The following is a 56,095-nucleotide window of genomic DNA, read 5'->3' on the forward strand; positions in this document are numbered from 1 at the left end:
AGACGCTGGCCGCATCGGACCACTCCGCGGTTTCCTTCCTCGAGGTTTATTCAACGCCTGCCCACACGCGCCGTCGTCACCCACGAGCTCGCGGTCGAGGGCAGGCGTCGAACAAACCTAAGCGAACTCCGCCATACATACCCGATTGACTAAAAGACCGCTCCCCCGACCCCCCCCATCAAAAAATCGACATCCCGGTCAGCGTCGTCAACATTTCCAGCGACTTCGCGCCGGCAAGCGAATTGCCATTCGCGTCGAGGCCAGGCGACCACACGCAAACCGCCATTTCCCTCGGCAACACCGCGACAATCCCACCGCCGACGCCGCTCTTGGCCGGCAATCCCACCCGATAAACAAAATCCCCCGCGGCATCATAAGTGCCGCAGGTCAGCATCAGCGCTGACAAGCGCTTGGTCGAACTGCTATCGAGAATCCGCTCGCCGGTCGATGGCACGACGCCGCCATTACTCAGGAATAGCGCGGCCTTGGCCAGTTCGACGCAACTCATCGAAATCGCGCATTGCCGGCAATAGGCGTCGACCACGGCATGGACCGGCATTTCCATATTGCCGAAGCTGGCCATGAAATGAGCCATCGCCTGGTTGCGGTCCGCGTTCTGCAACTCGGACTGCGCGACGCGCGAGTCGTAATCGATCGTGACCTCGCTGGTCAGCCGCCGCATGAATTCCACCAGCGCCGTCTCGGCCCGCACGAAACGGCGGCACAGCACATCCGTGACGACCAGCGCCCCGGCATTGATGAACGGATTGCGCGGCTTGCCGCGTTCCGCTTCGAGCTGCACCAGCGAATTGAACGGCGTGCCTGACGGCTCACGGCCCACGCGCTGCCACAGATCGTCGCCGAGCAACCGGAACGCCATGGTGCAGGCGAATAGCTTGGAAATACTCTGGATGGAAAAACGCGTATCGGCCTGGCCGATGCGGAAAACTTCGCCGCCCGGCGTGACGATGGCCATGCCGAAGCTATCGGCCGGGACCGTCGCCAGCTCAGGAATGTAGTCGGCGACGCGGCCGGTTCCCAGATATGGCTGCAGATCTCGGTGAATCTGCTCAAGAATGCTTTGGTAGTTCATGTGCCGACAGGCGCTCCTTTAAATGCGCCCTCAATGCGCCCCGGCCGCATCCGGCCCGCCGCCGCCCTTGGCCGGCCGCGTAATCCAGATGAGCGGAATGATCAGGATAAAGATGATTGCCGAGATGAAGAAGATGTCGTTTAAGCCCATCATCGCGGCCTGCGTGTTGACCGTGAAGTCGAACAGCGCATGCGAGGACTGCGTGTTCAGATGCAGCAGCGACTGGGTCGAATCGATTTGCTGATTGAAGAGCGGATTGTCGATCGAAGCACGCTCGGTCAGCCGCGCGTGATGCAGCACGGTGCGGTTATTCCACTCGTTGCCGGCAATCGAGGTGCCCACCGCGCCGCAGAACACCCGCGCGAAATTCGACAGGCCCGCAGCCGCCGGAATCTTGTTCGGTGGTTGCCCGGACAGGATGATCGCCGTCAACGGCACGAAGAACAGCGCCATCGGAATGCCCTGCAGCAGCGTGGGCAGCACCAGGTGCCACGTATCGATCTCGATCACATATCTGGACCGCATATAAAACACAATCGCGAAGCCCACGAACGCCAGCGTGGCGATGACGCGCGCGTCCGAGCGCGGCAGCACCCGGCCCATCACCGGCGCGAGCAGCACGGCAAAGATGCCGAGCGGCGCGGTGACCAGGCCGGCGTCGACGGAGCGGTAATTCAGGTACTCCTGCATCCATTGCGGCAGCAGCACGAGGTTGCCGAAGAACACGCCGTAGGCCACTGAAATAGCAATCGTGCCGCCCAGAAAATTGCGCTGCGTGAACAGGCGCAGATCGACGATCGGGTTGTCCTCGGTCAGTTCCCAGACGAGGAAGAACGCAAAACTGATCACCGCCGTGACGCCCAGAATGACGATCACCGGCGACGAGAACCAGTCGAGGTCCTTACCCTTGTCGAGCATCACCTGCAGCGAGGCGACCCAGGTGATCAGCAGGCCGAGCCCGACCACGTCGATAGGCGGCTTGCGGGTGGGCGTTTCGCGGGTGCGGTAGATCATCCACGTGACGCCGGCCGCGAAAATGCCCACCGGAATGTTGATGTAGAAGATCCACGACCAGCTATAGCTATCGGTGATCCAGCCGCCCAGCGCCGGTCCCGCAATCGGGCCGACGGTGGCGGTCATGGCCCATAGCGCGAGCGCCGTCGACGATTTCTCCTTTGGGTACGAGCCGAGCAGAATGGCTTGCGAGAGCGGAATCAGCGGGCCGGCCACCGCGCCCTGCAGCACCCGTGCGACCAGCAGGATGGGCAGCGTCGGCGCAATGCCGCACAGCCATGACGACAGCACGAACATCAAAATGGCGCCGACGAACAGCTTGATCTGGCCGATGCGCTGCGTGAGCCAGCCGGTCAGCGGAATCGAGACGGCATTGGCCGCGGCGAACACGGTAATGACCCAGGTGCCTTCGTCCACCGAGACGCCGAGATTGCCCGAGATGGTGGGAATCGCGACGTTCGCAATCGACGTGTCCAGCACGTTCATGAAGGTGGCGAGCGCAACGGCGATCGTCGCGAGGACGAGCTGGCCGCCCTTCAGCGGCGGCGGTGGCGGCGGGGGCGATCCGGGCGCAGGGGTGGGCTGGCTCAATCGATTCTCCGGAGCAAAGTGTTGGGTGATGATGCCGTGCCGTGGCGCAGGCCGGCGGCGTGCAGGTGTCTTGACGTTCGAGGCGCTTTGCCGTGGCGAGGCGCGCGGCTGGCCGATTGCACGGCGAAGGTCGAACGGCAGCCAAAAGCATACCTGTATTCGCGCGGGAGGGTGATCGGAGCACCCGCGCCGGCGGGGCAAAGGCGGCAAAAAACCAGCCGAAAGCGTATGCTCGCGGCTGTGGACGGCATGCCGGCGCGGTGTCGCGCGAAGGCCCTGCATTCACCTGGAAGTCAGCAAGAGAAACCGAACGGTTACAGATACGGATCCACAACGGCAAGGAAGAGGAATCGCATGGCCTGGGAACAATTCGAACACGGTTGGCGCCTCGCGCCGCTTAAGGCGCCGCAGAATGCGCCGGCTCGCGCACTGGTGGTGATGCTGCATGGCGTCGGCAGCAACGCGCAGGACCTGGTGCCGCTGGCGGATACCTGGCGCGACACGCTGCCCGACGTCGCGTTCGCTTCGCTCGACGGCAGCGAGCGCTTCGACGGCGGCTTCGGCGGCCGGCAATGGTTCAGTCTGCGCGATGTGAACGAGGTCAACCGGGTGGGCCGCGTCGCCGATGCCTACCCCGCGCTGCGCCGCATGCTCGAAGCCGAACTGGCATATTGGCAGCTTTCTTTCGATCGGCTTGCGCTGGTGGGGTTCTCGCAAGGCTCGATGATGGCGCTCCATCACGCCGCCACGAGCGGCGACGCGCTTGCCGGCGTCGTGGCGTATTCCGGACGTCTCGCCTCGCCTGTTACTACGCAGGCGCGTGCGCCGTTGACGCTCGTACACGGCATCGAAGATCCGGTTATTCCGGTCGTGGAACTCGAACGCGCGGCTCATGCCTTCAGCGATGCCGGCTTTGCCGTGGGTGCATTCGCACTGCCTGGGATTGGTCATACGATTAATGCCGAGGGACTCGTGCTGGGGCGCGACGCATTAATTCGTGCATTAGGGACAACCATTACCGGAAAAATGCCGAAATAAATAAGGCGGGCCTAAAGAATTTGATCTGCTTGCCGTTAATGGTTCAATAGCGCGAAAATCACGCGCGCCGTATAAATACTCCACGAGGTCTTTTGCCTCTCTATGTGGGATACGACGACGGCACGGGGAATCACCGCAGCGCCCAACAAGGGCGATAACGACACACGCAGAGCCTATCTATGGCCAGACAGAAGCCGCACCATTCGCTGTTCAAGGGGCTGTTCCGTCACACCGTGGCGGTCGATCTCGGCACGGCCAATACCCTTATATACACCGACGACGGCGGCATCGTGCTGAACCAGCCGTCTGTCGTGTGTTTCCAGAAACACGACGAGGCGGGTCAGAAGCGTGTGGCGGTGGTCGGCAGTCAGGCCAAGCAACTGCTCGGCCGGGCGCCCAACAATCTCGAGACGGTGCGGCCCATGCGGCATGGCGTGATCGCCAATTTTTCGGCGGCTGAGCACATGATCCGGCAATTCGTCGATATGGCGCGGCCGCGGCCGTTCTTCGGCCGCCGCGCGGCGTTCACGATTTGCGTGCCGGCGGGCGCCACCCAGGTCGAACGGCGCGCCATCAAGGAAGCCGCCGTGGCGGCGGGCGCCTGGAAGGTCAGCCTGATCGGCGAATCGCTGGCGTCGGCGGTGGGGGCGGGTTTGCCGGTGTCGTCGGCGACCGGCTCGATGGTGGTGGATATTGGCGGCGGCACGACGGAAGTCGGTGTGATCGCGCTGGGCGGCATGGCCTATAACGGCTCGATTCGCGTCGGCGGCGACCAGTTCGACTCGGCCATCGTCAACTATGTCCGCAATGTCTACGGTGTGCTGCTCGGCGAGCAAACCGCCGAGCACGTGAAAAAGACCATCGGCTCGGCGATGCGCGACGTGCCGATGGAGCGCATGAACGCGACCGGCCGCAGCGTCGACGACGGCCTGCCGCGCACGGTCGAGCTTAACAATCACGATATGGCCGATGCCATCGACGGTCCGCTGCGGCAGGTGATCGGCGCGGTGAAAACCGCGCTGGAATGCGCCCCGGCCGAGCTGGTGACGGACATCGCCAACACGGGGATCGTCCTGACCGGCGGCGGCGCGCTGCTCGCCAACCTCGGGCGCCGTCTGACCGCCGAACTCGGTCTCGAGGTGCGCGTGGCCGACGAGCCGCTCACCTGTGCGGTACGCGGCGCGGGCGCGGCGGCGGGCGCCGGTCTGCTGGACGATCTGGTCTACGAATAACGCGCAGGATGCGGTGGGTGCGAGGCGCCCGCCGCGCTGTCTCCGAATCTATCTGTGACTCATCCCGATTCCGTTTCATCCCCATCGTTTATCGAATTGTCGAATGGCTTGCGCATGCCTTATGTCGTCGCAGGCGAGGGCGAGCTGCTGCTGTTCGTGCACGGCTCGTTGTGCGACTACCGCTATTGGCAGCCGCAACTTCAGGGGCTGGCGGCGCGTTATCGATGCGTTGCCGTGAGCCTCACGCACTACTGGCCGGTGACCGATACACCGTCCGCCGCGCCGTTTAGCTGGAGCCGTCACGCCGACGAGGTGGCCGAATTCATCGAGCGCTTCGGCGCCGGTCCCGCGCACGTCGTGGGTCATTCGCGCGGCGGCTGCGTGGCGTTTCATTGCGCGCGACGTCATGGGCAGCTGGTGCGCACCCTGACGCTGGCCGATCCGGGCGGCCCCTTGCAGATTGCCGGCAGGCCGGCTGCGCGCTTGCCGGAAACGGTGAATGCGCTGCGCGCGCGGGCGGCCAAGTTGATCGAAGCAGGCGAGGTGGAGGCCGGGTTACAGCTGTTCGTCGACTCCGTCAGCCGCCCTGGTTTCTGGGCGCGCAGCACCCCCGCGTTCCGCACGATGGCAACCGATAACGCCCATACGTTGGCGCGCCAGTTCCGCGATCCCTTGCCGGCCTATACGTCGGAAGAGGCCGCGCAGGTGCGCTGCCCGGTCCTGCTGATCGATGGCGAAAAGAGCCCTGACATGTTCCGGCGCACCGCGGCCGCGCTTGCGTCGTGGCTGCCGGATGCGCGGCGCGAGACGGTGCGCGGCGCATCGCATGGGATGAATCTGGCGCACCCCGCCGCGTTTAATCGCTATATCGACGAATTTATTCGCGGCGCGGGTGCGGCGGGGCAGGGCTGATTCGAGGAGCGCGGTACGGGTATCAGGTGCCGCGAAGGTGCCGCGAACTTACCGCGAACCGCAAGCTACGACCCGCAAGCCGCACGCGTCCGCATGACGGATTCGCGCTGCGGCTGCGGTCTGCCCAGATTATGTCCGTTCAGCGAATGCCTTGCGTTCGACATCAAGCCTTGCGATGCGCGTCGGCATCGAGCGCGATCTCGGCTGCTTCGCCGACGAGGCCGTGATAGTACAGATGCACGCCGATCGCGAGCGAGTCGTTACGGATTTCCTGGAACGCCTTCCATGCCTTCACCGGCTCCTTGAACACCAGGTAGTGCGCTTCATTGGCGACCAGTCCGGCGACCTTATGCAGGCCATGGCTTTGCAGCCTGGAGACCAGGGCGTCGAGGCTCGCGTGCGTGCGCGCGTCGGTACGCGGATAAAGCATATGCAGCACAGCGACATTTTGTGTTTTCAGTGCCGCCGATAACGCCACCACGATGTCCTGGTGATTCAGCGCGGTGACGATGCTGTCTTCGGTGTGGTTGAGATCCGGAAACAGCGTTTCGAGTGAAGCGTTCATCTGATAGTCCTGTTCTTCTGACGGGATAAAAAGGCCCGCCGCGAGCGGCAGGCCAAAACAGCGATGTGTTTTGCAGGGGAAGCATTACACGGAAGCGAGTATCTCAGAGGATGCGCGCTTGCGCTGCATGCCCATGGCAATACATTGTTGCGTTCACAACTTCGTCTTTCAATTGGCTGGCGGATTTTATCTGATCAATAATGCGCGCCGTGCAATGGTTGCAGGTTTCGTGACAGGTCATTTACAACGAGTGTTGCTTGGGCCGATATGCATTGTTGCAATCAATCGCCGCAATTAATAGGCGCAGCAGCCTTAAAATGCCAAGCCTGAGCCGGAGCATGGCGAGCAACGACAGGATGGCGGGAACTCAACCGTGTAGCGACAACGGTGTCATGCAGAGGAACCCCTGCCGTCGATCTGGTCTTTTAAGGCACTCGTAGTCCGGCACGTGTGCGATGTGATAGCAAAAGGAAAGCGTAGATGAACGACTCTAAGACACACGCAACGCTGAAGTTTTCAGACAGCGACCAGACCATTGACCTGCCGATCTACAAGGGCACGCTTGGCCCGGACGTGATCGACATCCGTAAGCTGTATGGCCAGACCGGCAAGTTCACGTACGACCCCGGCTTCATGTCGACGGCGGCGTGCAACTCGGCCATCACTTACATCGACGGCGACAAGGGCGAGCTGCTGTATCGCGGTTACCCGATCGACAATCTCGCGCAGAATGCCGACTTCCTCGAAACCTGCTATCTGCTGCTGAAGGGCGATTTGCCGAATGCGGCGCAGAAGAAGGAATTCGTCGACAGCGTCACGCAGCACACGATGGTGCACGAGCAGATGCACTTCTTCTTCCGCGGTTTCCGCCGCGACGCGCATCCGATGGCGATTCTGGTGGCCGCGGTGGGCGCGCTGTCGGCGTTCTATCACGATTCGCTCGACATCAATAACCCGCAGCATCGTGAGATTTCGGCGGCGCGCATGATCGCCAAGCTGCCGACGCTGGTGGCGATGGCGTACAAGTACACCGTCGGTCAGCCGTTCGTGTATCCGAGGAACGAGCTGTCGTATAGCGCGAACTTCATGCACATGATGTTTGCGAATCCCGCGGAAGAGTACAAGGTCAATGACGTGCTGGTGCGCGCCCTCGACCGTATCCTCATCCTGCATGCTGACCACGAGCAGAACGCGTCGACCTCGACGGTGCGTCTGGCTGGTTCGTCGGGCGCGAACCCGTTTGCATGTATCGCAGCGGGTATCGCCTGCCTGTGGGGCCCCGCACATGGCGGCGCGAACGAAGCGGCGCTGAACATGCTGGAAGAGATCGGCTCGGTCGACAACATTCCTGAGTTCATCGCACAAGTGAAGGACAAGAACTCGGGCGTGAAGCTGATGGGCTTCGGTCACCGTGTCTACAAGAACTATGACCCGCGTGCCAAGCTGATGCGCGAAACCTGCCACGAAGTGCTGGAAGAGCTGGGCCTGCACGACGACCCGCTGTTCAAGCTGGCCATGGCGCTGGAAAAAATCGCGCTGGAAGACGAATACTTCGTGTCGCGCAAGCTGTATCCGAATGTCGATTTCTATTCGGGCATCGTGCAACGCGCGCTCGGCATCCCGACTGCGATGTTCACGTGTATCTTCTCGATGGCGCGCACGGTAGGCTGGATTGCACAGTGGAACGAAATGATTGCGGATCCGGAGCAGAAGATTGGCCGTCCGCGTCAACTGTTCGTGGGCGACACGCCGCGTGAGGCAAAGCCGATTGCGAAACGTTGATTTGATTGTTCGATGCAGGTGACGTAAGCCCTAAGCTTTAGCCCTAAGTCCGGGCCGCGTTGTTCGGGCACGACCACGAGCGAGCGGGCGCTGTTTCAGTCATGGAGCAGCGCCCGCTTTCTATTGGCGCAAAACTGCATGACGCGTGCCAATCCTGCCGGTGTGGTCGCTGTCTGTCGTGCCCGTAGCGTTTTGTTACGCCTTCGACGGGGCGCGCATGCGTAAATCCACCACACTCCTGTGTTAAGTTCGTTCGACGGGCGCAGACCCTCTACAATCGGAACGAAGCCCATCGCACAGGAGCAAGCTGATGCAGGATCCAGAAGCACTCGGCGGACTAACGCACTCAGGCGGTGCAGACCGCGCAGACCAAGAGCCTGACACCGCGTTCATCCCACCCGAAAACCTCAACGTCGCCGCCGCCAGCCAGTATGTGCTGAAGTCGGGCGATACCTTCATTGTCAACGACGCACTCGGCGACATTACGGGTCACGACGACGGCCTGTTCGTCAACGATACGCGCGTGCTGTCGCAACTGCGCCTGACCTTCGGCGGCCGCGCGCCGTCGCTGCTGTCGGGCAGCGTCAGCAGCGACAATGCCGCATTTACCGCGCATCTGACCAATCGTCCGTTGCCGCCGCTCGGCGGCGACAGTACACCGGAAGGCGTGATTCACGTCGAGCGCGTGCGCGTGCTGTCGGGCACCACGCTCAACGAGGCGATTGAATTGACCAACTACGGCACGAAAGATGCCGTCGTGCCGCTGTCCATTTCTTTCGCCAGCGACTTCCGCGACATGTTCGAGGTGCGCGGGTTAAGACGCGACAAGAAGGGCAATGTCGAAGCGGCGCGTGTCGAGAATGGCGAAGTGCTGCTCGGCTATCTGGGACTCGATAACGTCGAGCGTGACGTGCAGATCGCGTTTTCGCCCACGCCGGACAAGCTGTTTGCCAATCGCGCCGATTACACGGTGCAATTGCCCGCGCAAGCGTGCGTGTCGATCTATCTGGCCGTCGCGGTGAAGGTGAAGGCCGACAAGCCGGTCGCGAGCGCCGGCGTTTCCATGCCGATCCATCCGCAAAGCGGCTCGCACGTCTCGCAGATCCATGCAGAGCGTCCCCGGGTCGGTCGCGCGGCGGTGCGGGCGGCCCTGGTCGAGGCCCACCTCGTGATGCGCGACCGCCGCCGTGCCACCGCCCGCGTGCGATCGAGCAATCCGCTGTTTAATGCGTGGATCGATCGTTCGCTGGCCGATCTCGGACTGCTCACCACCGATCTGGATACCGGCCCGTATCCCTACGCCGGCATCCCATGGTTTTCGACCCCCTTTGGCCGCGACGCGCTGGTGACCTCGTTGCAGACCTTATGGCTGCAACCGGCGCTCGCAAAGGGTGTGCTGCGTTTTCTCGCCAAGCATCAGGCGCTCGAAAATTCGGCGTTCCGCGACGCGGCGGTCGGCAAGATCATGCATGAAATGCGCAAGAGCGAAATGGCCGCCACTGGCGAAGTGCCGTTCGCGCTCTATTACGGCGGGGTCGACAGCACGCCGTTGTTTATCGTGCTGGCCGGCGCTTACGTGGCGCGCACCGGTGACGTGAGCCTGATCGACGAACTGTGGCCGGCGCTGCAGCGCGCGGCGGGCTGGGTTTCGGGCGTATGCGACAAAAATCAGTTCGGTCTGCTTGATTATCAGCGCGAGTCGGACGGCGGCCTCGCGAATCAGGGCTGGAAGGACAGTCACGATTCCGTCTTTCACGCCGATGGCCGTTTCCCCGACGGCCCGATCGCGCTGGTCGAGGTACAGGCCTACGCCAGCGCCGCCTTCGACACCATGGCGCACTTCTCGAAGCTGCGCGGCCTCGCCGACGACGCCGACGCGTACAGCAAGCGCGCCAAGGCGATCCGCGAATGCGTCGAAGAGAAGTACTGGATGGAAGAGGCGGGTTTTTATGGCATTGCGCTCGACGGCCACGGCGAACTATGCCGCGTGATGGCTTCGAATGCGGGCCATCTGCTCGCCTTCGGCTTGCCGGCGCGCGAGCGTGGCGAGGCGGTGGTGCGCGGTCTGGAGTCAACATTGTTCCACACCGGCTGGGGCGTGCGCACGCTGGCGGCCGGCCAGGCGCGCTTTAATCCGATGGCGTATCACAATGGTTCGGTCTGGCCGCATGACAACGCGTTGTGCGCGCGCGGCGTGGCGCGCTACGGCGGCAAGGCGACGGCGGTGAAGCTGCTGCAGGCGCTATTCCAGGCTGCGGTCAATTTCGACATGCGGCTGCCGGAGCTGTTCTGCGGCTTCCCGCGGCGCCGCGGCGAACCGCCGACGGCTTACCCGGTAGCCTGCTTGCCGCAGGCTTGGGCGGCGGGCTCGCCGTTCATGATGCTGGAAGCGTGCCTGGGTGTAACCGTCGACGCCGCCCGGCGCGAGGTCCTGATCGAACAGCCGATGCTGCCCGAAGGCATCGACTGGCTCGAAATCCGCGACATGCGGGTGGGCGACTCCACGGTCACCATCACGTTCCGGCGCGTCGCAGGCAAGGTGGTGGCGTCGGCCGAGCAGGGCGACGTGCGCGTCGTCGCGTTGCTGTAGAAGTCGCTGGCAGGCGTGGTGCCGGGTGGTAACATTTGTTGTCAACTTACTCCCCGGTCCACCGCATGCCCGACAGTTTCGACCAGCTCGCCGCCCTGATCCGGGCGCGCTTCTCAGAACTGAGTCCGCAATTCCAGATGGGAGCGGCGTTCCTGCTGGATCATCCCGACGAGGTCGCGGTTTCCTCGATGCGCAAGGTCGCCGAACGCGCCCAGGTGCAGCCTGCGTCGCTGGTGCGGCTCTCGCAACAACTTGGCTTTCCCGGCTGGAACGAGCTGCGCAATCTGTTTGTAGCGCGGGTGCGCACGCGCCCGGAGCCGCTCGCGAGCCGCGCCCGTTCGCTGGTCAAGGCCAATGCCAAAGACGCGTTGGGCCACGATCTGCTGATCGCGCAGCAACACAATCTCGACGTCACAGCGGCACACAGCGCGCGTTCCGTCGTCGAAACGGCGCGGCTGTTGCGGCGCGCGCCGCACGTGCATGTGGCCGGTTTCCGTTCGTGCTATGCGGTGGCGTTCGGGCTGGTGTATGGCTACCGGCTGTTTCGCTCGTCGGTGTCGCTGTTGACGGGCGAAGCGGGCACGCTGGAAATGCAGTTGCGCACCATTGCACGCGATAGCGCCACCGTGGTCATCAGCTTCGCGCCGTATTCCGTGGAAGCGGCGCGCGTGGCCGAAGCGGCCCTGGAGAAGGGCAGCAAGCTGATCGCGATTACGGACAGCGCGGTCGCGCCCATCGCGTTGAACGCCGACAAGGTGCTGATCTTTTCGCACGAAAGTCCCTCGTTCTTTCCTTCGCTGGTCGCGGCGACCGCGCTCGCGGAATCGCTCGTGGCGCATCTGCTGGCGCTCGAAGGCGCGGGCGCGATCGAGCAACTCGAGATTGCCGAGCGGTCGATGCACGCAAAAGGCACGTATGTGCCTTGACCGGGCGGCAGTGAGTTCGCCTCGGGAGCCGGCGGCGCTCGTTCCCTGAAAGCCCGCTTTCCAACACGTTATCAAACATACCGATGACCTTTGCGTCATCCGGTGTTTTGTCGTTTTCGTTGACAACATATGTTGCGAAGGAGTATAAATTCTCATGAAATGTTGAATCGATGCCATCGCGACCGATGGCGGGCTTTGAGCGAGGCGTAACCGTCGATGCAGGAATGGAATCTTTTCCGGGTAACCGGCCAGCCGGATGACATCGGATACAGGCTCGGTGAACTGGCGCGGCCCATCATGGCCGCGTATATGCAGCAAAGCGCTGCCTGGCAGCGAGTGAGCCGCTGGCGGGGTCATCCGTTCGTGGAGACGCTGCGCCGCGCGGCCGAGGCACATTTCCCCGCGCTCATGGCCGAACTCGAAGGCATGGCGGCCGGTCTGGGATGGCCGATGGAAGACGTGTTTCTGTGGAATTGCCGCGGCGAACTGATCCATAACGCGCCTGATGGCTGCACGACGCTGGCGGCAGTATCAGGCAACGCGCGTTTCATCGCTCACAACGAAGACGGCGATCCGTATCTGCGCGAACGATGCTTTCTGGTCGACGTGCAGCCGGCTGGCAAGCCGGGCTTTGTGAGTTTCTATTATCCGGGGTCGCTGCCAGGACATACCTTCGCTGCCAATCGCGCCGGCCTCGTGCAAACCATCAACAATCTGCGTATCCGTTCGCCCGCTGCGGGCGTGCCGCGCATGATTCTCGCGCGCGCCGTGCTCGACACCCGATCGCTCGACGAAGCCGTCAGCTTGTTAAGCGATGCTCCGCGCGCGAGCGGCTTTCATCACACGCTCGGTTGCGTCGGCGACGCCCGCCTGCTGAGCATCGAAGCCAGCGTGCAGCGCTGCTCGGTTGTTGTCGATGCGTCACGCTTCGGTCATGCGAATCATATGATTCACGCGGGCTGCGAAAACGAAGCGCAAATCGTGACCGAATCGTCGCGCGATCGCCAATCCCGCGTCGATGCACTGTTGCCGACGCTTCGCAGTCCTCTTGGAGACGACACGCTGCTACGCGTGCTGCGAGACCAGGCGACCACCGGTCTGCCGATTTTCCGTGACGACCCGCACGACCCCGACGACGAAAACACCTTGGCCACAGCACTATTTCGTCTCGAAGCCGACGGTGTGGCAATGCAGGTCTATCGCCGCGAGCATTGCGCCTTCGACACTTTCATTCCCCGCACGGCGCATTGAGACGCCACCTTGTAACTGCGATCCCACGAACACGTTAAGGAAACGTATGTCGACCGTATTTCACCGGACCCCGAAGCAGACACTGCCCGTCGCCGTAGCGGGCGAAGGCATCGAGATTATCGATGCCGCCGGCAAGCGCTATATCGATGCATCCGGCGGCGCCGCGGTTTCGTGTCTCGGCCACAGCAACCAGCGCGTGATCGACGCAATCAAGCGTCAGGCGCAGCAATTGCCATATGCACACACCTCGTTCTTCACGACCCAGGCGGCCGAAGAACTCGCCGACCGCTTGGTAGCGAGCGCGCCGCGGGGCCTCGAACACGTATATTTCGTCTCGGGCGGCTCGGAGGCGATCGAGGCGGCGTTGAAGCTGGCGCGCCAGTATTTCGTGGAGAAGGGTGAGCCGCAGCGCCGTCACTTCATTGCGCGTCGTCAGAGCTATCACGGCAACACCCTGGGTGCGCTGGCGATTGGCGGCAATGCATGGCGCCGCGAGCCGTTCCTGCCGATCCTGATTGAGGCCCATCATGTCAGCCCGTGCTACGCGTATCGCGAGCAGCGTGCCGATGAAACCGAGGAGGCCTTTGCGCAACGACTGGCGGACGAGCTCGAACAGAAAATCCTCGAGCTGGGCGCCGGGACCGTGGCTGCATTTGTGGCGGAGACGGTGGTGGGCGCCACCGCTGGCGCGGTGCCGCCGGTGCGCGAGTATTTCCGCAAGATCCGCGCGGTTTGCGATCGATATGGAGTCCTGCTGATTCTCGACGAGATCATGTCGGGGATGGGCCGCACCGGCTATCTGTATGCGTGCGAAGAAGATGGCGTCGTGCCTGATCTGCTGACCATCGCGAAGGGGCTGGGCGCCGGGTATCAGCCGATTGGCGCGACGCTGGTCAGTCAGCGCATTTACGACACGATCGTCGGCGGCTCGGGTTTTTTTCAGCATGGTCACACGTATATCGGCCATGCAACGGCTTGCGCCGCGGCGCTTGAAGTGCAGCGCGTGATTGCCGAAGACAGGCTGCTGGACAATGTGCGGGCGCGCGGCGAACAGTTGCGCACGCAACTTCGTGAGCATTATGCGCAGCATCCGTATATTGGCGATGTGCGCGGGCGCGGCTTGTTCGTTGGTGTCGAGTTGGTGCGGGATCGTGTGACCAAGGCGCCGTTCGAGGCGAATCTCAAGCTGCACGCCGCAATCCGGCGCGAGGCGTTTGCGCGCGGACTGATGGTCTATCCGATGGGCGGAACGGTGGACGGCAAGAGCGGCGACCATGTATTGCTCGCGCCACCGTTTATCTGCACGGCACGGGATATCGATAATATTGTCAGCCGTCTCACCGATTCGATCGACGGCGCGCTGCATGCCGTCGGCGTGTGCGTGGCGGCGTAATCGTGTCGGATACCTGATTAATTGCGAGAGTTCAGATGACTGACTATTTGCCACCTCATTCACCACCTCGTTTGCCCATTTTCGACGCTTCGAATGCCACGCCCGAACAGAAAGCCGTGCTGGAGGAAATCCTCTCCGGCCCGCGCGGCAACCTGAACGGTCCGTTTCTGGGCTGGATTCACAGTCCGGAGCTTGCGCAACAGGCGCAGCGGCTGGGAGCGTTTTGCCGCTACCGGACGGGCTTGCCGCTGCGCCTGTCGGAACTGGCGATTCTGGTGACGGCGGCGCGCTGGCAGGCGCAAGCCGAGTGGTACATCCACTATCCAATCGCGCTCGAAGCCGGTGTCAGGGCGGTTGACGCGGAGGCGATCCGTCTCGGGCAGCCGCCGTCTTTCGCCGATGCGGACGATGCGTTGATCCACGCTTTCGCCAATGAACTCTATGACACGAAGCGCGTGTCCGATGCAACCTATGCCGCGACCGTCGCGCGTTTCGGGCATGAAGTCACCATCAATCTGGTTGGCTTGCTCGGCTATTACGCGCTCGTCGCCATGACGTTGAATGTGTTCGACATGCGGGCGCAAGGCCAGGTGACGCTGCCGTTTGCGCAGTGAGACGGGCCTAACCCGCCGCGGCCAGATCCGCCAGAAAATCCTGCGCCCGCTCCGCCAGGCCGGGCGCAAGCGTCAGCGCACGGGCCGCGGCCGTTGCCACGCGCGGACGGGCAGACTCCTCAAGTTCGTCAGCCGCGGCCGTCAGCCATTCCGGAAACCGCTCGACCAGCGCATCGATCAACACGGCGGCCTGGCGGCGGTCCTTATCCGCCTTTAAAGCGTGCGAGGCCGTGCGCAGCGTGCTGACGATCAGCTTGTGGAGCGCAAATCTCGCCGGGTCCGGCAGCATCACCGGAATGGCGTGTTCCTTGCCGAGCACAAAGCCGTGCGCGGGATTCGTCACCAGGTAGCGGAAATACGGCAGCCCCGTTGCATGCGCGCGCAGGTGCGGTAACGCGCGGGTCTCGTATGCGTCGGTGCCCGGCACGAGTAGGTCCACCTTGAGCGGTTGCCCGCGCGCCTTGAATGACGTGGCGGGCCGGCGCGAATCCAGTTCAGGCACTTCGAGAAAGGGCAGGCTGCTCTCGCGCAGGATGTCGAGGAAGCTGCGCTCTTCGGGAATCGCGACGGAAATGGTGCCCGCGCTGCCTATGTCGATGTCTTCGGTCCGGTAATTCGCCGATAACCGCACGCCGAGACTGTTCAGCAACGAGCCAAACGCGTGGGAGCCGACCAGCACGCCGCCATGCCCGAAAATCCCTGCGTTGAAGAGGGTGGCGATGGTGAGCGCCGAAGAATTGTCGGCGGCCGCGAAGCCGGCTTTGCGCAGCACCTGGACATCCGCGCCCAGCGCGCGCATCTCCGCGCTTTCGAGCAGTTTCGCTTCGAGCGCCGCCTCCGTAGGCGCTTCTCCGCTGCGCCCGAGCGAAGTTTCCTTGTGTTTTCCCGACGCCAGATAGACCCGCCAGTAAGTGTACGTTTTGCCGTCGACCGTTTTCTGCGCGGCGGATCCGGGCGAATGCAGCGGCACGCACGCCTGCGTGGCGGCGCGCTCGGTGACCGAGGCGTACAGCGTCTGAAGGGCATCGTTGTGGAAATCGGCCATGGCGCGGTGGTCCTTATACCTTGAAATTGAATGGTAGGGTATAAGACCGTGACGGTCAAATTTATACCTTAATATTTAATTGTGAGGTATAAGCGGCGCAAGGAGCTTCGAGTGGCACGCCCGCCGGACAATGGCCGACGCCATCTCCAGGAAGCGCCTATCATGAAAGCCGGTCTACGCCCGCGCCTGTCGCGCTGCGTGGCACGCTCGATCGACGCCAATGCCGCAAGCATCCAGGGCTGGGCCGTTGCGGCAGGCGTCATGATCGAATGCACGGCAGCACCGGCAGGGCACATATGGAGAGAGAACGATGAAGCGCAAGGCATCAGCGGTCTGGCAAGGCGGCCTGCAGGACGGAAAGGGCACCATTTCTACTGATAGCGGGGTTTTGAAGGACACCCAGTATTCGTTTGCGACGCGTTTCGAAGACGGCATCGGCACCAATCCGGAAGAGCTGATCGCGGCGGCTCATGCCGGGTGTTTCTCCATGGCGCTGTCGGCGGAATTGGGTAAGGCGGGCATCAAGCCCGAACGCATCGGCACCACGGCAACCCTGACGCTCGACAAGGCCGACGGTGGTTTCGCCATCACCGCGGTTCATCTGGACGTCAAGGTGAAAATTCCCGGCGGCGATCGGGCCGCGTTCGAAAAAGCCACGGCGGATGCCAAGGCGGGTTGCCCGGTTTCGAAGGTGCTGAAAGCCACCATCACCATGGATGCGACGCTCGAAACCTGATCGTCGAAACCTGAGCGCCATCTGAATCACGCAGCGCTGCGGCGGCAAGAAGTCATGAGCGTCGCCTGACGCGCCAACAAAAATGGCCCGGAAATGCTCCGGGCCATTCTTTTAGACAGCAAACTTCGCGGCGCTTACATCGGCGGCGCGACGCCATCCTTTTCGACCACGACGCGTTGCGCCGTATAAGCGCCCTGCGCCGCAGGCGTGGCTACCACGAACACCTTCTTGCCGGCGATCAGGTCGGTGCGGGCAGCGGGGACGAAAGTCACGATAGGCACATTCGGCGGGACCGTCACCACGTTATTGCCACCCTTGTACGACAGCTTCAGGTCGCGGCCGCTCGTGCCTTCGACGACTGTGTCGACGTTGGCATTGGTCATCGAGCTGTTCGGGCCCAGGTCCCACGCATAGTGGCCTTCACCGGTGCCGCGCGCCGCTTCGGGGAACACCACTACTTCGGTGGCGGTCAGCTTGCCGTCGGTACCGGTGGTAGCGGCCGTGCCGATGAACGAGCCCTGCTTGATGTCAGCCAGTTGCATGGCCTTGACCGCCGAGATGCCGACCGTCGGCGCGACGTTGATCGAGACCGTATCGCCGCTGCGGCGATGTACTTGCAGCACGTCGCCGTTGAGCGAGACGATTTCGCCGCGAATGCGCGCGGGTTTGACAGCAGGCGTCTGGGCGAGCGCGACGCCCGCAAAAGCGAGCGCAGCAAGCGTAACGCCGAGTTTCAGGCGGATAGACATGGAACCTCCGTGCAGTGTTGTGACATTAAAAATGGGGATGCCGCTCAGGAACCGCCAAACCAGTTGTAGCCCTGGTTTTCCCAGTAACCACCTGGGTAGTCGTTCGTCACGGTAATCGCGACGATATGTTTCGGATTCTTGTAGCCGAGCTTGGTGGGCATGCGCAGTTTCATCGGAAAGCCGTACTTGGGCGGCAGGATCTGGCCGTCGTAAGTCAGCGTGAGAAGCGTCTGCGCGTGCAGCGCAGTGGGCATGTCGATGCTCGTCCAGTAGTTGTCGGCGCAGTGCAGGGAGACGAAGCGCGCGGTCGTGTCCGCGCCCGAGCGGCGCAGGAAATCGGCAAAACGCACGCCGCCCCAGCGGCCGATCGCGCTCCATCCTTCGATGCAGATATGCCGGGTGATCTGATCCTGCTGCGGCAGCGCGTGCAGTTCGTCGAGCGTCCAGACCCGTTTGCCTTTCGCAAGACCGCCTACCTGCAGACGGTAGGTGGCGGCGTCGACGTCTGGCACGTCGTCGATGTCGTAGAACGCGTTGAACGGAAACGGCCGCGTGATCATCGACTCGGGGTAAGTGGGCGCCATGTGGTTCGGGTCGAACAGCAGGGCCTGCACGTCGTCGTTGAAGAACGAGATCCGGCGCAGCATGGTGTTGACCGATTTGTCGTTGCTCAGATCGCAGCCCGACAGCATGGCGAGGCCGCCGAGCGACAGAATCCGCTTGCCGAGCAGGCGCCGCGCGGGATTTTTCAATTCCTTGTGGGCGTCCTTGATGATGGATTCGGCCTGCGACGACAGGGCGCCGCCGGCTTCGCCGTTGCGTTTGCGAATCGACATGGCTAGCGTCCCCGGATCATCAGAAGCAGGGAGCGCGGCACCAGGGCGACCATCACGACGTGCACGGCGAAGAAGGCCACGATCACGCTCATGCAGACGAAATGCACGACGCGAGCGTTGTCATATCCGCCCATCAAGGTGCGCAGCAACGGAAACTGCACCGATTTCCATACGGCGAGGCCGGACAGCACGAGCAGCACGATATCGACGATCACGACCAGGTAGGCCAGCTTCTGGATCGCGTTGTAGCGGCTCAGGTCGCCGTGGGTGAGACGGCCGCGTAGGGCCGCGAGCGTGTCGGTGGCGAGCGATTTGATGCTGAGCGGCAGCAGCTTGCGGCGCAGGCGTCCGGAAGCCAGGTTGAGCCCGAGGTAGACGGCGAAATTCGCCACCAGCAGCCACATCACCGCGAAATGCCATAACAGCGCGCCGCCCAGCCAGCCGCCCAGGGTGATGGCGGGCGGAAACTGCAGGGCCGGAAAGATGGGCGAGGCATCGTAGACCTGCCAGCCGCTCATCACCATCAGGACCACCGCAAGCGCGTTGATCCAGTGTGTGATGCGGACCCAGACGGGTTGAATCGTGGTGTGACTCAAAGCGATCTCATCGTTGGTGGCTATTCAGGCGGTGCTCATGCTGCGTGTTTCATGCTGCGTGTTTCAGCCAAAGCGTCGCCACGCCCCGTTTTACGCACCGGCAGCGATGCGAACGGCCATGCGCGCGCCTTGCGCAATACGGCATCACAGGGGCTAACACCGGGTTGGCGGCGATATTCCGCCGCGACTGAAAAATGATTTATTACAGAATGTTCAGGATGGGCGTGAGGCAAGCACAGCCATTGCGACAGGCAAAAAAAACGCCAGCTTGCGCTGGCGTGAAAAGTTCTGGCTATTCCGAGGGCCGCCAGAACCTGAGAGAGGGTACGGCGCCGTATGCTTTCAATTTGCCTTCGGCGGATGCTGTGAAGGTTTATTGGCAAACAGCAAGTGCGCCAATAATACTTCGAAATCGCCTGCATCATTTTTCTTTCGCGTTCGTTCCTGCGCGAGCGCAAATGCAAAACGAATTCCGCAAGCTGTCAGACCTCACAGCTAGGTGCTTCGGGGCAAGCGCATTATAAATAGACCGCGCGCGACTAGATCAGTCCGGTGGCGATGGCTTTGACGACCGCTTGCACCTTGTTCGTCGCGGCCAGCTTCGACAACACGTTGTTGACATGAAAATTGACGGTTCGCTCGGAGATGCTGAGGATCTTGCCGATTTCATAAGAGGTCTTTCCCTCGCCAGTCCAGCGCAGCACTTCCCGTTCACGTGCGGTCAAAATGATGTTCGTTTCGGGTGCGAGCTTGGCCTGAAGGAACTGCCCCATGCGCATATGACAAAGATTCGCGAGCCAGTTTGCAGACAACTGCAGATCTTCCACCTCGCTGGACGCCAGCGTGTCCGCGTTGCGCGACATTGTCAGGAGTCCGAATGTACCGTGCACGGTCCAGCTCGAATGCGCCACCCCGATCTTGATGCCGAAGTCGCGTGCATCGGACCACAGGCGCGGCGCTTCATCGGTCATCGTATGCGGCCAGACCAGCAGATCCGAACGGCGCATGCCGGCCCGAACAATAGGGTCGATATCGAGAAAATCGTTGGCGCGATAGTGGTCCATCCACCCACGCGGGTACGTGTCGAAAATCCTGACCGCCGGCTTCGAGACTGGCAACGGCATGCGAATTCCGTAACAGCAATATTCGAATCCAAGACGTTCCGTGAAAGACGTTATTTGCTTGAATAGCTCATACTCGTCTTTCGCAGCGGAAACCTGCCGATAAGCATCCTGAAAGTACAATTCCATTGCGCCCCCGAATTAATTGCCTTATGTCGAACCACGCCCGTCCGGTAATAACCAAAGGTACAGGCCGATGACACACTCTCCGCTGTTTTCCCATTGCTCGTTGCCTGACGGCTACGTTCGCGTTCCCGAGTTCATGTTGACCCGGTTGACGTTGGCCCATGTCTCCTCCGGCATCGATGAAGGCCTGCTGGCGGATTTGCGCGCCGATGCCATTGACGCACTCGATGCCGGTTATACAGAGTGGCAAGGTGTAATTCCTCCATTGACCCCGCAGGTATCGGTTGGCTGGGATTGGTATATAGACGCCACGTCAGGCGCGTTTCTGATTGCCTGGGGCGACGTGAGAAGCAATCTCATGGGTGTTGATCGCTCAGGTACCGACCTCGGAATGGATTGCTCCGCAAGGGCGCTCGTACACCGGCTGATGCATCTGAACTGGTCACACCCGGTTGCGGCCAATGTGGCACATGTCTTGAGAGGCCGGCATCACACGCTTTCCTCTTTTCGACGACAGTAAGTGGTGCGGCGTGACGCGGGCGTATCAAACATCTTCCGGCCCATTTATAAGCAAAAGGTGTTCGCTTTGCAATCGCAAATTGACCTTAAGATGTGATATATCAGCGAATGAAAATATATTGTCATAAAACCCTGTCAAATCTGGCAGTTACTGCGTAACTAATTTGAGATTGATTGCGCCGGATTAAAGGCGCGCGGCCGTGCGGGCGCGCTCGCGCGGCGGCACGGATAAGTCCAGTCCGGGCCGGTCGGCACGCGGTTCTCCGACACCCAGCGATGCCCAGTTCCTGAACCTATGTTGAGGACTGAAGTCGGCACACTTCCGAATCCCGAGCGCAAGGCGCGCAATGTGACGAGCCGCGCCATGCTTTTGCTTTGTCCTGGGCTCTCTTGCGAAATTGGATTGCACCTATGCAGTGCTAACTAAGACGATATAAAAATAAATCGGACTAATTGTCGATCAATTTTACAAAGTTAGGATAGCTATTAATTTGGACGATTAAGTTTATTTGACCGGGTAGGTAAATTTCCGGATGCCGGGAAGGGTGCCGGAAGTCAAGGCTGGCGGGCATCAATAGGGTCCGGACGGATTAGATAGGTGGATTCGACTAATCAAAAGAAAAGATGTCTGTTTAGCGTCAATTTGATATCAACAGACGAAAAAAAATGTCATGACGCCCTGTCAAATCTATCAGTTACTCCACAACGCTGTGCGCGCTCTAATTCGCTCGATAAAAAGCGACCAAGGGTGCATGATGCGGACTTTCATTCACGACGACGGACGGCTGCCTGCCGATGTCGGTAACGCGCTCGCGCAGTATCGGCACGAGGTATTCGTCAAACAGTTGGGCTGGCGCCTGCCGATGGCCGATGACGAATTCGAGCGCGACCAGTACGACCGCGACGATACGGTGTATGTGGTTGGAGAAGACGAGGACGGCTCGATTTGCGGCTGCGCGAGACTTTTGCCGACCACACAGCCTTATCTGCTGAAGGACCTGTTTCCGTTTCTGCTTGCTGAAGGCATGCCGGCGCCGGAATCGTCCAAGGTCTGGGAGTTGTCCCGCTTCGCTGCAAGCCCGACTGCCGGCGAGCAACCCGAGGGCGGCAATCTCACCTGGTTCTTTCGGCCAATGCTGGCTTCGGTGGTGCGCTGCGCCGCACGGTTGGGCGCGAAGCAGATCATCGGCGTGACTTATCTGAGCATGGAGCGGCTATTCCGGCGCATCGGCGTGCATGCGCACCGGGCGGGGCCGGCGCAAAGCATCGACGGCAGAATGGTGGTGGCCTGCTGGATCGATATCGACAGTCAAACGCTCGCGGCTCTCGGTATTGACCTTGCGCTTGAGACGCGCCGGGTGCGAAGCGTGTCGAATCAGCGCTCGGCTGAACCGATCTACGCGGCGCAGCCCGAGGTGGATGTAGCGGAGCGTGCTATTGCTACCTGCTGAGTAAATAGCTTGCATCTGCTGGGTTCACGTTGATGAAGCCAGCGGGTGCAAGGTCAATCGCGCGGCCCGGTCGCACGAGACTTGATTTATTGACCATTCAGTCATAATATCAGTCTCCATGAGCCAGCCCGCGACCCTGAAGAAACCCCGCAGCACGAGCGCCCGAGGGCGTCCGCGCGAATTTGACACGTCCACGGTGCTCACGCACGCGAGCGAGGTGTTCTGGCGCCATGGCTATCACGCCACCTCGATCGACGACCTGTGCAAGGCTACCGGCCTGCTGCGCGGCAGTCTGTACGGCGTTTTCGGCGACAAGCACGGCATCATGCTGGCCGCGCTCGATCATTACGCGGACGGCTCGATCGCGCGCCTCGCGGAACGTCTGAACGCGCCGCTGCCGCCCGCCGAGGCGCTGCGTCACGCCATCCTGCATTACGCCAAGGCGGCCTCCGCGCTATCCACCCAGCGCAGTTGCCTGATCACCAACATCACGCTGGAAATGCAGTCCGACGACGCGGCGCTGCGCGAACGTGTCGCCGCCATCCAGCGCCGCATGGCGACGCTGCTGGCCGCCGCGGTGATTCGCGGCCAGGCAAGCGGCGCCTTCAGTTCGACTCTCGACGAAAAAGCCGTCAGCAATTTCCTGCTGTGCATTATTCAGGGATTGCGCGTACTCGGCCGGGTCGACCGCACGGAAAGCGAACTGACCGCTATCGTCGATATGGCGATGCGCGCGCTCGTCTAATTTTTGAACGGTTGGTCATGAATAGTGAATGCGTCAAATCCACGCCGGCGGCCTTCGCCGTTCCCGGCCAGCCAGAGGCAGCCGTCGCGGCGGCCGCTGTCGTGACAGAAAGCCCAGCCGCCGTCGCGCCGCGTCCCGAGCGGCAGGGGCTCGCGCTCGCCGTGTTGTTCGTCGGAGCGTTTCTCGCGCCGCTCGACTATTTCATTGTCAACCTGGCGCTGCCGGCTATTCATACCGGGCTCGGCGCCACGGATGCGCAACTGCAACTGATCGTCTCCGCGTATGCCTCGGCATACGCGGTGCTGCTGATTACCGGCGGGCGCCTCGGCGACCTGTTCGGCCGCCGCCGCATGTTTATGACCGGCATGGCGGGTTTCGTGCTGGCGTCGGCGCTGTGCGGTTTTGCACCGAACGGGCACATGCTGGTGATTGCCCGCATCGTGCAAGGCATGGCCGCGGCCGTGATGGCGCCGCAGGTACTGGCGACGGTTCGCGCGGTCGTGCCGCTGTCCCAGCAGACCCGCGTCATGAGTTTCTACGGCTTCGTATTCGGGCTCTCGTCGATCGTCGGGCAACTCGGCGGCGGCGCTCTGATCACCTATCGGCCGTTCGGCCTCGACTGGCGCGTCATTTTTCTGATCAACATTCCGGTGGGCATTCTCGCCTTCATCGGTAGCTGGAAATTCGTGCCGGAAAATCAGCCTGCCGTGCGCACCGGTGTCGACCTGAAGGGCGTGGCTTTGCTTTCGTTGTTGCTGCTGCTCATCATTTATCCGATGACGCATGGCCGCGAAGCCGGCTGGCCGGCCTGGACATTCGCAATGTTCGCGGCGAGCGTGCCGGTGCTGGCGCTTTTCATCGCCACGGAGCGGCGCGTGGAGCGGCGCGGCGGCCATCCGCTCGTCGATCTGCAACTGTTTCGCAATCGCGCGTTCGCGCTCGGCCTTGTGCTCGCGTTCCTGTTCTATTGCAACAGCGCATTCTTCCTGACCTACGGCATCTTCCTGCAAACCGGCCTGCACTGGACGCCGCTCGCCTCGGGCATCGCCATCATGCCGTTTGCGATCGGCTTCGTGGTGGGGCCGCTGACGTCGCCGGCGGTCGTGCGGCGCATCGGCGAGCATGTGCTGACGCTCGGCTTTGCGATGATGACGGTGGGTTTCACGCTGACCGGCTGGGCCGCCACCTACGCTCCCGCACCGGACCTGCCGTTTTACTGCGGGCTGGTCTGCGCGGGCGTCGGTCAGGGCCTGCTGCTGCCGTCGATTACCCGCATCGTCCTCATGGAAGTCGCGCCGGAGAAGGCGGGGCTCGCGTCGGGCGTCGTTACGTCCACCTTGCAGATCGGCTCGGCATTCGGCACTGCAGCAATCAGTGGCGCGTTTTTCGGCGTGCTGGGCGGACGCGCCTCGCCCGGCGCCTATGCGCACGCGTTTCAGTTCAGTCTTGGCATTAATGCGTTGCTAATGCTGACGTGTATCGGGCTCAGTGTGCTGCTAGTACGTCATCAGCAAACCGAATTACGGCGCGCGGCGTAATCCACCGCTATTGCGGCGGCAAATACCTGCGGCAATTTTAGGGTATTTCATTGCACCGTAATAATGCAGCGCCTCGCATTATTGGGGCATTCATGGATGATCGGCCCGTTTATGGGTGATTCCAACAATAATGATCTGATAAAAACGCGCCGATGATTCAAATAGCTTTCGCGGCCTGACAATGCCCGGCATGTTTTACTTTCATGTATTAAGTCTTGCGTAAATTGTTCTGCTGAAAGCGTCTGAAGGGTGCCTGAAACCCCAGATGGGATAGGGGTTTCGCCGTATGAGCATTGTTTCATCCGCTGAGCCGATGACCGAATTCCAATTCCCTGATGGATGAAAACGGTATCGATAAAAATCACTTGCAGGGACTAAATTCGATTGTTAATCTTGGCAAACTTTTTAAATCTTTTGCCAGCCACCTGTCTGAGACAATGGGTTAAAACACTCCAACGCTTTCGTCCCGGGGATTGATATGTTGACCGCCACCCTCGATGCATTCGATACACCGTCCATTGCGCCGCTGAACGTCGGCGACGTGGTTACGCTCAAATCGGGCGGTCCGCGCATGACGGTAACCTATGTCGGCCCCGTTGCGCTGACAACCGGTGACGGCGTGCTGTGCCAATGGTTCGACGAACATGGCGAACTGCGCCAGGAAATGTTCGAGCCGGAGCAGGTTCGGCTCGAACCGCGTTCCATCCCGCCCGGTTCGGTTCACCTCGGCCGTTTCGGCGGTCGCGCCGTGCAGCACGGCTAGGGCGCCATGCCGGCCCGTCGGGCTGGCTATTTGATACCCGGTTGATCCGATCTCACGCCGCAGACGGCGCGTCGATGGCTTTGGCCATCTCCGTGGTGGGTGTCCAGCCTAGTGCCGCATAAAGCGGGCGCCCCATCTGCGTGGCGTGCAGAATCGTGTACGACACGCCGCGCTGGTTAAACGCCGCCTCGGCCCGATCCATCAGCGCCCGCGCAATGCCGCGCTGCCGGTGGCTCGGTTCCACATAGACATTCAGCACATAGCCGCGCCGGTCCTGTTCCGGGTGCAGCGGATGCGGCGGCCAGTCGATTTCCATCAAGCCGATGCCGGCCACCGGCGTATCGCCATCCAGCGTGATAAATCCGAAGTACGACCCATCGGCGAGGCGCGGCTGCAGCCAGGCGCGGAAGGCGGGCGTCATGCGATCGAGCACGGCCGGTTCGCGGCCGGCCTCGCGGAACATTGCATAGCGATGGCGGCAGATCAGTTCGAGGTCGTCCGCCGTCAATGGGCGCGTGTGCAGTCCATTCACCGCCGCGCCTCCGTAGCCATGCGCACGGCGAGGCCTGCCAGCACGGTGCCCATCAGCCAGCGCTGCAGCAGAATCCACGCCGGCCGCCTGGCGAGAAATACCGCGATCGAGCCGGCCATCAGTGCGACCATCGCGTTGATCGTCAGGCTGAAGGCAATCTGCACCGCCCCCAGCACCAGCGACTGCTCCAGCACGTGGCCGCGCTGCGGTTCGATGAACTGCGGCAGCAGCGACAGATACAGCACCGCAATCTTCGGGTTCAGCAGATTGGTGACGAGACCCATTGCAAACAGCTTGCGCGGGCTGTCGGCGGGGAGATCGCGGACCTGAAACGGCGAACGGCCGCCCGGTTTGACGGCTTGCCAGGCGAGCCACAACATATAGAGGGCGCCGCCGAAACGCAGCGCGTCGTAGGCGAACGGCACGGCCAGCAGCAGGGCGGTGATGCCGAGCGCCGCGCTCAACATATAGAAGACAAAGCCGAGCGCGACGCCGCCCAGCGAAATCAGGCCGGCGGTACGACCCTGGCAGATCGAGCGCGAGACTAGGTACAGCATGTTTGGGCCGGGCGTTAGCGCCATTCCGAGTGAGACGAGGCCAAAGGTGAGCAGTTTGGCGAGTTCAGGCATTGCAGGGCTCCATGGAAATAACGATAACGGATGATTACAGCCGGCCCGGTACTAACACCGGGGCCGGCGGCACTGCGGTTGCGCCTGGCGCCTAGCGCCCGTTCTTGTTGCGCGAGGCGCGGTTTTGCACGCGCTGCACCAGCGCGACGGAAAAGCTGCGCATCGTGACGGTGCGCCGCGTTTGCAGCACTTCGACGGCGACGTCCTTCGGCGGGTTAGGCTGCAGCGCCCAGTAGAGCGCGGCGAGCCAGCCGAAGCCGGTCCAGCCGAGGCAGGCGTTGAACAGGGCGAGCGTCAGCACGTCGTGGCGTTTGCGGCGGTCGGCGAGGATGGCGGGCAGGAAGTACGACCCCAGTGCAACCACCGCGGCTACGGCTTGAACAACCGTGCTGGTTCCCATCGCGGTTCTCCATGCGTAGTGTGATTCCTTACGATTGTCGCGCGAATGGCGCTTTTGCGCAGCCGGTTGTGGTGCGACGCCAAACAGCCGCCAAACAGCCGCCAAACGGCCGATTAGCCGAACGGGGGCTTCAGGCCGGCACCGTAGAGGTCTATCATGTGCGTTTTGACCGACCGACCGGACAGCCGACATGATTTCCGACGACACCACCCAGCAGGCCAAACAGATCAACCATGACACGCTGCGCGAGTTTGTCGAGCGCAAGTGGAACGACGAGATCGTGCCGGCGCTGACCGACTATATCGCCATCCCCGCCAAAAGCCCGGGCTTCGACGCGGACTGGGTCAAGCACGGTTATATCGACCGCGTGGTGACGGACGCGGCGCAATGGGCCGAGCAGCAGCCGGTCAAAGGTTTGAAGCTGGAAGTGGTCCGCTTGCCGGGCCGCACGCCGGTCATTTTCTTCGAGACGCCGGCTACCCGTTCGGGCAGCACCGAGACCATCCTGCTGTATGGCCATCTGGACAAGCAGCCCGAATTCGACGGCTGGCGCAACGACCTCGGCCCGTGGACCCCGAAACTGGAAGACGGCAAGCTGTACGGCCGTGGCGGCGCGGATGACGGTTATGCCATCTATGCAAGCGTCACGGCGCTCGCCGCGCTCGACGCGCAAGGAGTGGAGCGGCCGCGCTGCGTCGGCCTGATCGAAACCTGCGAGGAGTCGGGCAGCTACGACCTGCTGCCCTATGTCGATGCCCTGCGCGAGCGGCTCGGCAAAGTCGGGCTGGTGGTGTGCCTCGACTCGGGCGCCGGCAATTACGATCAACTGTGGCTGACCAAGTCGCTGCGCGGCCTGGTGGCGGGCGACCTCGAAGTGCACGTGCTCGACGAAGGCATTCACTCGGGCGGTTATGGCGGCATCACGCCATCGAGCTTCCGCATCATGCGGCAACTGTTCGACCGCCTCGAAGATTCGGCGAACGGCAATCTGCTGCCAAAGGGTTTCCATTGTCCGATTCCGGCCGACCGTCTGCGCGAAGCGGAGGCGACCGCCCGCATTCTGGGTGACGACGTCTGGAAGAAGATTCCGTGGGCGTGCGGCCAGGACGGCCGCCAGGTCCTGCCTACCACCACCGATCCGAAAGAGGCGCTGCTCAATTCGACGTGGCGGCCGTCGCTGTCGGTGACGGGCGCGGCCGGCTTGCCGGCCATCGCCGACGCCGGCAACGTGCTGCGTCCGCGTACCGCGTTCAAGCTGTCGCTGCGCCTGCCGCCGCTGCTCGATGCAGCCACGGCCGTGGCCGAACTGAAAGCATTGCTTGAGTTCGACCCGCCGTACAACGCCAAGGTCACGTTCAAGCCGGATGCCGGCGCAGCCACCGGCTGGAGCGCGCCGGATCTCGCGCCGTGGCTCGCTACGGCGCTGAACGACGCGTCGCGTCAACACTATGGCGCGGACTGCGCGTACATGGGGCAGGGCGGCACGATTCCGTTGATGAACGTGCTCAAGGAAGGCTTCCCGCACTCGCAATTCATGGTGTGCGGCGTGCTCGGACCGAAGTCGAACGCGCACGGTCCGAACGAGTTCCTGCATGTGCCGTATGGCAAGAAGCTCACCTCGACGGTTGCCGACGTGATCGCCGCGGCGCCCTGACCGGGATCTGACGGCTGTTGTATGCCTCAGCCAGGGCCGGCCGCCGTTGCGCCGCCCCTCGGCCCTGGCTGAGGCCGTAGTTCTCCGGCACCGTAGACCCGCTGCCGGCGCGATGTAGAAGCGTGTGCCGATCCAACCCTGCTCACCGATACTGCGAATGAACGATCCCCGTCCTGGCTACCCGTCTCCGCTGCGAATTCCGTCCGCCACCCTGCACGACTACGTGCGCGCCATCTGGGAGCAAGCCGGCAGCGAGCCGCACGAGGCGCAACTGGTCGCGGACCATCTGCTGGCCGCCAATCTCACCGGTCACGATTCGCATGGCGTCGGCATGATTCCGCGTTATGTGGCCTCGCTCGGCGACCACGAGCTGAAGCTCAATCTGCACGCGCAAGTCGCGCGCGATGCGGGCGCGGTGCTGACCATCGACGGCGGCAAAGGCTTCGGCCAGGTGATTGCCTATGAGGCGATGGAGCACGGCATCGAGCGCGCCAAACGCCTCGGGGTGTGCGCGGTGGGGCTGCGCGGCGCGCATCATATTGGCCGCATCGGTCACTGGGCCGAGCAATGCGCGCGTGCGGGGCTCGTCTCGTTTCATTTCGTCAACGTGGCGGGCGACCCGCTCGTCGCGCCGTTCGGCGGCACCGACCGCCGTATCGGCACCAATCCGTTTTGCGCCGCTTTTCCGCGCAGCGGCAAGCCGCCGCTCGTGCTCGACTTCGCCACTAGCGCGGTGGCCTTCGGCAAGGTGCGGGTCGCGTATAACCAGGGCAAACAGGTGCCGCCCGGAGCGCTGATCGACCACGAAGGGCGTCCCACGCTCGAACCGAAAACCATGATCGAACCGCCGCTCGGCTCGTTGACGCCATTCGGCGGCCACAAGGGTTTCGGGCTCGCGGCGATGTGCGAGATATTCGGCGGCGCCCTGTCCGGCGGTTTCACGACGCATGCGGATACACTCGGCGCCAACCACGCCATCATCAATTGCATGCTGTCGGTCGTCATCAATCCTGCCGCCTTCGATGCACCCAATGCCGAAGCTGAAGCCGAGGCGTTTCTCGACTGGGTGAAGGCCTCGCCGCTTGCCGCGGGTACTGATCACATCCAGGCGCCGGGCGAACCCGAGCGTGCTATCCGCGCTGAGCGTGAGGCGCAGGGCGTGCCCATCGACCCCGCGACCTGGCAGCAGATCAACGACGCGGCGCTTGCTGTCGGCATGCCGGAACAGCAGGTCGAGCGCTGGTCGAAGCATCTGCAATAACGACGCTGCCGGCGCTTCCGCCGGCATGCCGCCACGCCACACGCCATCCGCAAAATTCCGCTCGTCTACGCTGGCGGTAACTTTTTACCGCCGCTTTTATTTCCGGCAATAAATTCCGGAATCCGTAGCAAATTCACCTGCGGCGCATCGCTGAACGCATGCCTTCCACGGGCAATCGTTTGCGCCAGTCAAATCCTTTCTGCGTTTCAAACCACTCCTTAAATCACCCTTCGCGGCTTCGCAAGGACAACTTGCGTTCGTCCGTTAGCAAGCCGCTCCCCGCTTATTCAGGTCTGCTTTAGGCTCGACTTGCATGACCGCCGTTTAACCTTAAAGGACCGTTCAAAATGAATCTTCACAGTCATCACGCCTGCCGTCCGTTCCTCGAAGCGGGGAATCTTTCGCAAATTTCGGCCTACTACGAAGAAGGGCGCAACGTCATGTGGATGATGTTGCGCGCACAACCCCGTCCCTGTTTCAACCTCGAGCTGGTACACGATATTCTGGGACTCGCCCAGGCCGCACGCGATTCGGGTCTGCCGATCGATTTCTGGGTCACCGGCTCGTTGGTCCCATCCATCTACAACGTCGGCGGCGATCTCGACTTCTTCGCGGAGACGATCCGCGCCGGCAGGCGCCAGGCGTTGATGGCGTATGCGCGGGCCTGCGTCGATTGCGTGCATGCAGCAGCGCGCGGCTTCGACACCGGTGCAATCTCTATCGCGATGGTGGAGGGGACCGCGCTGGGAGGCGGCTTCGAAGCCGCGCTCGCGCATCATTTCCTGCTGGCGCAGAACGACGTGCGCATGGGTTTTCCGGAGATCGCCTTCAATCTGTTCCCCGGCATGGGCGGCTATTCGCTGGTGGCGCGCAGGGCCGGCATGCGTCTCGCTGAAGAGCTGATCGGCGTGGGCGAGTCGCACACGGCGGAGTGGTACGCGAGCAGAGGGCTCGTCGACCAGTTGTTCGAGCCGGGCGAGGCTTATGTGGCCACCCGCACATTCATCGACACCTTGCGCCCGAAGATGAACGGCATTCGCGCCATGCTGCGGGCGCGCCAGCGGGTGCTGCAACTTTCGCGCGCCGAGTTGATGGAAATTACCGAGGACTGGGTGGAGGCCGCCTTCACCATCGAGGAAAAGGATCTGGCCTTCATGGAGCGGCTTGTCATGTTGCAGAACCGCCGCACTGCGACGATGCGCCAGAATAGCGCCAGCATCGCCTGAAACGGGTGGAAGCTCAGGCGATCAGCCTGAGCTTCTGCCGCTCGCGCAGCCACTGTTCGAATTCGGCGGCCGGCATGGGTTGGCCGTACAGAAAGCCCTGCACGTATTCCACGCCAAGCCCCTTCATAAACGCTTCTTCGGCTTCCGTTTCGATCCCTTCGGCGACCACCTTGAAATTCAGCTCCTGGGCCACCGCCACCATCGAGCGCACCAGCGCCTGCGATTTGGAATTTTCGTTGATCGAGCGGACGAAGCTGCGATCGAGCTTGATGACATCCAGCGGAATGCGCCCGAGTTGCGACAACGACGAATAGCCGGTGCCGAAGTCGTCGAGATGCACCTGCGCGCCGAGCTGGCGGAATTGCGTAATGAGCTCGATCGCGGCTGCTTCGTCTTCGATCAGGCAGCTTTCGGTGAGTTCGAGGTCGACGAGGCACGGATCGAGCCCGGCCTGTTGCAACGCCTCGGCGAAATGCCTGACGACCGCGGTATCCACCAGTTGCCGTGCCGAGACGTTGATCGCCACCCGCAGATTGTGGCCGGCGGCTTTCCAGCGGGCCGCCTGCATGGCCGCGGTTTGCATGACCCAGCGGCCGAGATGGCCGATCAGCCCGGATTCTTCTGCATAGCGAATGAATTCCGTGGGCATGATCTGGCCGCGCTCCGGCGAATTCCAGCGGATCAGCGCTTCGACGCCATGCACCACGCCGGTGGAAAGCGAGAGCTTCGGTTGATAGAACAGCGTGAACTGGCCTTCTTCGAGACCACGCCGCAGATTGGTGTCGAGCCACATGTACTCGGCCACCTTGCGGTCCATCTCCTGCGAAAACACCCGGTAGGTGCGCTTGCCTTCGTCTTTGGCGACGTACATCGCGGTGTCCGCCGAACGGATCAGCGACTCGAGGCTGTCGCCATGTTCCGGGCACAGCGCAATGCCGATCGAGCAGCCGGTGTAGACCTCCACGAGCCCGAGACTGAAGGGCGTGCGCAGGCGTTCGATAACACGTTGCGCGGTGGCTTCGAGCGACTCGACGGTGCCGGTCGCGGCCAGCACGATGAATTCGTCGCCGCCCAGCCGCGCGAGCGTATCGCCTTCGTTCAGGCAGGTGCTGATGGCCGCCGAAACGTCCTTGATCAGCCGGTCGCCGAACACGTGGCCGTAGTGGTCGTTGACCTTCTTGAAGTTGTCCAGATCGAGGAACAGGATGCCGACCGACTCGTTCGGCGCCGCGCTCGCAATCGCCGCACGCACCTTGTCCTGGATCGCGTTGCGATTGGCCAGACCGGTGAGCGAATCGGTGTTCGCCAGTTCGGTGAGACGTTCCTGGGCGCGGCGTTCCTCGGTGATGTCGGTGCCGGAGCAGATCAGGAACTGCTCGTCGACGCCGCTGCCGCTCTGCACGAACTTGTTGCGAAACAGGAACAGCCGCTCGCCGTGGACGGTCTTGACCCAGCGTTCGACTTCATACGACACGCCACGGTTAAAGAACCCGGCAATATTCTGGCTCGACGCCGCGCCGGCTTCGGATGACATGAACAGCGCCCACACACTGCGCCCGACGATGTCTTCCTCTTTCATGCCGGTGAGTTCTTCGGCGAGGCGATTGAAGCGTTGTATACGGCCATTACGATCGACGATCACCACGACCGAGTTGACTTCCGACACCACCTGCTCGGCAAACGACAAGCCATGAACCAGGTCGCGCGCGACTGATTCGGTATCCTCATAGGCCGAAGCCGTACCCGCCCAGAGATTGCTGCTCAGCTTCTTGCCGACCAGATGCAGCCGCAGCGGCTCGCCGAACAGACGCACGTCGAGCAACAGATGCGAGGTGACGCCGGCGAGGCGGCGAATCTGCGCGGCCTGCTGCGGATTGAGCGGAATGGCGGCGTTGGCTGGAATAGCGCCGGTGACAGGCGTGAGTTCGAGTGCGTTGCTGTCTTTGGACAAACGCCAGCAAGGGCTGCTTGTGCCGAACTGGGCATAAAGCACCTGGTCGTGTTGGTCGTCGTTCATAGCGTTTCCCGGGCAAGTCGTGGCTTGCGGGCCGACAGCGTGAACCGGCGGCTGGCGGATGGCAAACAGTCTACATCGGATGAATGTTGTGCTTCATTGTATCCAGGCGGAATGCACTCGCGGTCATAAACGTTAACGGCAAGGCAATCTTTTATCTTTAGATAACCCCAAACTTTAATAACGGCGTGCCAGGGTGGTGCGCATCTGTTCCCGTATGGGCGCTTCGCTATTTGTCAGATAAATGAATTCGCCCGCTACTAGCGTGGCCACCGCCACGCCATCCCGATACAGCACGCGATTGCCCGCTACCGCCGGCACCTTGTCGCCGGGCAATAACGTGCCGACGAGGTTCAGCGGGTCGGTGGCCGCCACACAGACATAGGCGCCGTCGTTGGCGTGACGGCGCACCTCGCGCAACAGCGGGATGGCTTCCGGCAGCGCGAACTGTTCGCCCGACAGGCCGTTGATAAAACGGCCGCCGCGCACTTCGCCGCGTGCTTCGAGGCGTTGCAGGATCCGCAGCAGATCGCGCCACGGCGGCAGCCATTCGGCTTCACGCGCAAGCAGACGCCAGAACACCACGCCATAGCGGCGTAACAAAGTCTTCACGACGTGTTCAATGACCTCGGGCGCGAGCCGCGAGCTTTTGGCGGCAAGCGCGGCCGCCGGCGCGCTCCCCGCCGATGCGTTATCGCCCGTATCCACCACGGTCACGCTGCGCCGCCGAACCAGCGCCCAGCGGCCCGCGTCGTCCATGCCGCCGATCGGTGCGCCGCCGCGCGGGCGCCGGCGATTGTGATGCGCCTGGCGTTTCGCGGCCGGCTTCAGCAAGGCGCGCAAACCGGCAAAACTGTCCGAGTTCGCGAGTCCCGCCGCTACCAGTTCGCCGAGTGCATTTTCCAGTTCTATTCCGAGCAGACGCGTCTCGCCTTGCAGTTCGTCGAAGAACATCGCGCCGTGTTGCGTGAGCGCGTCATAAACGCTTTGCGCGCGCGCCGACAGTGTGGGCTGTTCCGCCTGGTCGATCAGCGCGCTCCATAAGCCGACGTCGCGGCGCGGCAACAAAACGATCGGAGTGCTACGTACCGGTGCACCGCCTGCGTGCATGCGTTCGGTCAGACGCGTCCAGACGAGCTTTCCCGAGCGGCACAGTTCGTCAAGCGAGCTGATCGAATAGTCCTTGAGGCGCGCCGGCAGGATGTCTTCCTCCCAGGCGGCGGCCGCGGCTTCGAAACCCGCCAACTGATCGAGCACGCCCGCGAGCGCGTCGCGTCCTTCGCCGCGCGTACCCGGCGTCAGATGTTGCCACTCGAACAGGAAGCGCATGAAATCGTGCCGCTCGACCGGTTCGATCTCGCGCCGCAGGCGCCGCACGGTATAGCGATGAATCCGCGCCAGCAGATGGCGTTCGCACCATTGCTCGCTGGAGGCGCCCGGCGTGAAGCGGCCGCGCATCACGTAGCCTTGCGCTTCGAGTGCGGTCAGGGCGCGCTCGACCGCAGCGGCCGGCACCGCCAGCGCGTCGGCGACATCCGCCACCGGCAGCGGGCCGAATCCCGTCAGGCGCGCGCGCACGACGTCGACGAGCGCCTCGTCGTGATTCCAGGCTGCGGTGAAACCCTTGGGCGCGGCGATGGGCGGCTCGAAACTGGCGTCCGGGTAGATGGCCTGCAGGCAGGTCAGGCGTTCGGCCGCCAGCCAGAGTTCGGCGCCGCCCGATGTGTGCAGGCGGCTTGCGCGTCCCGCCTCGGCAAGCGCGTCGAGCCATTCCGGCCAGTTCGCATTTTGCTGCGTCTCGGCCACGGTGATGCAGCCAAGGCCGGTCAGCGCCTCGTGCATTTCGTCGATGCCGCGCGGCTGCGGCCAGGCTTCCTCGCGCACGCCGGCAATCGCGTCCGCATCGAGTGCGCCGAGGTCGTCCGCCGACGCGGGATCCGACCAGCGCCGGTTCAGCACGGCCTGGGTGCGGCGCTCTTCGATCGGCGCGTCGTCGAGATAGGCATAGGGCTTGGCGGTAAGGATCTCGGCCGCGAGCGGCGAGGGCGCCGGCAATTCGCGCGTCACCAGTTTCACCTCGCCCCGCTCCATGCGGCGCAACAGGCTCAGCCAACCTTCGGTGTCCATGGCTTCGTGCAGGCAATCGTCGACGGTCTGATCGACCAGCGGATGATGCGGCAGTTCGCGCTCGCCGACGATATTCTCCAGGCACGCCGCCTGATCGGGAAACACCGACGCCAGCAGGTCTTCGCTGCGCATGCGCTGGATCTGCGGCGCGGTTTTGCGCCCGCCGCTGTAACGCGGCAAGGCCAGCGACGTGGTCGCGTTCCAGCGCCAGCGCACGCCGAACAGCGGCGCGTCGAGCAGCGCCTGGATCAACAGATGTTCCGCGCTGTTCGAGTGCAGATAGCGCCACACCTCATCGAGTGCGAAGCTGTGGCTGCCGGTCAGCGAGAGGATGATGGCGTCCTCGGTCGCGGCTGCCTGCAATTCGAAATTGAAGGTGCGGCAAAAACGCTTGCGCAGCGCGAGGCCCCACGCGCGATTGACGCGGCTGCCGAACGGCGCGTGAATCACCAGTTGTGTGCCGCCCGATTCGTCGAAGAAGCGCTCCATGACGAGGGTGTTTTGCGTCGGCAGCGCGCTCAGGGCGGCGCGGGCGCGGGCGAGATATTCGACGATCTGGCGTGCGGCGGCTTCGTCGAGGCCGAGCGTGGCGGTCATCCAGTGAATCGCGCGGTCGAGGCGCGCGGTGTTCGACGCCGCCATGCGGGCGGGCGCCTCGGCCACGGCGACGTCGTGCAGCGGCGAGGAGGGGTACGCGCTGGCTGCCGTTGCGCTTGCCGCCAAGGCTTCAACTGGCGCAACGACATCATCATCCGCAAGCAACGCATCCATCTGCGCCCGCAGCCGCGCGACCCCGAACGACAGTTCGTCGCTGCGTCCCGGCGCTTCGCCGAGCCAGAACGGAATATTGGGCGGCTGGCCTTGCGCATCCTCCACCCGCACGCGGCCCGCTTCCACGCGCAGGATGCGATACGACGCGTTGCCCAACTGAAACACGTCGCCCGCGAGGCTCTCCACGGCGAAGTCCTCGTTGACCGTGCCGATATTCACGGCCTGCGGTTCGAGGATCACCGCGTAGTCGGCGTTCTCGGGAATCGTGCCGCCCGAAGTCACCGCGACCAGCTTGCCGCCGCGCCGGCCGCGCAGCGTGCCCGTGACGGCGTCGCGATGCAGCCACGCGCCGCGCGGACCGTGGCGGCTGGTGTAGCCTTCCGCCAGCATGCGCAGCACCGCGTCGTATTGGTCGCGCTCGAGATCGGCGTAAGGCGCGGCGCCGCGCATCAGGTCGAACAGCGCATCTTCGCTCCATTCGGCGCTCGAGACTTCGGCGACGATCTGCTGGGCCAGCACATCGAGCGGCGCGCGCGGAATCTGCAGTGCGTCGAGTTCGCCGCGCCGCACGCAATCGAGCAGGGCCGCGCATTCGATCAGGTCGTCGCGCGAGGTGGGAAACAGGCGCCCCTTCGGCATGCCGCCCACGTGGTGTCCGGAACGTCCGACGCGTTGCAGGAATGGCGCGATGGCGCGCGGTGAGCCCATCTGGCAGACCAGATCGACGTCGCCGATATCGATGCCGAGTTCTAGCGATGCCGTCGCGATCAGCACGCGCAGCTCGCCGCGCTTGAGACGCTGCTCGGCGTCGAAGCGATGTTCCTTGGCGAGGCTGCCATGGTGGGCCGCGACGGCGTCCTTGCCGAGCCGCTCCGTGAGATGGCGCGCGGCGCGCTCGGCCATGCGGCGCGTGTTGACGAAGATGAGCGTGGTGCGGTGCTGCGCGATCAGTTCGGCGAGCCGGTTGTAGACCAGCTCCCAGACTTCGTTGGCCATGACCGCTTCGAGCGGCACCGGCGGAATCTCCAGCGCGAGGTCGCGGGGGCGCACATGACCGACGTCGACGATCGCGCAATCCACCGGCGCGGCGCTGGTGACGCTCGCGCCGCCCACCAGAAAACGCGCCACCGCTTCGATCGGCTTTTGCGTCGCCGACAGGCCGATACGCGGCAGGCGCCGCCCGCACAGCGCATCGAGCCGTTCGAGGCTGAGCGCGAGGTGACTGCCGCGCTTGCTGCCCGCTAGCGCGTGGATTTCGTCGACGATCACCGTGCGCGTGGTGGCCAGCATGCGCCGTCCCGAATCCGAGCCGAGCAGGACATAAAGCGATTCCGGCGTGGTCACCAGAATGTGCGGCGCGCGCTTGCGCAGCGCGGTGCGTTCCTGCTGGGTGGTGTCGCCGGTACGCACGGCGGTGCGGATATCGAGCGGCGGCAGGCCGCGTGCCCTGAGTTCGGCGGCGATGCCTTCCAGCGGCACTTGCAGGTTCAGACGGATGTCGTTGGAAAGCGCCTTGAGTGGCGACACGTACACCACCAGCGTTTCGTCCGGTAGCTCGCCGCCGTTGGCGAGACCTTGCTGGACGAGGTCGTCGAGCGCGGACAGAAACGCCGTCAGCGTCTTGCCGGAGCCGGTGGGCGCGGCGACCAGTGTCGAGCGCCCGCTGCGGATCGGCGGCCATGCGGCGAGCTGCGCGTCCGTCGGCGCCGGAAACGTTTTCAGGAACCAGTCAGCAACCGCTGGATGAAAGCTGTCCAGCACGCCGCGCGGGGGAGAGGCGGGAGTCATGCTGCCGTAGGTGGGGGCGCGACGGGCCATATCCAGAGGTGTGGCGCACGATGCGCCGCAGAAAATAGCAGAGTTCAGTCTCGCAGGTTTTTACCCGGCATGCCACGGAGTTTCACGCGGTGTGAACGGCAGATTTTGCTGGATTTTACGGGGAGGCAATGCGCCGTGAGTAGCTATTGCCGTCTTTGATGAGGGACTGACGCACGTTTGCCAGACCGGCAATTCGGCTGCCGGATTTTTCCCTGTGCAGTATCCTCGTTGGATTGTTCACCCCAGTCGGAGCCTTAACGATGCGCTATAACCAGCTAGGCCGTACCGGCCTGTTTGTTTCTGAACTCTGTCTCGGCACCATGACTTTCGGCGGCACCGAAGGCATGTGGCGGCAAATCGGCGATCTGCAGCAGGCCGATGCCGAGCGTCTGGTCGGACGCTCGCTCGATGCCGGCATCAACTTCATCGATACCGCCGATGTCTACTCGAATGGTTTATCCGAACAGATCACCGGTCTCGCGCTGAAGAACCTCAAGGTGCCGCGCGACCAGGTGGTGGTGGCCACCAAGGTGTTCGGCGCGACGGCGGACTCCGCGAATACGCGTGGCGCCTCGCGCTATCACATCATGGACGGCGTCAAGGCCAGCCTCAAACGGCTGCAACTCGATCACATCGATCTGTACCAGATTCACGGTTTCGATCCCGCCACGCCGATCGAAGAGACCATGCGGGCGCTCAACACACTCGTGCAGCATGGCCATGTCCGCTACGTCGGGGTGTCGAACTGGGCGGCGTGGCAAATCGTCAAGGCGCTCGGCATCTCCGAGCGCCTCGGCCTCGCGCGCTTCGAAACGCTGCAGGCGTATTACACGCTGGCGGGCCGCGATCTCGAACGCGAGCTGGTGCCGATGCTGCACAGCGAAGGGCTCGGGCTGATAGTGTGGAGTCCGCTCGCGGGCGGTCTGCTAAGCGGCAAGTATGGCCGCGAGCAGCAGGGCGAGGATGGCAGCCGCCGCAACACCTTCGACTTCCCGCCGGTGAATCGCGAACGTGCCTACGACTGTATCGATGCGATGCGCGGCATCGCCGAGGCGAAAGGCGTGTCGGTGGCGCAGATCGCGCTGGCGTGGCTGCTGCATCAGCGCGCGGTGACGACGGTGATCGTCGGCGCGAAGAAAGTGGAACAGCTCGACGACAATATCGCCGCCACCAAGGTGGAACTGAACGCGGACGAACTGGCGAAGCTGAATGCGGTCAGCACGCTGCCTTCGGAGTACCCGGGCTGGATGCTCGAACGTCAGGGCGAGCCGCGCCGGGCGCAATTGCAGCAGAGCGAGCGTCGTTCGGTGAAGTAAGGTGAGGGCGTCTGTTTCAGGCGAAGGCGCGGGCGGCATTAAAGGCATTGGCAGGCCGCCGCCGCTCGCGTCGCTCTGAATCGAGAGGGTGCCGTTCGTCTAGGTCTTCACGAACCAGCGCTGTTCGACGAGGCGAATCAGCCCGCACACCATCAACGCGCAAACCGTCCCGAGCGTCACCTGGCCGAGGCGTTCCAGCGCGACTTCCCACGGCGGTCCCATGCGCGGCACCAGCAACATGATCGTCGCGGTGATGCCGCCAAGACGCGCCGCGCTGCCGATATTCCCGACCCAGCAGAAGACGATCGCCGCCGCGACCGTCAACATATAAGCAATGAAATGACCGCCGCCCAATACCGCGCCGGCGAGTCCGCACACGCCGCCGACCATGGCGCCGATAAACTGATCGAGCGACAGCTTGCGCGTGTCGACATAGCTGTGCTGGCTCACGGCGATCGCGGTGATGGCGGACCAGAACGGCTGCTCGGCGTGCAGATGATTGGCGAGCGTAAACGCGATGCTGGCGCCCGCCACCGCCTGCAACGCCATGACGCAGCCTTCGACCAGACGGTCGGGCAGCGGCAACGATTTCAAAAACGCGAACAGCGAATTCGCGTCGCGCATCCGTTCGATGCGGCGCGCGTGGGAAGAGTCCGTCATGGTGTCTTTTATCAGGGTGTTCTGGCGCGGTTGCGCCGAAGCCAACCGCCTATTCTAGCGACTCGCGCGCAGGCACGGCATGCGATTAGCTTGCGCTCAAGGCGTTTCATGGTTGCCCGCTACGCCCCCGGTGGTACCAGTTCATCAAGGGCGTCGCCGATACGCCGTGCACGAACACCGAGGCGGTCACGACCGCCAGTGTGAGCGGCAGCAAGGGCAGGACCGCGGCCGTCGGGCCGTGCTCCAGTGCATAGGCGAGGTAGTAAAACGAGCCGATACCACGGATGCCGAACCAGCTCATCAGGCGGCGTTGCGCGTGCGAGGCGCGCGAGCCGAGCAACGATAGTTCGACCGCAGCCGGCCGGATGACCACGAATAGCGCGACGATCAGCGCGGCGCTCGACCAGGTAAAAAACGGCACGCGCAGATTGGCGAGCACGTTGCCGATCATCGCCATGATGGCGACTTCGGCGATCCGCTCCAGTTCGATGGTGAAACCCAGCACCGACTCGGTCATATATGCATGAGCCTTGTCGGGGTCCGCGGCGGTCGCTACGACGTCCTCGGAGTCGACGCTGCCGATCGTGCTGCGCGGCGAGCGCTCGCCGCTTGCCTGGTGCTCGACGCGGCGCATGGCGACGCCCGCTGCAAACACCGCGAGAAATCCATAGGTATGCGCCAGTTGCGCGCAGCCGAACGACAGCTCGATGAGTCCCAGCGCGAAGAAGCCTTCGAGGCCGAGCGCCTGCGCATGATGCGTGCGCAGCCAGGTGACCGCGTGCGTGGTGGCCCAGCCCAGCAGGCCGCCGATAGCGACCGCGCCCACGATGCCCCACAGCGTGCCGCCGGCAAATTGCCACGTCAGGCCCATATCCGTGGAACCGGGCGAGTTGGCGCACAGCGTGAGCCCCAGCAGCGCGAACGGCAGCGCGATGCCGTCGTTCAGGCCGCCTTCGCCGGAGAGCGCGAAACGCAGCACGTCGCGGTCGCCGGGGTCGTGCACCTGGACGTCGTGCGCGAGGACGGGGTCGGTGGGCGCCAGAATCGCGGCGAGCAGCAGGGCGGGTCCCCACGCCAGCCCGAGAACGTACACGCCGAACGGCGCCAACAGCCCGATCGTCACCAGCATGGCCGGCACGCCGAGCCGCAGAGGCAGCCACCATAGCGCGTCGAACACCGGCACGCGCAGGCGCAGGCCGATGGTGAACAGCGATACCAGCAAGGCGATCTCGGTGACGACCCGCAGCAAATGCGCATCGGCGATCAGATCCAGATGCAGCAGCCGCGCCCCGATGGGGCCGAGTGCGAAGCCGATCGCCAGATAGAACATGGCGGCGCTGATGGGCAGCCGCCGAAAGGTGGTTGCAGCAATGCCCATAAAGACGAGCAGGCTGCCGACAATCAGGAACCAGAGAGTTTCGGTATCGGGCATGAGCCGGGTGGGGGCCTATAGGTTCGTCGGCGGGCCGGGCTGCCTGCTGATCCGCCCATCTTGACGGGTTCGGCAGACAGGCGCCCGCTTTTTTTAAGGCGAGCGACCGAAGGCGATGCGCAATTTGCGCTTGGCCTGCTCCAGCGTGGCGCGGCGGGTTTTCGGCAGATTGCGGCCGGCGCGGTTGATATAGAAATTGAGCATCGACATCGCGGACTGAAACGGTGTGCCCTTGCGGCGCTTGCTGTGCGTCGAAGACTGCTTCAGCGACTGCGCGATGGAATCCGCGCTGCCGGTCTTGAAGATATCGGCTTCGAGGTCCATTGCGTCGCTGGTTTCCATCACCTGATGCGACCAGCGTTGGGTCTTGCCCGCGCCGCTTTTGCCGCCGCTTTTACCGCCGCCGGTTTTGGCGGCGCGGCTCGCGTGAGCCTGGGCATGGCGCTGGCGCGGCGGGCGGCCCGACTTCGCGCGGGCGGCGGGGTGCTTCGGTTTTCGGGTTGTCATGGCTCGCCTCCTGTTTGTTGCGGTGCTTGCAGTGAAATGGTCCCGTCGTTACAGCCGTCGTCATAGCTTGACGCCGCCTGCTTCGGGCGCGTCCGAGCTGCCCGGAGGAATCGCGCGCACGCCGAGATCGTCGCGGCCCCAGTACGGCTCGCTGCCGTAGTATTGATGAACCGAGGTGGCCCAGGTCTGGTCGGCCATCGACGGCCAGTGGTCCTTGTCGAAGCCGGGCGCGTTCTTGATGCGCTCCGAGGTCATGGCGAGCTGGAAGCACTTGCGCTCGGTATCGAGCGTCAGCGCGTGCCAGGGAATCGCCAGCAGCTTGTCGCCGATGCCGAGGAAACCGCCGCTCGACAGCACCGCGTAGGCGATCCGCCCCGAGCGCACGTCGAGCATGATGTCCTTGACCTTGCCGACGTCGTCGCCGTCGCTGCTCAGCACTTTGTTGCCGTCAAGGGTGGCGGCCGCCATCACGTCCGGTCCCGGACCCTCAGCCGTCTGGCTGCCCTTGCCGACGATCTTCGCGCCGGCGCCCGTCTGATTGACTGTGTTCATGATGTGCCTCCCTGTAAATCGGCGAATGGTGCTTACGGCACAGCAATGGGCGTTCCTTCAGGATGGGGCGGGTTATGGATGGAAATTGGGGGGCGATGGAAGTGGCAGGCCGCCGACTGTCCGCCGTCGATCTCCGCCGCGCGCGAGCCGGCGCGGCCGGTGGGCGACTTAACCCGTCAAAAGCGCGCGTAAAAAGCGGCCGCGCAATTGCAATTGTTGCGCGCCGTCCTTAACACAGCAGTGGCGCGAGGGCGTCCCAAGCCCGCAACAACGCTCCGGCGGGCCGGCTGGGGCGGCGACTTATTCAATCGCCTGCGAATTCGGCCCAATTCTTGCTGCAACTGCACCCGGCAGTGATATCCCACCAACTCTCAGCATCTTTACCGGAATCAGCATGACCGCGGAACGACTCCACTCGCGCGCACCTTCCCGCCACAGCGCCACGGGCCGTGACGGCGATTCCCAGCCGCAGGCGACTGGCCCGTTCGCGGAGCGCGAATCAGCCTTGGCCCGAGCCTCGGCCCGCGAGTCAGGCACGTCTTCGGGGGCGTTGTCGGGTACATCGCAAGCGGCGGCGCAGCAGATCAGCGGCACGCAGATACTGATCGCGCTGCTGCTTGCGCCGCTGGCGTGGCTCGCCCAGGTGGCGATTGCGGAAATGGTGCTCGGCGACGCTTGCCCAGTGGGCGGGCCGGTGTTCGTCGTGCATTCGATCGCGTGGACGCCGGCCACGGTGGCCGTCGCCAGCGTGTTTTGCCTGCTGTTCGGCGGCGTGGGCGCCTATGTGGCCTGGCGCAATCTGCGGCGCACGGCAGACATTCCCTGGCGCTTTCCGTCGGCGCTGCGCGGCACGCGCGCCGAGCGCGACTGGTTCGTGGCGCGAATCTGCGCCATGTCCAGCACCATGTTCATGCTCGGCCTCGTCGGCACGGATGTCGCCATGCTGCTGATCGCACCTTGCAGCCCGTGGTGACTGTCCTGATGTATGACGCCAACCGCGTGACCGAACCGGGCGACCCAACCGCATGACCCAACCGCACCAAGCCACGCCGGCCCGTAACGGGCCGCTCGTGCTACGGCCGCGCGGCGACCTCGTCGAGATGCAGCAGTAAGTCGGCCGGGTCTTCATAGACGCGCAGCGCGCCGGCGCGTTCGAGTTCATCCTGGCCATAACCGCCGGATAGCAGGCCCACGCCCAAGGCGCGGCAGCGTTGCGCGGCGAGCATGTCCCAGATGCTGTCACCCACCACGACGCTCTGCTCGATTGGTGCACCCAGCCGATGAGCGGCGGCAATGAACAGGTCGGGATCGGGCTTCGCATACTTCACATCGTCGCGTGTCACGACAATCGCCTTCTCCGGATCGACGCCAAGCGCGGCCAGATTCACCGCGGCGGTTTCCATCCGGCCGCTGGTGGCGATCGCCCAGCGGGTGCCGCTTGCGGTCAGCGCGGCGAGCAGTTCGCGGGCGCCGGGCAAGGGCCGCACCTGGCTGCCCAGACTGCGATACGCCTGAGCGTGCGCCTGCCGCAACTGTTCGATACGTTCGGCGCTCAGCTCGCTCTGGGTTTCGCGCAGCAACTGATGAGTGAACAGCCCGCCGCTCATGCCGATCTTGCGATGGATGCGCCACACCGACAATTCGATGCCTGCCTGATCGAGCGCCTGTTTCCAGGCCAGGACGTGCTGATACACGCTGTCGACGAGTGTGCCGTCGAGGTCGAAAAGAAAGGCCGTTTCAATGCGCATGATGTTTCCTCCGGGAAGGGATGGACAGGCCAGGGAGCCGGCGAGGGGGGAATCAAACCCTAGGTATGGTGCACCTAATAGCGCGTTTCGGGGGCGACCGTTGAGGCGTCCTTTTGCACGTCCTCGTTTTACATCCCTCTCTGCCCGCTTTGCCTCGGTCCGGTGTGAGCGGAACTGCGCACACGCGTCGTGCGCGCCGCGCCCGTTGCGCCGGAGGATTTTCTTCTGGCGCGCGATTTGGTCAGGAGTGCTGTGAGTTTTTCGTCGGCAACCGCCTGCGTTGCCGTTGCGCTGCCATTCGCGCCTGCGGCGCGCGAACGCGAAGGCTGTCCACGTTTGCGGGCATCGTTGGCCGCTTGCCGCGCCGCCTGTTTCGCGGTGCTGGCAAGCAGGCTGGCGAATGCCGCTTCATCGACCCGTAGGCCGCGCCTTGGTCTGCAATCGGCAAGGCCTTGCAACTCGTCGGCCTCGAATGCGGCAATCACCGCAGGATGGATATAGCAACGCCGGCATACGGCAGGGGTATTGCGCAGCAGCGCGGCCACTTCCTTGACCGTCGCGACGAGCTGCCGGCGCGCCTCTGCCGCGCTTTCGCACAGCAGCCGCCGCAAGGCAGCGAACGCGTACACGCTGCCGGCCCAGGTTCGATAATCCTTGGCGGTGAAATCGGCGTCGCTGGCGCGCTTCAGGTAGTCGTTGATATCGGCGGAGCCGACCGTGTGGCGCGTGCCGTCGTCGTCGAGATACTGGAACAGGTCGTGTCCCGGCAATTCCGCGCAGCGCAGCACGATGCGCTTGACGCGCGCGTCGTCGATGGTCACGTCGTGTTCGACGCCGCTTTTACCGCGAAAGCGGAAGCGCACTTTACCCGCTTCGACCTTCAGATGTTTTTTGCGCAGCGTGGTGAGTCCATACGACTGGTTCTCGCGTGCATATTCGACGCTGCCCACCCGGATGAGCGTCGAGTCGAGCAACTGCACCACGGCCGCGATCACCTTATCGCAAGGCATGCCCGGCAGTTTCAGATCGCGTGCTACACGGGCGCGGATTTTCGGCAAGGCGCGGCCGAAGGCGGCGAGGCGCTCGAATTTGTCGGCGTCGCGCGTATCGCGCCAGAGCGGGTGATAGCGGTATTGCTTGCGCCCGCGCGCGTCGCGGCCGGTTGCCTGCAGGTGACCGCGCGAGTCAGGGCAGATCCACACATCTTCGTAAGCAGGCGGAATGGCGAGGGCGTTGATGCGGGCGATCTCGTCGGCGTCGTCGATGCGCGCGCCCTTCACGTCGAAATAGGCGAAGCCGTCCTTGAGTTTCTTGCGCGTGAAGCCGGGACGCGTCTCGTCGGCGTGACGCAAGCCGCCTGGCATCGTGGCATGCGGCGCCGCAGATGCTTCGGTGGCTGAGGGGGAGCGGGCGGTTCGTGGCGAGGCGGTCATGGTTTTACGTGTAATGAGTACCGGTCGAATGATGTAAAGGATGCGTGGAGCGGTCGCCATTGCGCTCGCGTTGTTTTCGCGGTTGCTCTCGCGGAAATATTCGCGCAATGGCTTTTTGCGCGCCGCCGCGCACATCCAGATGCCTAAGCTCGACAAGCAAGCTCAATACCCGACTCAATACCCTACGTCTTGCGGCCTTGCCGGGCGCTAACTCGTGCTCCTTCCCGGCGCCGTGGGACAGAACCGGCGACACCGCGACTCAGCCGCGTTTCGTTCCCCCGGAACACTCCTTGCGGCACTCGATGGCAGATGTCGAAACCCATGGAGGTCGAAATGAGCAGCACATTGAATACGGATGACGAACCGCAACACCAGGTCCGCGAAACCGCCGGCACGACCGGCGCATTAGGCCCGAGCGACTCGTCGGATAGCGGCAGCGATACCGCCGGCGCGCGCCGTCACACCTTCGACGTCGACTCCGAACTCGACAATCACGCGCTCGAAACCGGCGATGCCGAGCTGGACAGCGACACGGACCGCCACGGCACCGGCGAGCGCGCCTCGGCCGACGGCGACGCCAATCTGGCCGCCGACGCGGACATCGAACCCGACCGCGTCATCGATCCGTTCGCGCCCGATGACGAGCCGGGCCCCGGGAACACCTGACGCGACACAGGCATATGTCTTGCTCGATAGCTCGTTAAATGGAGCGAACACGAAGTCGAGACGATGCCCCGCATGGCATCGATTGAATCCACTTTCACGCTCGTAAAGGAGAAATACACATGGCCAACTCACTTCAAGGCTGCAAGGTAGCGGTTCTCGCAATGGACGGTTTCGAACAGGCCGAGCTGGATGAGCCGAAACGCGCGCTCGCCGAAGCCGGCGCGACGGTCCACGTCATCTCGGCGAAGCCCGGCACGATTCAGGGCTTCAAGCGCGTCGACAAAGGCAATGCCGTGGCGGTTGACTCGACCTTCGACAAGGCCACCGCCGCCGAATACGACGCGGTCGTCCTGCCGGGCGGCGTGGTAAACGGCGACGCGATTCGCCTGTTGCCGCAGGCGCAGGCCTTCGTCAAGGAAGCCAATCGCGCTCACAAGCCGATTGCGGTGATCTGTCACGGCACTTGGCTGCCGGTGTCGGCCGGCATCATCAAGGGTCGCACGGTAACGAGCTGGCCGAGTCTGCAGGACGACATTCGCAATGCCGGCGGCACGTGGGTCGATCAGGAAGTGGTGGAAGACGATAACTTCATCACCAGCCGCAAGCCCGACGATTTGCCGGCCTTCAATAAAACCTTGATCGCGCAACTCGCCAGGCGTAAGGCGGCGTGAGCGCGTGTTCGGCGCAATTGGGTGCAATTCGGCCCGACAGAGGACGGACGTAAGGGCTGCTGCTTGTGTGCGGCTCGCCGCATACGGGCAGCACCCGCAGCAGGACGTCCAGCATGACGATTAACCAGGGAGAAAGTGCATGAGATTCCGGTATTCCGTACAAGCCATGACTGCCGCGCAGGGACGCGATGCCGTGTTGCTCGCCGGAGACGCGCTTGCCATGAGGAAGCCGGGCGATGTGCACGCCGAGACAACCAGGACGGCTCGATCATGAACGCGATTCTGCCGCGCCCGGCTTATGAGGACGCCACCATGCGCATCACTTTTCCTGACGATGAACCGGACTTCAATGGTTCGAGCCTGACCGTGCAGTTCACGGCGCAGGTCGACGGCGAGCCGGTGGTCTGCGCGATCACGGCCGAGGCGCTGGAGGATCATTTCGGCGCGCCTTCGGCACTCGAAGACGTGTTGCTCAAGGCATTCGAGCAGGGCCGCGGCCGGATCCGTTCGGTTTGCGCGGAAGAGCTGGACCGCAGCGACGGCGAAGGCGTCGTGCTGCACAGCGGATTGTTCCGGGTCGAAGGCATGGAGCCGGGACACCGCTAGCCGTGGACATGGATGTGTCCGCAACCATTTTTCGCGATGAAAGGAGGTCTTATGTCACTGATCGTCGCAGCGCGTTTTACGACGTTCCCGACGGCTGAAGCTGCCGCGCAGCGTCTTTTCAACAGCGGTTTCGCCGATGAGGACGTGACGCTGTTCTTCGTCAACCCAACCGGGCAGCACGCGCGTTATCCGATCGGCGGCGATACCGCCACGGACGCCGGCTCCATTCACGCGCCCAAGGGAGCAGGCAAGGGCGTGACGATCGGCGCGGTGGTGGGCGCGGCCATCGGCGTCGGCATTTTTACGGTGTTTTCGGCGCCGGTATTGGTGTCGGTGATCGCGGCGGGGGTGGGGGCGTATATCGGCTCACTGGTCGGCGCCATGTCGCATACGCGGATGGGCGGCAAGCTGGGCCGGCGCGCCGAGCCGGATGAGGGCGCGACGCGCGACTCGGGCGTGTTGCTGGCGGTGCACGTCACGCAGGCCAGCCAGTACGACGCGGGCCGCATTTTGCGCGACGCCGGCGGCATGGCCGTCGAACGCGCGACGGGTCGCTGGCAACAAGGGCGCTGGGCCGATTTCGACCCGACCCGTCCGCCTGAAACCATTCCTGAACTTAACGAGAAGCACGCTTAAGCAAGCGGGCGGCTGTTTTTCAGAGGGCGACCGGTTTGTCCACGGATCGCCCTTAATCTAAGTATCAAAAGCTGCGGCGGCCCGAATCTGCGGCCGCCGCACGTCTGATTTCAATTGACCTGCAAGCCAGCCTGAAGCCCGCTTGAAGCCCCATTCTCACACCCAGATGCGCAGGGCTGCTTGGCGCGGCTGAGCGCCGCCGCCATCCACCGGCCGTTCACCGCGCACGGCCGCGCAGGATGCCGGGGCGAGGCCGTCGTGTTTCGCGCCGCAAGACATCGTCTGCACGGCATCATGGGGAGCAGTGGTCCTTAGTACATATTCGCGGACCTGCATCACTGCAGCCGACGTGACAATCGCCACCGCCAGCAAAAACTCGGCTCTCCTGATCTTCTTCATGATGGACTCCCTTGTCGACGTTGCATGCCCATTACTTTTCGATTTGGATGCGAGAGGCCGTCAATCGAGACGTTCGCACCGAGGTGGGCAGGACTAATACAGCAACATCTGTGCCATTCGTGGGAATCCCATGCGCAAGCGCGTGGAGGCGCGTGGCGGGCCGGTCTGCGCGGATTTTTGCCGGTGGCGCATGACCGCCGCAACCGCAAACATTTACTTTGGCCGGGTAAGTTCGGCTAATGAGCCTGGCCAGTTTTAGCCAATGCGTTTACCGACGAGGTGCCAAATGCCGGCGCGCTGGAGTAGTACCGTCCGACATTCGACGCCTGCATTCAACGCCGGCATTTGGCGACATGGCAGCCAACGGCAGCGGCGCCTCGCGGATGCAAACCCAGGCATGCGGCATGCGGGTTAAGAGGAGAGTCGCTGCTACCGGCAGTGGCCTCCATGAACTATGAAACCCCGGAGGAATGAAATGTCTACTAACGTGACGAGCGTTTTGAACGATCTGGTCGAAACATCGAAGGACGGTGAGCGTGGTTTTCGCAAGGCAGCCGAAGACGCGCATGACACGCAACTCAAGTCGCTGTTCATGTCGCGGGCAGAAGATTGCTCGCGCGGCGCGCGCGAGTTGCAGGACGTCGTCCAGAATCTGGGCGGCAAGCCGGAAACCGGCGGCACGGTAAGCGGCGCGCTGCATCGGGGCTGGACCGACGTGAAGTCGGCGGTGGCCGGCCGCACGGATTACGCGATTCTCGAAGACTGTGAAAAGGGCGAGGATGTCGCCAAGAAGCGCTATCACGACGCGCTCGAGAAGGAATTGCCGGCTGACGTGCGTATTGTCGTCGAGAAGCAGTTCCAGGGCGTGCTGCAAAACCATGATCGCATCCGCGATCTGCGCGATCAGTTCAAGGCCGCGCGTAGCTAACGCGCGTCACCAAGTGACCGACTGAGTTTTCCGCACTACGCCGTATTGCGCCGCGCCGCTTTGATCCGGGCGCGGCGCGCTTGCGTTGTGCTTACCGTTGGACGCTTGGGTTGGGATGGCGTCAAGGACGCAAAACGTTAAGAACGCAAAACATTAAGGACCCCAAACGCAAAAGGCCGCCCGCAATACGCGAACGGCCTCCTGTTTTACGGCATGCTTGCAAGCGGCAGAGCGGGCATCGACCTAAGGCCGATGCCGCGCATCCGCCAAATGCTTAGTCCGCCACCACCTTCAGGCGGTTCTTGACGCTTTGCACGCCGCTGACGTTTTGCGTCACTTCTGCGGCGGCAGCCTTGTCGTCCGAGCTCGGCACCGTGCCCGTCAGCCACACCACGCCGTTGCGGGTCTTCACGTGAATATGCGTCGACTTGACGTTGCTCGCGCTCAGCAGGTCAGCCTTGACCTTGGTGGTGATCGTGCCGTCGTCAACGTGCTGGCCGACGGTTTCCGAAGATGCCGACGGCGCGGAGCTATTGGTTTGAGCGGTAGCGTTAAGGGCGAAAACGACGCACGCAATACCGCCGGCTGCCTTGATAAGTTGGAGGGTCTTCATATTTTGCTCCTTCGTGTTGTTGATAAGAGATGCGGTCTTGTTACCAGGGCGGTCGATCGCGACAGAAGCCCGTCGCCGATGACACGCGTGGGATCGTTGCCGCTACGGTTCCGTCTGGCCCGTTATCGACACTGGATAAAAGTCGTCCGCTTGAGTCCTGCTGACGCATGAACCGTTCGTCTGACCTTTACCCGTCCACACGACAGCATTCGCAAAGAGTGTTCCCGGGCTGGCAAAAGTGCGCCGCGCCCTCGGCAAGACGTGCTGTTGAGCGTCAAGGCGAGCGCCGCATCGCCCCGGCTGCATAGGCCGCAGCCCGTTGCGGCGGGGCTTCGCCGGCTGGTCCGGTTTTTTCCGCCTTCCTGCAAACATTTTTCCGGTGGATTGTAAAAGTAGCGGCGCGAATCGCCGTCAGAGGACGCATCTGGACCCCGCGAAAGAGACAAAGCCGAGAAAAAACAGCGGTTTGCGAGAGCTGGTACGACAGTTGCTCTACATGGGCCACACGATGTTTTCGAACTGTTTATAGGACCTGACTACAATGCCGCCTTCAATTGAACTACGCACAAGGCAGTCGCTTGCACTGACACCGCGCTTGCAGCAGTCGGTGAGGCTATTGCAGTTATCGTCCCTCGAGTTTCAGCAGGAATTGCGGACTGCGCTCGACACGAACCCTTTCCTCGAATACGACGCCACCGATACCGAAGACGTTGCGCTCGCCACTTCTTCGACGGGCGGCGACGGCATGGAAGCCGCGGCCGGTGAAACCGTCACGGCAGGCGAACCCGACGCGATGATGGACACGGCGGTAGCCGACTCGCGCGAAAGCACCTCCCAGGACGATTCGTCCGGCGACTACGCCAACGATTCGAACGACTACGCCAGCGAGTATTCCGGCGATTCGTTCAGCCGCAGCTCATCGCGCCAGAACAGCGACTCCGAAGGCAGCGACCCGGCCGACTGGGCTCGTTCGCAGCCCACGCTGCGCGAGCAGTTGCACGACGCCTTGCGTCTCTATCGGCTCGACGAGCGCGACCGTGAAGTGGCGCGCTTCGTCATCGAAGCACTCGACGACGATGGTTATCTGCGTCAGGACCTCGCTGATCTCGCCGCGATCGTCGAAATCGAACCGGCCTTGACCGAAGACGAACTGCTGGTGGCGCTGCGCCTCGTACAGGCACTCGACCGGCCCGGCGTCGGCGCCCGCACGCTGTCCGAATGCCTGACGCTGCAATTGCAGGCTCTGCCCGAGGACGTGCCGTGCCGCGACGTCGCGCTGCAAATCACCGAACATCATCTTGAACGCCTCGCGCGCCGCGAGCAGGCCGAACTGCAAAAGCAGATCGGTTGCTCGGCGGAAGATCTGCGGGTGGCCTGTGCTCTTGTACGCAAGCTCGATCCGAAGCCCGGCAATTTTTATGGCCGCACGGAAGACAACTACGTGGTGCCGGATGTAATCGTGCGCCAGGTTCGCAACAAGTGGACCGTCAATATCAACCCGGCGGTCCAGCCGCGCGCGCGTATCCATCGCATGTATGCCGAACTGTTTGCGCAGTCGGCCGGTGCGAGCCGTTCGCCGCTTGCGCAGCAACTGCAGGAAGCGCGCTGGCTGATCCGCAACGCGCAGCAGCGCTTCGACACCATCCAGCGCGTGGCCGAATGCATCGTCGCGCATCAGAAGGCCTTCTTTCAGTACGGCGAGATCGCCCTCAAGCCGATGGTGTTGCGTGATGTGGCCGAGGAACTCGGTCTGCACGAATCCACCATCTCGCGCGCCACGGGCAACAAGTACATGGCCACGCCGCGCGGCATTTTCGAATTCAAGCATTTCTTCCCGCGCGAACTGGGCACGGAAAGCGGCGGCACCTGTTCGGCCGCGGCAGTGCGCGCGCTGCTCAAGGAAATGATTGCCGCCGAAAACACCAGCGATCCGCTCTCCGATGTGTCGCTCGCGCGCATGCTGGCCGAGCAGGGCGTGCTGGTCGCGCGGCGCACGGTGGCGAAGTACCGGCATCTGATGAAGGTGCCGCCGGCTGAATTGCGCCGGCAGATTTAAGGTTTAAAGCGGTTCAAGCGGTTCAAGCGGACCGATCGGACGGGCGGCATAGGCCGCCCGTTTTCATTTTTGCACACGCGCGATGATGATGCCTACTGCATGGCTTGACCCGCTGCGTCATCCGCCGCCCGCTAGCCAGGGTGGACGTTTTGCCCGCTCCCCATTACATTGATGGCCGACGCCCGATCGGGGCGTCCAATGGTCAATGTCGAGAACATCGTGTGCCGGCCGGGTCGGCACATGGCAATGGCGGAGCAGAACAATGGGCGTCGTCCCATCCGTCTGCGCCGCGAGGAGTGCGGGGATGAAGTATTCGAGTCTGGTCGAGCGCCTGCAGGGCAAGCGCACGTCCGCGTGGGAAATTCACCATGCCGCGCAGCAGGCGCTGGCAAGAGGTGAGGATGTGATCGTGCTGAGCGTGGGCGATCCCGACTTCGCGACGCCCGAGGGCATCGTCGAGCGGGCAGTCGACGCCTTGCGCGCCGGCGACACCCATTACACCACCGTGGTCGGGCGCGAGCCCCTGCGCGCCGCGATTGCCCGCGAACATACGCGCAGCACCGGCCGCGCGACCGGCGTCGAAAACGTGATGCTGTGCGCGGGCGCACAAAACGGCATCTTCGCGACCTCGCTGTGCCTGTGCGAAGCGGGCGACGAAGTCATCGTGCCGGAGCCGTTGTACCTGACCTATGAAGCCTGCGTGCGCGCCTCGGGCGCGACGCTGGTGCCTGTGCCGGTCGATCCGGCGCGCGGCTTCCATCTGGATTGCGATGCGCTCGAAGCGGCCATCACGCCGCGCACCAAGGCGATTTTCTTTGCTACACCGTGCAACCCGACCGGCGTGGTGATGCCGCGTGCCGATCTGGAGCGCATCGCCCAACTGGCTCGCCAGCACGACCTGTGGGTGCTGTCCGACGAGGTCTACGCCGACCTGACGTTCGAACGCGAGCACGTCAGCATTGCCTCGCTCGAAGGCATGGCGGAGCGCACCGTGACGGTCGCCAGTCTGTCGAAGTCGCATGCCATGGCGGGCTGGCGCGTGGGCTGGGCCATCGGACCGGCGGAACTGATCGGCCATCTCGGCCGGCTTGCGCTGTGCATGCTGTACGGACTGCCGGGCTTCATCCAGGAAGCGGCGCTCGTCGCGTTCGAGCAGAAGGCGCAGATCGTGGCGGAGATGCGCGAGGTCTACCGGCGCCGCCGCGACGTCGTGTATGAGCGGCTGAGCCAGGTGAAGGGGCTGCGCTGTCTGTTGCCTGAAGCGGGCATGTTCATGATGGTCGACGTGAGCGGATGCGGCCTCGATACCGTGGATTTCACGTGGCAGCTATTTCGAGCGCAAGGGGTGTCGTTGCTCGACGCCAGTGCCTTCGGCGAGACGGCCGCCGGTTTCGTGCGGCTCGGCTTCGTGGTCGACGAAGCGCGGCTGGCGCAAGCCTGCGAGCGGATTGCGGCGTTCGTCGCCAGCCTGCAGGTGCGCAAGCCCGCTTCCGCCTTGAACAACGTCTCATGACGTGATTTTGACGGGGCGTAATGCCGCGACGCTCTTGATACGACGTTTACATCGGGCGGGCAGCTTTTTGCTCGCCCGATATACCGTTCCCGGTACTGTTCATCGCACGCGAATAACCAGCGGGCGATATGCAGAACAGCCGGATAAAGCAGCAACGGGGTAACCGCGCCAGATGGGGCGCGCGGTTGATGAGCATGGCGCCTGGCATGCTGGCGCTGTCGTTCGCGAGCACCATGCAGGCGGCCGAAGCGCCGGCCATTGCGCCCATCGCCGTCGTCACGGCCAGCCAGCCTGGCAGCGCGGGTGGCAACGGTATCGGCAACGGTATCGGCAACGGTATCGGCAACGGTATCGGCAATGGTATCGGCAATAGCGATGGTGTCGGCAACCCGCCGGCGTTAGTCGAAATCGCCGCCATCCTGTCGGGCCAGTTCCGCATCGCGCACGCGGAATCGACCGCCATTGCGCATGCGGTCCTCGATGCCGCGAATCGCTTTGCGATGTCGCCGGTGTTGCTGCTGGGCATAATCGCCACCGAATCCGGCTTCAACCGGCGCGCCGTCAGTTCCGCCGGTGCGAAAGGATTGATGCAGGTGCTGCCGTCGGCGCATCCGCAACTGGTGTCGGGCGGCAAGGACCTGTCCGATCCGCTTGTCAACGTGACCATCGGCTCGTCGATTCTGCGCGGCTATCTCGACGCGGCGGGCGGCGACGTCAACTCGGCATTGTCGCGCTACAGCGGCGGCGGCAAAGGCTATGCGCGACGCGTCGCGCTTCAGATGCAGCAATTCTCCGCGCGCCTGCACGCGCAGCCGGATGCATTCGTCAAGGTCGCGCTGGTCGAGCCGCGCTGAAGCGCAGCGGCGTCGATTGTCCAGTTGCCGCACATTGCATATCCGGTCGCGACGGTTCAACTCCGGCCGTCTGTCCTCCTATACTTGGACTTCCATCCACACTCAATGTCCTGGAGGACGTCATGGCAGATCATTCCCTGCACGGCAAGGTTGTCCTGATTGGCGGCGGTGCAAAGAACCTGGGCGGCCTGATCTCGCGCGAACTCGCCCAAGCCGGCGCGGCCGCGGTCGTGGTCCACTACAACAGCGACGCCACGCGCGGCGCAGCGGAAGAAACCGTCGCCGCCGTGCAGGCCGCCGGCGCGAAGGCGATTGCGGTGCAGGGCGACCTGACCCAGCCAAAGAACGTCACGCGGCTGTTCGATGAAGCATTGAGTCAGTTCGGCAAGATCGATATTGCCGTGAACACCACCGGCATGGTGATCAAAAAGCCGATGGTCGAAGTGACCGAACAGGACTACGACACGATTTTCGCGGTCAATTCGAAAGCGGCGTTTTTCTTCCTGCAGGAAGCCGGCAAAAAACTGGCGGATAACGGCAGGATTGTGACCATCGTGACCTCGCTGCTATCGGCCTATACGCCGTTCTACGCAATCTATCCGGGCAGCAAGGCGCCCATCGAACACTTTACGCGGGCGGCGTCGAAAGAGTTCGGCGAGCGCGGCATTTCGGTGAATGCGATCGGCCCCGGTCCGATGGATACGCCATTCTTCTATCCGGCCGAATCGAAAGATTCCGCGGCCTACCACGCCACGGCGGCGGCGCTCAGCAAGCAAACCAAAAGCGGCCTGACCGAGATCGGCGATATCGCCCCGATTGTCAAGTTCCTCGTCACCGATGGCTGGTGGATCACCGGCCAGACCCTGTTCGCCAACGGCGGCTATACGACCCGGTAGCCGGGTCATGGTCCAAATGGCACCTTGCAGCGCCGCCAAAAGTGGACGCTATAATCGCGCCATTCCGTCGCGTGCCTCGCTACACCAACCCAGCCCATGCAATTCGATCCGATCCAGTCATTCACGCGCAAACGTCTGTCCGATGTCGTGTCCGACCAGATCAAGCGCCTGATCTCGGATGGCGCGCTGATGCCGGGCGACCGCCTGCCCGCCGAGCGCGATCTGGCGACGCAACTGGGCGTGTCGCGGCCGTCGTTGCGCGAGGCGCTGATCCGCCTCGAAGCGGACGGTTACATTGAAACCTCCGGGCGCGGCGGCTTCACCGTGGTGGACGTCACCGCGCCGATCATCTCCAGGCCGCTGGCCGAGCTGCTGCTGCAGAATCCGCGCACCAGCGCCGACATTCTCGAGCTGCGCCAGGGGCTCGAATCGATCTCGACCGTCTACGCCGCCGAGCGCGCCAGCGCGGCCGATCTCGCGAAGATCCGCCGTGCCTTCGAAGAGCTGAAAACCGCCTCGCTGTCCGGCGACCGCGCGAACCTGGCGGAGCTGGACGCCGCCTTTCATCTGGCGATTGCCGATTCGACCCACAACGTGGCGCTCGCCCACGTGATGCACGGCATCCACACGCTGATCGGCGAGGGCATGCGCCAATACCACCGCCTGATCGATTATGACGACGCCAAGGAGCGTCAACTGTTGACCCAGCATCAGGCCATTTTCGACGCCGTCATGGCGCGCGACGCGCAAAAGGCCCGCAAAGCGGCCGAACGCCATCTGACGTTCGTGCGCGAATTGTATGAGGAAGAGGCCGGCAAACCGGGTTGATGCGCGGCTCGATGCCCGCTGATTGACACGCCTTGCCAACTTCCCTATATTCTTGGTCAGACCAGCATGACCAGTCTTACTGAGTAAGCACGGGTGCCGCATTTTGCTCGAACCACGGCATTT

At 63.2% G+C, this 56,095-nt stretch carries 51 protein-coding genes and 1 pseudogene; 30 read left to right on the forward strand and 22 right to left on the reverse strand.

What is annotated here, in order from left to right; genetic code table 11:
- Positions 1-178: 178 nt before the first annotated feature.
- Both FQ755_RS06880 and FQ755_RS06885 read right to left on the reverse strand, forming a co-directional pair.
- The gene (locus FQ755_RS06880; protein ID WP_144152461.1) at positions 179-1,093 is read right to left on the reverse strand and encodes a glutaminase; all 915 of its coding nucleotides are present in this window, start codon (positions 1,091-1,093) and stop codon (positions 179-181) included.
- 30 nt (positions 1,094-1,123) lie between these two features.
- The gene (locus FQ755_RS06885) at positions 1,124-2,698 is read right to left on the reverse strand and encodes a DHA2 family efflux MFS transporter permease subunit (protein ID WP_144152463.1); all 1,575 of its coding nucleotides are present in this window, start codon (positions 2,696-2,698) and stop codon (positions 1,124-1,126) included.
- Between the two features lie 354 nt (positions 2,699-3,052).
- Between FQ755_RS06885 and FQ755_RS06890 the strand changes: the two genes are divergently transcribed.
- From FQ755_RS06890 to FQ755_RS06900, 3 genes are all read left to right on the forward strand, one after another.
- Complete coding sequence (locus tag FQ755_RS06890) at positions 3,053-3,736, forward strand: alpha/beta hydrolase (RefSeq protein ID WP_144152465.1); 684 nt, start codon at positions 3,053-3,055, stop codon at positions 3,734-3,736.
- Positions 3,737-3,915: 179 nt separating this feature from the next.
- A complete protein-coding gene (locus FQ755_RS06895; RefSeq protein WP_144152467.1) occupies positions 3,916-4,968 on the forward strand; it encodes a rod shape-determining protein in 1,053 nt (350 codons plus the stop codon).
- 114 nt (positions 4,969-5,082) lie between these two features.
- Positions 5,083-5,880, forward strand: coding sequence for an alpha/beta fold hydrolase (locus FQ755_RS06900; protein ID WP_144152700.1), 798 nt, complete (start codon positions 5,083-5,085; stop codon positions 5,878-5,880).
- Between the two features lie 163 nt (positions 5,881-6,043).
- On the opposite strand, the gene FQ755_RS06905 is transcribed toward FQ755_RS06900, so the two are convergent.
- A complete protein-coding gene (locus FQ755_RS06905) occupies positions 6,044-6,445 on the reverse strand; it encodes a hypothetical protein (protein ID WP_144152469.1) in 402 nt (133 codons plus the stop codon).
- 480 nt (positions 6,446-6,925) lie between these two features.
- Between FQ755_RS06905 and gltA the strand changes: the two genes are divergently transcribed.
- The 6 genes from gltA to FQ755_RS06935 all read left to right on the forward strand — a co-directional run bounded on the left by gltA (position 6,926) and on the right by FQ755_RS06935 (position 15,001).
- Positions 6,926-8,227, forward strand: coding sequence for a citrate synthase (gene gltA, locus FQ755_RS06910; protein WP_144152471.1), 1,302 nt, complete (start codon positions 6,926-6,928; stop codon positions 8,225-8,227).
- A gap of 310 nt (positions 8,228-8,537) precedes the next feature.
- Entirely contained in the window at positions 8,538-10,817 is a 2,280-nt protein-coding gene (locus FQ755_RS06915) for an amylo-alpha-1,6-glucosidase (protein ID WP_144152473.1), read from the forward strand.
- A 65-nt stretch (positions 10,818-10,882) separates the two neighbouring features.
- Complete coding sequence (locus FQ755_RS06920; RefSeq protein WP_144152475.1) at positions 10,883-11,743, forward strand: MurR/RpiR family transcriptional regulator; 861 nt, start codon at positions 10,883-10,885, stop codon at positions 11,741-11,743.
- A 216-nt stretch (positions 11,744-11,959) separates the two neighbouring features.
- Positions 11,960-12,994: a C45 family autoproteolytic acyltransferase/hydolase gene (locus FQ755_RS06925; protein WP_144152477.1), complete on the forward strand. Its 1,035-nt coding sequence runs from the start codon at positions 11,960-11,962 to the stop codon at positions 12,992-12,994.
- Between the two features lie 46 nt (positions 12,995-13,040).
- Complete coding sequence (locus FQ755_RS06930) at positions 13,041-14,387, forward strand: aspartate aminotransferase family protein (protein WP_144152479.1); 1,347 nt, start codon at positions 13,041-13,043, stop codon at positions 14,385-14,387.
- 35 nt (positions 14,388-14,422) lie between these two features.
- A complete protein-coding gene (locus tag FQ755_RS06935) occupies positions 14,423-15,001 on the forward strand; it encodes a carboxymuconolactone decarboxylase family protein (RefSeq protein WP_144152481.1) in 579 nt (192 codons plus the stop codon).
- Positions 15,002-15,008: 7 nt separating this feature from the next.
- Here the strand turns inward: FQ755_RS06935 and FQ755_RS06940 are convergent, their stop codons facing one another.
- Positions 15,009-16,046, reverse strand: a complete 1,038-nt coding sequence (locus FQ755_RS06940) for a GSU2403 family nucleotidyltransferase fold protein (protein ID WP_144152483.1) — start codon at positions 16,044-16,046, stop codon at positions 15,009-15,011.
- Positions 16,047-16,356: 310 nt separating this feature from the next.
- Here FQ755_RS06940 and FQ755_RS06945 point away from each other — a divergent pair, with 310 nt between their 5' ends.
- The gene (locus tag FQ755_RS06945) at positions 16,357-16,782 is read left to right on the forward strand and encodes an OsmC family protein (protein WP_144152485.1); all 426 of its coding nucleotides are present in this window, start codon (positions 16,357-16,359) and stop codon (positions 16,780-16,782) included.
- Between the two features lie 134 nt (positions 16,783-16,916).
- Here the strand turns inward: FQ755_RS06945 and FQ755_RS06950 are convergent, their stop codons facing one another.
- The 5 genes from FQ755_RS06950 to FQ755_RS06970 all read right to left on the reverse strand — a co-directional run bounded on the left by FQ755_RS06950 (position 16,917) and on the right by FQ755_RS06970 (position 20,213).
- Complete coding sequence (locus FQ755_RS06950) at positions 16,917-17,531, reverse strand: hypothetical protein (RefSeq protein WP_144152487.1); 615 nt, start codon at positions 17,529-17,531, stop codon at positions 16,917-16,919.
- A gap of 44 nt (positions 17,532-17,575) precedes the next feature.
- Positions 17,576-18,367 (reverse strand): molybdopterin-dependent oxidoreductase, encoded by a 792-nt coding sequence (locus FQ755_RS06955; RefSeq protein WP_144152489.1) that lies wholly within the window; start codon positions 18,365-18,367, stop codon positions 17,576-17,578.
- A gap of 2 nt (positions 18,368-18,369) precedes the next feature.
- Positions 18,370-18,963 carry a cytochrome b/b6 domain-containing protein gene (locus FQ755_RS06960; RefSeq protein ID WP_144152491.1) on the reverse strand — a complete coding sequence of 198 codons (594 nt, stop codon included), beginning with the start codon at positions 18,961-18,963 and terminating at the stop codon, positions 18,370-18,372.
- Between the two features lie 35 nt (positions 18,964-18,998).
- Positions 18,999-19,388 carry a hypothetical protein gene (locus FQ755_RS06965; RefSeq protein ID WP_144152493.1) on the reverse strand — a complete coding sequence of 130 codons (390 nt, stop codon included), beginning with the start codon at positions 19,386-19,388 and terminating at the stop codon, positions 18,999-19,001.
- A gap of 114 nt (positions 19,389-19,502) precedes the next feature.
- Positions 19,503-20,213, reverse strand: a complete 711-nt coding sequence (locus tag FQ755_RS06970) for an autoinducer binding domain-containing protein (protein WP_144152495.1) — start codon at positions 20,211-20,213, stop codon at positions 19,503-19,505.
- Positions 20,214-20,280: 67 nt separating this feature from the next.
- Between FQ755_RS06970 and FQ755_RS06975 the strand changes: the two genes are divergently transcribed.
- The 5 genes and pseudogenes from FQ755_RS06975 (at position 20,281) to FQ755_RS06995 (ending at position 25,226) form a co-directional block, all read left to right on the forward strand.
- A complete protein-coding gene (locus FQ755_RS06975) occupies positions 20,281-20,730 on the forward strand; it encodes a DUF4902 domain-containing protein (RefSeq protein WP_144152497.1) in 450 nt (149 codons plus the stop codon).
- Between the two features lie 754 nt (positions 20,731-21,484).
- Positions 21,485-22,066 (forward strand): annotated as a pseudogene (locus FQ755_RS06980) (acyl-homoserine-lactone synthase); the annotation flags it as partial.
- 232 nt (positions 22,067-22,298) lie between these two features.
- Positions 22,299-22,925: a TetR/AcrR family transcriptional regulator gene (locus FQ755_RS06985; RefSeq protein ID WP_144152499.1), complete on the forward strand. Its 627-nt coding sequence runs from the start codon at positions 22,299-22,301 to the stop codon at positions 22,923-22,925.
- Between the two features lie 17 nt (positions 22,926-22,942).
- Positions 22,943-24,463: an MFS transporter gene (locus FQ755_RS06990; protein ID WP_144152502.1), complete on the forward strand. Its 1,521-nt coding sequence runs from the start codon at positions 22,943-22,945 to the stop codon at positions 24,461-24,463.
- Positions 24,464-24,941: 478 nt separating this feature from the next.
- Entirely contained in the window at positions 24,942-25,226 is a 285-nt protein-coding gene (locus FQ755_RS06995; protein WP_144152504.1) for a YodC family protein, read from the forward strand.
- A 52-nt stretch (positions 25,227-25,278) separates the two neighbouring features.
- Here the strand turns inward: FQ755_RS06995 and FQ755_RS07000 are convergent, their stop codons facing one another.
- From FQ755_RS07000 to FQ755_RS07010, 3 genes are all read right to left on the reverse strand, one after another.
- The gene (locus FQ755_RS07000; RefSeq protein ID WP_222105721.1) at positions 25,279-25,749 is read right to left on the reverse strand and encodes a GNAT family N-acetyltransferase; all 471 of its coding nucleotides are present in this window, start codon (positions 25,747-25,749) and stop codon (positions 25,279-25,281) included.
- A 5-nt stretch (positions 25,750-25,754) separates the two neighbouring features.
- On the reverse strand, positions 25,755-26,387 hold the full coding sequence (locus FQ755_RS07005; protein WP_144152506.1) for a LysE family translocator: 633 nt from the start codon (positions 26,385-26,387) through the stop codon (positions 25,755-25,757).
- A 91-nt stretch (positions 26,388-26,478) separates the two neighbouring features.
- Positions 26,479-26,787 carry a superinfection immunity protein gene (locus tag FQ755_RS07010; RefSeq protein WP_144152508.1) on the reverse strand — a complete coding sequence of 103 codons (309 nt, stop codon included), beginning with the start codon at positions 26,785-26,787 and terminating at the stop codon, positions 26,479-26,481.
- Positions 26,788-26,977: 190 nt separating this feature from the next.
- Between FQ755_RS07010 and FQ755_RS07015 the strand changes: the two genes are divergently transcribed.
- From FQ755_RS07015 to FQ755_RS07025, 3 genes are all read left to right on the forward strand, one after another.
- Complete coding sequence (locus FQ755_RS07015) at positions 26,978-28,441, forward strand: M20 family metallopeptidase (protein WP_144152510.1); 1,464 nt, start codon at positions 26,978-26,980, stop codon at positions 28,439-28,441.
- 157 nt (positions 28,442-28,598) lie between these two features.
- A complete protein-coding gene (locus FQ755_RS07020; RefSeq protein WP_144152511.1) occupies positions 28,599-29,702 on the forward strand; it encodes a malate/lactate/ureidoglycolate dehydrogenase in 1,104 nt (367 codons plus the stop codon).
- A gap of 347 nt (positions 29,703-30,049) precedes the next feature.
- Complete coding sequence (locus FQ755_RS07025) at positions 30,050-30,928, forward strand: crotonase/enoyl-CoA hydratase family protein (RefSeq protein ID WP_144152513.1); 879 nt, start codon at positions 30,050-30,052, stop codon at positions 30,926-30,928.
- A gap of 13 nt (positions 30,929-30,941) precedes the next feature.
- Here the strand turns inward: FQ755_RS07025 and pdeR are convergent, their stop codons facing one another.
- Both pdeR and FQ755_RS07035 read right to left on the reverse strand, forming a co-directional pair.
- On the reverse strand, positions 30,942-32,945 hold the full coding sequence (gene pdeR / locus FQ755_RS07030) for a cyclic di-GMP phosphodiesterase (protein WP_144152515.1): 2,004 nt from the start codon (positions 32,943-32,945) through the stop codon (positions 30,942-30,944).
- Between the two features lie 174 nt (positions 32,946-33,119).
- The gene (locus tag FQ755_RS07035; protein ID WP_144152517.1) at positions 33,120-37,658 is read right to left on the reverse strand and encodes a DEAD/DEAH box helicase; all 4,539 of its coding nucleotides are present in this window, start codon (positions 37,656-37,658) and stop codon (positions 33,120-33,122) included.
- A 260-nt stretch (positions 37,659-37,918) separates the two neighbouring features.
- On the opposite strand from FQ755_RS07035, the gene FQ755_RS07040 reads away from it, so the two are divergent.
- A complete protein-coding gene (locus FQ755_RS07040; RefSeq protein WP_144152519.1) occupies positions 37,919-38,974 on the forward strand; it encodes an aldo/keto reductase in 1,056 nt (351 codons plus the stop codon).
- Between the two features lie 99 nt (positions 38,975-39,073).
- On the opposite strand, the gene FQ755_RS07045 is transcribed toward FQ755_RS07040, so the two are convergent.
- From FQ755_RS07045 to FQ755_RS07060, 4 genes are all read right to left on the reverse strand, one after another.
- On the reverse strand, positions 39,074-39,634 hold the full coding sequence (locus FQ755_RS07045) for an FUSC family protein (RefSeq protein WP_144152521.1): 561 nt from the start codon (positions 39,632-39,634) through the stop codon (positions 39,074-39,076).
- Between the two features lie 106 nt (positions 39,635-39,740).
- Positions 39,741-41,066 carry a cation:proton antiporter gene (locus tag FQ755_RS07050; protein WP_144152523.1) on the reverse strand — a complete coding sequence of 442 codons (1,326 nt, stop codon included), beginning with the start codon at positions 41,064-41,066 and terminating at the stop codon, positions 39,741-39,743.
- A 93-nt stretch (positions 41,067-41,159) separates the two neighbouring features.
- Complete coding sequence (locus FQ755_RS07055) at positions 41,160-41,573, reverse strand: DUF3175 domain-containing protein (RefSeq protein ID WP_144152525.1); 414 nt, start codon at positions 41,571-41,573, stop codon at positions 41,160-41,162.
- 60 nt (positions 41,574-41,633) lie between these two features.
- Positions 41,634-42,125 (reverse strand): PRC-barrel domain-containing protein, encoded by a 492-nt coding sequence (locus FQ755_RS07060; RefSeq protein WP_144152527.1) that lies wholly within the window; start codon positions 42,123-42,125, stop codon positions 41,634-41,636.
- Positions 42,126-42,519: 394 nt separating this feature from the next.
- Between FQ755_RS07060 and FQ755_RS07065 the strand changes: the two genes are divergently transcribed.
- The gene (locus FQ755_RS07065; protein ID WP_144152529.1) at positions 42,520-43,098 is read left to right on the forward strand and encodes a hypothetical protein; all 579 of its coding nucleotides are present in this window, start codon (positions 42,520-42,522) and stop codon (positions 43,096-43,098) included.
- A 100-nt stretch (positions 43,099-43,198) separates the two neighbouring features.
- Here FQ755_RS07065 and FQ755_RS07070 read toward each other — a convergent pair whose 3' ends face one another.
- Both FQ755_RS07070 and FQ755_RS07075 read right to left on the reverse strand, forming a co-directional pair.
- Positions 43,199-43,873, reverse strand: coding sequence for an HAD family hydrolase (locus FQ755_RS07070; protein ID WP_144152531.1), 675 nt, complete (start codon positions 43,871-43,873; stop codon positions 43,199-43,201).
- A 128-nt stretch (positions 43,874-44,001) separates the two neighbouring features.
- Positions 44,002-45,306: a DNA topoisomerase IB gene (locus tag FQ755_RS07075; protein ID WP_144152706.1), complete on the reverse strand. Its 1,305-nt coding sequence runs from the start codon at positions 45,304-45,306 to the stop codon at positions 44,002-44,004.
- Between the two features lie 333 nt (positions 45,307-45,639).
- Between FQ755_RS07075 and FQ755_RS37205 the strand changes: the two genes are divergently transcribed.
- The 4 genes from FQ755_RS37205 to FQ755_RS07090 all read left to right on the forward strand — a co-directional run bounded on the left by FQ755_RS37205 (position 45,640) and on the right by FQ755_RS07090 (position 47,885).
- Entirely contained in the window at positions 45,640-45,972 is a 333-nt protein-coding gene (locus tag FQ755_RS37205; protein WP_186308438.1) for a chemotaxis protein, read from the forward strand.
- 119 nt (positions 45,973-46,091) lie between these two features.
- The gene (locus tag FQ755_RS07080; protein ID WP_144152533.1) at positions 46,092-46,643 is read left to right on the forward strand and encodes a type 1 glutamine amidotransferase domain-containing protein; all 552 of its coding nucleotides are present in this window, start codon (positions 46,092-46,094) and stop codon (positions 46,641-46,643) included.
- A 270-nt stretch (positions 46,644-46,913) separates the two neighbouring features.
- On the forward strand, positions 46,914-47,249 hold the full coding sequence (locus FQ755_RS07085) for a DUF1488 domain-containing protein (RefSeq protein ID WP_144152535.1): 336 nt from the start codon (positions 46,914-46,916) through the stop codon (positions 47,247-47,249).
- 51 nt (positions 47,250-47,300) lie between these two features.
- Positions 47,301-47,885 (forward strand): glycine zipper domain-containing protein, encoded by a 585-nt coding sequence (locus FQ755_RS07090; RefSeq protein ID WP_144152537.1) that lies wholly within the window; start codon positions 47,301-47,303, stop codon positions 47,883-47,885.
- 156 nt (positions 47,886-48,041) lie between these two features.
- Here the strand turns inward: FQ755_RS07090 and FQ755_RS07095 are convergent, their stop codons facing one another.
- Positions 48,042-48,284, reverse strand: coding sequence for a hypothetical protein (locus tag FQ755_RS07095; RefSeq protein WP_144152539.1), 243 nt, complete (start codon positions 48,282-48,284; stop codon positions 48,042-48,044).
- A gap of 475 nt (positions 48,285-48,759) precedes the next feature.
- On the opposite strand from FQ755_RS07095, the gene FQ755_RS07100 reads away from it, so the two are divergent.
- Positions 48,760-49,212 carry a PA2169 family four-helix-bundle protein gene (locus FQ755_RS07100; RefSeq protein WP_144152541.1) on the forward strand — a complete coding sequence of 151 codons (453 nt, stop codon included), beginning with the start codon at positions 48,760-48,762 and terminating at the stop codon, positions 49,210-49,212.
- A gap of 274 nt (positions 49,213-49,486) precedes the next feature.
- Here FQ755_RS07100 and FQ755_RS07105 read toward each other — a convergent pair whose 3' ends face one another.
- On the reverse strand, positions 49,487-49,825 hold the full coding sequence (locus FQ755_RS07105; protein WP_144152543.1) for a BON domain-containing protein: 339 nt from the start codon (positions 49,823-49,825) through the stop codon (positions 49,487-49,489).
- A gap of 541 nt (positions 49,826-50,366) precedes the next feature.
- Here FQ755_RS07105 and FQ755_RS07110 point away from each other — a divergent pair.
- The 5 genes from FQ755_RS07110 (at position 50,367) to FQ755_RS07130 (ending at position 55,972) form a co-directional block, all read left to right on the forward strand.
- Positions 50,367-51,881, forward strand: a complete 1,515-nt coding sequence (locus FQ755_RS07110) for an RNA polymerase factor sigma-54 (protein WP_144152545.1) — start codon at positions 50,367-50,369, stop codon at positions 51,879-51,881.
- Between the two features lie 304 nt (positions 51,882-52,185).
- Entirely contained in the window at positions 52,186-53,394 is a 1,209-nt protein-coding gene (locus tag FQ755_RS07115) for a pyridoxal phosphate-dependent aminotransferase (RefSeq protein WP_144152547.1), read from the forward strand.
- Positions 53,395-53,582: 188 nt separating this feature from the next.
- Positions 53,583-54,248, forward strand: coding sequence for a lytic transglycosylase domain-containing protein (locus FQ755_RS07120; RefSeq protein WP_260858374.1), 666 nt, complete (start codon positions 53,583-53,585; stop codon positions 54,246-54,248).
- A gap of 122 nt (positions 54,249-54,370) precedes the next feature.
- Positions 54,371-55,144, forward strand: coding sequence for an SDR family oxidoreductase (locus FQ755_RS07125; protein ID WP_144152549.1), 774 nt, complete (start codon positions 54,371-54,373; stop codon positions 55,142-55,144).
- 96 nt (positions 55,145-55,240) lie between these two features.
- Positions 55,241-55,972, forward strand: a complete 732-nt coding sequence (locus FQ755_RS07130) for a FadR/GntR family transcriptional regulator (RefSeq protein WP_144152551.1) — start codon at positions 55,241-55,243, stop codon at positions 55,970-55,972.
- Positions 55,973-56,095: the final 123 nt, after the last annotated feature.

Source organism: Paraburkholderia sp. BCC1885, from assembly GCF_900996235.1.
In the GTDB taxonomy this organism is placed as follows: Bacteria; Pseudomonadota; Gammaproteobacteria; order Burkholderiales; family Burkholderiaceae; genus Paraburkholderia.

Excerpts from the sequence above, each read along its gene's own strand:
- FQ755_RS06950 (WP_144152487.1), bottom strand. The coding sequence starts at position 17,531 with ATGTCTATCCGCCTGAAACTCGGCGTTACGCTTGCTGCGCTCGCTTTT.
- FQ755_RS07080 (WP_144152533.1), top strand. The coding sequence starts at position 46,092 with ATGGCCAACTCACTTCAAGGCTGCAAGGTAGCGGTTCTCGCAATGGAC.
- FQ755_RS06940 (WP_144152483.1), bottom strand. The coding sequence starts at position 16,046 with ATGGCCGATTTCCACAACGATGCCCTTCAGACGCTGTACGCCTCGGTC.
- gltA (WP_144152471.1), top strand. The coding sequence starts at position 6,926 with ATGAACGACTCTAAGACACACGCAACGCTGAAGTTTTCAGACAGCGAC.
- FQ755_RS06905 (WP_144152469.1), bottom strand. The coding sequence starts at position 6,445 with ATGAACGCTTCACTCGAAACGCTGTTTCCGGATCTCAACCACACCGAA.
- FQ755_RS07055 (WP_144152525.1), bottom strand. The coding sequence starts at position 41,573 with ATGACAACCCGAAAACCGAAGCACCCCGCCGCCCGCGCGAAGTCGGGC.
- FQ755_RS07075 (WP_144152706.1), bottom strand. The coding sequence starts at position 45,306 with ATGACCGCCTCGCCACGAACCGCCCGCTCCCCCTCAGCCACCGAAGCA.
- FQ755_RS07035 (WP_144152517.1), bottom strand. The coding sequence starts at position 37,658 with ATGGCCCGTCGCGCCCCCACCTACGGCAGCATGACTCCCGCCTCTCCC.
- FQ755_RS06990 (WP_144152502.1), top strand. The coding sequence starts at position 22,943 with ATGAATAGTGAATGCGTCAAATCCACGCCGGCGGCCTTCGCCGTTCCC.
- FQ755_RS07050 (WP_144152523.1), bottom strand. The coding sequence starts at position 41,066 with ATGCCCGATACCGAAACTCTCTGGTTCCTGATTGTCGGCAGCCTGCTC.
- FQ755_RS06895 (WP_144152467.1), top strand. The coding sequence starts at position 3,916 with ATGGCCAGACAGAAGCCGCACCATTCGCTGTTCAAGGGGCTGTTCCGT.
- FQ755_RS07045 (WP_144152521.1), bottom strand. The coding sequence starts at position 39,634 with ATGACGGACTCTTCCCACGCGCGCCGCATCGAACGGATGCGCGACGCG.
- FQ755_RS06900 (WP_144152700.1), top strand. The coding sequence starts at position 5,083 with ATGCCTTATGTCGTCGCAGGCGAGGGCGAGCTGCTGCTGTTCGTGCAC.
- FQ755_RS06880 (WP_144152461.1), bottom strand. The coding sequence starts at position 1,093 with ATGAACTACCAAAGCATTCTTGAGCAGATTCACCGAGATCTGCAGCCA.
- FQ755_RS07095 (WP_144152539.1), bottom strand. The coding sequence starts at position 48,284 with ATGAAGAAGATCAGGAGAGCCGAGTTTTTGCTGGCGGTGGCGATTGTC.
- pdeR (WP_144152515.1), bottom strand. The coding sequence starts at position 32,945 with ATGAACGACGACCAACACGACCAGGTGCTTTATGCCCAGTTCGGCACA.
- FQ755_RS07020 (WP_144152511.1), top strand. The coding sequence starts at position 28,599 with ATGAACGATCCCCGTCCTGGCTACCCGTCTCCGCTGCGAATTCCGTCC.
- FQ755_RS07010 (WP_144152508.1), bottom strand. The coding sequence starts at position 26,787 with ATGGGAACCAGCACGGTTGTTCAAGCCGTAGCCGCGGTGGTTGCACTG.
- FQ755_RS06965 (WP_144152493.1), bottom strand. The coding sequence starts at position 19,388 with ATGATGCAGGCGATTTCGAAGTATTATTGGCGCACTTGCTGTTTGCCA.
- FQ755_RS07110 (WP_144152545.1), top strand. The coding sequence starts at position 50,367 with ATGCCGCCTTCAATTGAACTACGCACAAGGCAGTCGCTTGCACTGACA.
- FQ755_RS07105 (WP_144152543.1), bottom strand. The coding sequence starts at position 49,825 with ATGAAGACCCTCCAACTTATCAAGGCAGCCGGCGGTATTGCGTGCGTC.
- FQ755_RS07070 (WP_144152531.1), bottom strand. The coding sequence starts at position 43,873 with ATGCGCATTGAAACGGCCTTTCTTTTCGACCTCGACGGCACACTCGTC.
- FQ755_RS06925 (WP_144152477.1), top strand. The coding sequence starts at position 11,960 with ATGCAGGAATGGAATCTTTTCCGGGTAACCGGCCAGCCGGATGACATC.
- FQ755_RS07090 (WP_144152537.1), top strand. The coding sequence starts at position 47,301 with ATGTCACTGATCGTCGCAGCGCGTTTTACGACGTTCCCGACGGCTGAA.
- FQ755_RS07005 (WP_144152506.1), bottom strand. The coding sequence starts at position 26,387 with ATGCCTGAACTCGCCAAACTGCTCACCTTTGGCCTCGTCTCACTCGGA.
- FQ755_RS07120 (WP_260858374.1), top strand. The coding sequence starts at position 53,583 with ATGAGCATGGCGCCTGGCATGCTGGCGCTGTCGTTCGCGAGCACCATG.
- FQ755_RS07130 (WP_144152551.1), top strand. The coding sequence starts at position 55,241 with ATGCAATTCGATCCGATCCAGTCATTCACGCGCAAACGTCTGTCCGAT.
- FQ755_RS06945 (WP_144152485.1), top strand. The coding sequence starts at position 16,357 with ATGAAGCGCAAGGCATCAGCGGTCTGGCAAGGCGGCCTGCAGGACGGA.
- FQ755_RS06975 (WP_144152497.1), top strand. The coding sequence starts at position 20,281 with ATGACACACTCTCCGCTGTTTTCCCATTGCTCGTTGCCTGACGGCTAC.
- FQ755_RS06955 (WP_144152489.1), bottom strand. The coding sequence starts at position 18,367 with ATGTCGATTCGCAAACGCAACGGCGAAGCCGGCGGCGCCCTGTCGTCG.
- FQ755_RS06970 (WP_144152495.1), bottom strand. The coding sequence starts at position 20,213 with ATGGAATTGTACTTTCAGGATGCTTATCGGCAGGTTTCCGCTGCGAAA.
- FQ755_RS07015 (WP_144152510.1), top strand. The coding sequence starts at position 26,978 with ATGATTTCCGACGACACCACCCAGCAGGCCAAACAGATCAACCATGAC.
- FQ755_RS07125 (WP_144152549.1), top strand. The coding sequence starts at position 54,371 with ATGGCAGATCATTCCCTGCACGGCAAGGTTGTCCTGATTGGCGGCGGT.
- FQ755_RS06920 (WP_144152475.1), top strand. The coding sequence starts at position 10,883 with ATGCCCGACAGTTTCGACCAGCTCGCCGCCCTGATCCGGGCGCGCTTC.
- FQ755_RS06890 (WP_144152465.1), top strand. The coding sequence starts at position 3,053 with ATGGCCTGGGAACAATTCGAACACGGTTGGCGCCTCGCGCCGCTTAAG.
- FQ755_RS37205 (WP_186308438.1), top strand. The coding sequence starts at position 45,640 with ATGAGCAGCACATTGAATACGGATGACGAACCGCAACACCAGGTCCGC.
- FQ755_RS07040 (WP_144152519.1), top strand. The coding sequence starts at position 37,919 with ATGCGCTATAACCAGCTAGGCCGTACCGGCCTGTTTGTTTCTGAACTC.
- FQ755_RS06915 (WP_144152473.1), top strand. The coding sequence starts at position 8,538 with ATGCAGGATCCAGAAGCACTCGGCGGACTAACGCACTCAGGCGGTGCA.
- FQ755_RS06935 (WP_144152481.1), top strand. The coding sequence starts at position 14,423 with ATGACTGACTATTTGCCACCTCATTCACCACCTCGTTTGCCCATTTTC.
- FQ755_RS07085 (WP_144152535.1), top strand. The coding sequence starts at position 46,914 with ATGAACGCGATTCTGCCGCGCCCGGCTTATGAGGACGCCACCATGCGC.
- FQ755_RS07025 (WP_144152513.1), top strand. The coding sequence starts at position 30,050 with ATGAATCTTCACAGTCATCACGCCTGCCGTCCGTTCCTCGAAGCGGGG.
- FQ755_RS07115 (WP_144152547.1), top strand. The coding sequence starts at position 52,186 with ATGAAGTATTCGAGTCTGGTCGAGCGCCTGCAGGGCAAGCGCACGTCC.
- FQ755_RS07065 (WP_144152529.1), top strand. The coding sequence starts at position 42,520 with ATGACCGCGGAACGACTCCACTCGCGCGCACCTTCCCGCCACAGCGCC.
- FQ755_RS06930 (WP_144152479.1), top strand. The coding sequence starts at position 13,041 with ATGTCGACCGTATTTCACCGGACCCCGAAGCAGACACTGCCCGTCGCC.
- FQ755_RS07060 (WP_144152527.1), bottom strand. The coding sequence starts at position 42,125 with ATGAACACAGTCAATCAGACGGGCGCCGGCGCGAAGATCGTCGGCAAG.
- FQ755_RS06995 (WP_144152504.1), top strand. The coding sequence starts at position 24,942 with ATGTTGACCGCCACCCTCGATGCATTCGATACACCGTCCATTGCGCCG.
- FQ755_RS07100 (WP_144152541.1), top strand. The coding sequence starts at position 48,760 with ATGTCTACTAACGTGACGAGCGTTTTGAACGATCTGGTCGAAACATCG.
- FQ755_RS06985 (WP_144152499.1), top strand. The coding sequence starts at position 22,299 with ATGAGCCAGCCCGCGACCCTGAAGAAACCCCGCAGCACGAGCGCCCGA.